The organism is Microcoleus sp. LEGE 07076 (genome assembly GCF_015207455.1).
Taxonomy (GTDB): Bacteria; Cyanobacteriota; Cyanobacteriia; order Cyanobacteriales; family Microcoleaceae; genus Microcoleus.
The window spans coordinates 1-42,235 of the sequence record NZ_JADEWV010000036.1 but is presented as its reverse complement, the minus strand read 5'-3'; the positions used below and the strand labels follow the sequence as shown (position 1 = coordinate 42,235).

General features: G+C 46.0%; 36 protein-coding genes, 1 tRNA gene and 1 pseudogene. 15 read left to right on the top strand and 23 right to left on the bottom strand.

Features of this window, described 5'->3' with window-relative positions:
• Window positions 1-215: 215 nt before the first annotated feature.
• The 5 genes from IQ270_RS08770 to IQ270_RS08750 all read right to left on the bottom strand — a co-directional run bounded on the left by IQ270_RS08770 (window position 216) and on the right by IQ270_RS08750 (window position 5,588).
• Window positions 216-1,016, bottom strand: a complete 801-nt coding sequence (locus tag IQ270_RS08770; protein WP_193972832.1) for a class I SAM-dependent methyltransferase — start codon at window positions 1,014-1,016, stop codon at window positions 216-218.
• A 144-nt stretch (window positions 1,017-1,160) separates the two neighbouring features.
• Window positions 1,161-2,795 carry a 2-isopropylmalate synthase gene (locus IQ270_RS08765; RefSeq protein WP_193972831.1) on the bottom strand — a complete coding sequence of 545 codons (1,635 nt, stop codon included), beginning with the start codon at window positions 2,793-2,795 and terminating at the stop codon, window positions 1,161-1,163.
• Window positions 2,796-2,949: 154 nt separating this feature from the next.
• Window positions 2,950-3,471 (bottom strand): NYN domain-containing protein, encoded by a 522-nt coding sequence (locus IQ270_RS08760; RefSeq protein ID WP_006633075.1) that lies wholly within the window; start codon window positions 3,469-3,471, stop codon window positions 2,950-2,952.
• 332 nt (window positions 3,472-3,803) lie between these two features.
• The gene (locus tag IQ270_RS08755) at window positions 3,804-4,448 is read right to left on the bottom strand and encodes a response regulator transcription factor (protein ID WP_193972837.1); all 645 of its coding nucleotides are present in this window, start codon (window positions 4,446-4,448) and stop codon (window positions 3,804-3,806) included.
• Between the two features lie 714 nt (window positions 4,449-5,162).
• Complete coding sequence (locus IQ270_RS08750) at window positions 5,163-5,588, bottom strand: ferredoxin (RefSeq protein ID WP_193972830.1); 426 nt, start codon at window positions 5,586-5,588, stop codon at window positions 5,163-5,165.
• A gap of 251 nt (window positions 5,589-5,839) precedes the next feature.
• Here IQ270_RS08750 and psaM point away from each other — a divergent pair, with 251 nt between their 5' ends.
• Both psaM and IQ270_RS08740 read left to right on the top strand, forming a co-directional pair.
• Window positions 5,840-5,935, top strand: coding sequence for a photosystem I reaction center subunit XII (psaM, locus tag IQ270_RS08745; RefSeq protein ID WP_015174804.1), 96 nt, complete (start codon window positions 5,840-5,842; stop codon window positions 5,933-5,935).
• Window positions 5,936-6,211: 276 nt separating this feature from the next.
• Window positions 6,212-6,631: a hypothetical protein gene (locus IQ270_RS08740; RefSeq protein WP_193972829.1), complete on the top strand. Its 420-nt coding sequence runs from the start codon at window positions 6,212-6,214 to the stop codon at window positions 6,629-6,631.
• 252 nt (window positions 6,632-6,883) lie between these two features.
• Here IQ270_RS08740 and ctpA read toward each other — a convergent pair whose 3' ends face one another.
• A complete protein-coding gene (gene ctpA, locus IQ270_RS08735) occupies window positions 6,884-8,134 on the bottom strand; it encodes a carboxyl-terminal processing protease CtpA (RefSeq protein WP_193972828.1) in 1,251 nt (416 codons plus the stop codon).
• 593 nt (window positions 8,135-8,727) lie between these two features.
• Between ctpA and petB the strand changes: the two genes are divergently transcribed.
• From petB to IQ270_RS08715, 5 genes are all read left to right on the top strand, one after another.
• Complete coding sequence (gene petB / locus IQ270_RS08730; RefSeq protein ID WP_193972836.1) at window positions 8,728-9,396, top strand: cytochrome b6; 669 nt, start codon at window positions 8,728-8,730, stop codon at window positions 9,394-9,396.
• Between the two features lie 182 nt (window positions 9,397-9,578).
• Entirely contained in the window at window positions 9,579-10,061 is a 483-nt protein-coding gene (petD, locus tag IQ270_RS08725) for a cytochrome b6-f complex subunit IV (RefSeq protein ID WP_193972827.1), read from the top strand.
• Window positions 10,062-10,551: 490 nt separating this feature from the next.
• Window positions 10,552-10,680, top strand: coding sequence for a hypothetical protein (locus IQ270_RS31850; protein ID WP_255532393.1), 129 nt, complete (start codon window positions 10,552-10,554; stop codon window positions 10,678-10,680).
• Entirely contained in the window at window positions 10,677-12,035 is a 1,359-nt protein-coding gene (locus IQ270_RS08720) for a cytochrome P450 (RefSeq protein ID WP_228056186.1), read from the top strand. The genes IQ270_RS31850 and IQ270_RS08720 overlap by 4 nt, the downstream gene beginning before the upstream one ends.
• Window positions 12,036-12,177: 142 nt before the next feature.
• Window positions 12,178-12,723 carry a hypothetical protein gene (locus IQ270_RS08715; protein WP_193972826.1) on the top strand — a complete coding sequence of 182 codons (546 nt, stop codon included), beginning with the start codon at window positions 12,178-12,180 and terminating at the stop codon, window positions 12,721-12,723.
• A gap of 6 nt (window positions 12,724-12,729) precedes the next feature.
• Here IQ270_RS08715 and IQ270_RS08710 read toward each other — a convergent pair whose 3' ends face one another.
• Window positions 12,730-12,900 (bottom strand): hypothetical protein, encoded by a 171-nt coding sequence (locus IQ270_RS08710; RefSeq protein ID WP_193972825.1) that lies wholly within the window; start codon window positions 12,898-12,900, stop codon window positions 12,730-12,732.
• 24 nt (window positions 12,901-12,924) lie between these two features.
• On the opposite strand from IQ270_RS08710, the gene IQ270_RS08705 reads away from it, so the two are divergent.
• The gene (locus IQ270_RS08705; RefSeq protein WP_228056185.1) at window positions 12,925-13,563 is read left to right on the top strand and encodes a hypothetical protein; all 639 of its coding nucleotides are present in this window, start codon (window positions 12,925-12,927) and stop codon (window positions 13,561-13,563) included.
• A gap of 216 nt (window positions 13,564-13,779) precedes the next feature.
• On the opposite strand, the gene IQ270_RS08700 is transcribed toward IQ270_RS08705, so the two are convergent.
• The 4 genes from IQ270_RS08700 to IQ270_RS08685 all read right to left on the bottom strand — a co-directional run bounded on the left by IQ270_RS08700 (window position 13,780) and on the right by IQ270_RS08685 (window position 15,555).
• Window positions 13,780-13,853 (bottom strand) — tRNA-Pro (locus IQ270_RS08700).
• A 37-nt stretch (window positions 13,854-13,890) separates the two neighbouring features.
• Window positions 13,891-14,256: a DUF1818 family protein gene (locus IQ270_RS08695; RefSeq protein ID WP_193972824.1), complete on the bottom strand. Its 366-nt coding sequence runs from the start codon at window positions 14,254-14,256 to the stop codon at window positions 13,891-13,893.
• A gap of 145 nt (window positions 14,257-14,401) precedes the next feature.
• Window positions 14,402-15,049 carry a hypothetical protein gene (locus IQ270_RS08690; RefSeq protein WP_193972823.1) on the bottom strand — a complete coding sequence of 216 codons (648 nt, stop codon included), beginning with the start codon at window positions 15,047-15,049 and terminating at the stop codon, window positions 14,402-14,404.
• 275 nt (window positions 15,050-15,324) lie between these two features.
• Window positions 15,325-15,555 (bottom strand): DNA-directed RNA polymerase subunit omega, encoded by a 231-nt coding sequence (locus IQ270_RS08685; protein WP_193972822.1) that lies wholly within the window; start codon window positions 15,553-15,555, stop codon window positions 15,325-15,327.
• Window positions 15,556-15,635: 80 nt separating this feature from the next.
• Here IQ270_RS08685 and IQ270_RS08680 point away from each other — a divergent pair, with 80 nt between their 5' ends.
• Window positions 15,636-16,328: a GDSL-type esterase/lipase family protein gene (locus IQ270_RS08680; protein ID WP_193972821.1), complete on the top strand. Its 693-nt coding sequence runs from the start codon at window positions 15,636-15,638 to the stop codon at window positions 16,326-16,328.
• Window positions 16,329-16,473: 145 nt separating this feature from the next.
• Here IQ270_RS08680 and IQ270_RS08675 read toward each other — a convergent pair whose 3' ends face one another.
• Entirely contained in the window at window positions 16,474-17,949 is a 1,476-nt protein-coding gene (locus IQ270_RS08675; RefSeq protein WP_193972820.1) for an amidase, read from the bottom strand.
• Window positions 17,950-18,294: 345 nt separating this feature from the next.
• Between IQ270_RS08675 and IQ270_RS08670 the strand changes: the two genes are divergently transcribed.
• Window positions 18,295-19,548, top strand: a complete 1,254-nt coding sequence (locus tag IQ270_RS08670; protein WP_193972819.1) for an S-layer homology domain-containing protein — start codon at window positions 18,295-18,297, stop codon at window positions 19,546-19,548.
• Window positions 19,549-19,676: 128 nt separating this feature from the next.
• Here IQ270_RS08670 and IQ270_RS08665 read toward each other — a convergent pair whose 3' ends face one another.
• The 7 genes from IQ270_RS08665 to IQ270_RS08635 all read right to left on the bottom strand — a co-directional run bounded on the left by IQ270_RS08665 (window position 19,677) and on the right by IQ270_RS08635 (window position 26,752).
• A complete protein-coding gene (locus IQ270_RS08665; RefSeq protein ID WP_193972818.1) occupies window positions 19,677-20,186 on the bottom strand; it encodes a pentapeptide repeat-containing protein in 510 nt (169 codons plus the stop codon).
• A 204-nt stretch (window positions 20,187-20,390) separates the two neighbouring features.
• Window positions 20,391-21,740 (bottom strand): LCP family protein, encoded by a 1,350-nt coding sequence (locus tag IQ270_RS08660; protein ID WP_193972817.1) that lies wholly within the window; start codon window positions 21,738-21,740, stop codon window positions 20,391-20,393.
• A 113-nt stretch (window positions 21,741-21,853) separates the two neighbouring features.
• Window positions 21,854-22,102: a hypothetical protein gene (locus tag IQ270_RS08655; RefSeq protein ID WP_228056184.1), complete on the bottom strand. Its 249-nt coding sequence runs from the start codon at window positions 22,100-22,102 to the stop codon at window positions 21,854-21,856.
• A 322-nt stretch (window positions 22,103-22,424) separates the two neighbouring features.
• Complete coding sequence (locus IQ270_RS08650) at window positions 22,425-23,600, bottom strand: aminotransferase class V-fold PLP-dependent enzyme (RefSeq protein WP_193972816.1); 1,176 nt, start codon at window positions 23,598-23,600, stop codon at window positions 22,425-22,427.
• Between the two features lie 107 nt (window positions 23,601-23,707).
• Window positions 23,708-24,313 carry a molybdenum cofactor guanylyltransferase gene (locus IQ270_RS08645; protein WP_193972815.1) on the bottom strand — a complete coding sequence of 202 codons (606 nt, stop codon included), beginning with the start codon at window positions 24,311-24,313 and terminating at the stop codon, window positions 23,708-23,710.
• A gap of 162 nt (window positions 24,314-24,475) precedes the next feature.
• A complete protein-coding gene (locus IQ270_RS08640) occupies window positions 24,476-25,540 on the bottom strand; it encodes an anthranilate phosphoribosyltransferase family protein (protein WP_193972814.1) in 1,065 nt (354 codons plus the stop codon).
• A 216-nt stretch (window positions 25,541-25,756) separates the two neighbouring features.
• On the bottom strand, window positions 25,757-26,752 hold the full coding sequence (locus IQ270_RS08635) for a LysR family transcriptional regulator (protein ID WP_193972813.1): 996 nt from the start codon (window positions 26,750-26,752) through the stop codon (window positions 25,757-25,759).
• A 736-nt stretch (window positions 26,753-27,488) separates the two neighbouring features.
• On the opposite strand from IQ270_RS08635, the gene IQ270_RS08630 reads away from it, so the two are divergent.
• The gene (locus IQ270_RS08630) at window positions 27,489-30,899 is read left to right on the top strand and encodes a PAS domain S-box protein (protein ID WP_228056183.1); all 3,411 of its coding nucleotides are present in this window, start codon (window positions 27,489-27,491) and stop codon (window positions 30,897-30,899) included.
• A 156-nt stretch (window positions 30,900-31,055) separates the two neighbouring features.
• Here the strand turns inward: IQ270_RS08630 and IQ270_RS08625 are convergent, their stop codons facing one another.
• Window positions 31,056-32,378, bottom strand: a complete 1,323-nt coding sequence (locus IQ270_RS08625; protein WP_193972812.1) for a HEAT repeat domain-containing protein — start codon at window positions 32,376-32,378, stop codon at window positions 31,056-31,058.
• Window positions 32,379-32,747: 369 nt separating this feature from the next.
• On the opposite strand from IQ270_RS08625, the gene IQ270_RS08620 reads away from it, so the two are divergent.
• Window positions 32,748-33,617 (top strand): lipid kinase, encoded by an 870-nt coding sequence (locus tag IQ270_RS08620; protein ID WP_193972811.1) that lies wholly within the window; start codon window positions 32,748-32,750, stop codon window positions 33,615-33,617.
• Between the two features lie 199 nt (window positions 33,618-33,816).
• On the opposite strand, the gene IQ270_RS08615 is transcribed toward IQ270_RS08620, so the two are convergent.
• Window positions 33,817-35,382, bottom strand: a complete 1,566-nt coding sequence (locus IQ270_RS08615) for an FAD-dependent oxidoreductase (protein WP_193972810.1) — start codon at window positions 35,380-35,382, stop codon at window positions 33,817-33,819.
• Between the two features lie 421 nt (window positions 35,383-35,803).
• Here IQ270_RS08615 and IQ270_RS30825 point away from each other — a divergent pair, with 421 nt between their 5' ends.
• The 3 genes and pseudogenes from IQ270_RS30825 (at window position 35,804) to IQ270_RS08600 (ending at window position 39,277) form a co-directional block, all read left to right on the top strand.
• Window positions 35,804-36,022, top strand: coding sequence for a hypothetical protein (locus IQ270_RS30825; protein ID WP_228056182.1), 219 nt, complete (start codon window positions 35,804-35,806; stop codon window positions 36,020-36,022).
• Between the two features lie 539 nt (window positions 36,023-36,561).
• Window positions 36,562-37,574: pseudogene (locus IQ270_RS08605) on the top strand (transposase).
• Between the two features lie 482 nt (window positions 37,575-38,056).
• Entirely contained in the window at window positions 38,057-39,277 is a 1,221-nt protein-coding gene (locus tag IQ270_RS08600) for an FtsW/RodA/SpoVE family cell cycle protein (protein WP_193972809.1), read from the top strand.
• Window positions 39,278-39,670: 393 nt separating this feature from the next.
• Here the strand turns inward: IQ270_RS08600 and IQ270_RS08595 are convergent, their stop codons facing one another.
• Both IQ270_RS08595 and crtH read right to left on the bottom strand, forming a co-directional pair.
• Entirely contained in the window at window positions 39,671-40,324 is a 654-nt protein-coding gene (locus IQ270_RS08595; protein ID WP_193972808.1) for a Crp/Fnr family transcriptional regulator, read from the bottom strand.
• Window positions 40,325-40,961: 637 nt separating this feature from the next.
• The coding region (gene crtH / locus IQ270_RS08590; RefSeq protein ID WP_193972807.1) for a carotenoid isomerase at window positions 40,962-42,235 on the bottom strand (1,274 nt) is incomplete at its 5' end.

The following is a 42,235-nucleotide window of genomic DNA, read 5'->3' as shown; positions in this document are numbered from 1 at the left end:
TCTTAATTAAACACTTTGACTTATTCTACTTCTTTTATAGTTGAAAGTAGGGTGCGTCAGCTAGGATTATTTCTGCGACAAACAAACAATCTCAAAACTGACGCACTCCTCCAATAAATGGTGCGTCAAAATCATACTTTCGGCGCTGATGCAAGAATCTCAAAACTGACGCACCCTACCACTAAAGCCTTCTTATTCCTTCCCCCTTCTTTTAATTACTTCGTTGCTACCACAGCCAAATTCCAAGCCAACCGCTTCATCAAAGGCAACTTCTTCAAAAAACCATCCAACCCTTCTAGCCGAGAGTATTCCGCCTTCAATCTCTCTTCTTCGATAATAATTTTTTTCCAATAACGCTCCTGATTGGGATGCACTTTTTCGATTAAATAAAAACGTAAAAAAATCCACAGCGCCGTCAGCCAAAATGTATCGTAAACCGTATCCGAAAACAAAGATTTGACAATATCCACAATATTAATATCCAAAGGACTTTCATCCTCAGTCCGCACCTCAGTCGCCATTTTTCGGTAAACATTAATCACCGGATTGTGCTTCATAGGATCCCAAAAACAAGCTTTTCCCCCTGGTTTCAGCACTCGGTACATTTCGCGAATTGCCTTTTCCGGTTCCGGCAAGTGGTGCAGCAAATTAGAAGCGTAAACAATATCAAAACTGTTATCTGGAAAATCTAGCGCCATTGCATTGACAGTGCAACCTTCTACGATAACGCCGTTTTTTTCGGCTAATTTCAAGGCCACATCTACCATGCCCTGAGAATAGTCTGCAGCTACGCATTGCGCGCCTTTTTTGGCAAAATAAACGCTGTTTTCTCCAGCACCGCAGCCTAAATCTAAGAGGCGTTTTCCGGTAATATCGCCTATTTGTTTGAGGATAAATCTATTTTCTGGGGCAGTACAAGCTTCAAAGTAATCATTGACTCGAATGCCGTCAATATCTATTGTTGATGCCCAGGCATCGTGGAATTGTCGCTCTTTGTTTAAGGTTTCTTCTTGCATTTTTTACATGATTATTTTTAGGTAATTAAGTTAATTTGTTAACCGCAGATGAACGCGGATTAAGGCAGATTAATTGAGTTTGATCTGCTTCGAGCTGGGTTCGCCTGCGGTTTGGTTTAAGCAAGATGGCTGACTGCAAATTGATCAGCGCTGTGCTTGTGCAACAACTTGATTTGCGATCGCAGTTGGCTGTTCGGAGGATTTTTCAGGCTGCAATGACACGTACAGTCGATTTAAGGCGCTGATGTATGCTTCTGCGGAGGCGACTATGATGTCGGTATTTGCCGAGTGACCGGAAAATACTTTGCCTTCGTGGCGCAGGCGAATTGTTACTTCGCCGATCGCATCTATGCCCGATGTCACCGACTGTACTGAAAATTCGATCAACTCGTTGGGTACATTTACCACGCGGTTAATTGCCCTGTAAATTGCATCTACGGGCCCCGTCCCGATCGCCGCATCGGTCAATTCTTCGCCCGATGGATTCCGCACAGTGACGGTTGCTGTCGGGCGAGATTTGTCGCCGCAGGAAACCTGCACCAATTCTAAGCGAAAAAGTTCCGGTGCTTGGTGGGCTTCATTATTGGCGATCGCCTCCAAATCCCAATCGGTAATCTCTTTTTTCTTGTCGGCTAAATCCTTAAACTTGACAAAAGCCTTATTTAGTTCATCGTCTGCCATTTCAAAACCCAACTCTTTTAAGCGAGTGTGAAAAGCGTGGCGGCCGGATAATTTGCCGAGTACGATTTGATTTTCGGTTAAGCCGATCGACTCAGCGTCCATAATCTCGTATGTCAGCTTATTTTTCAGCACTCCGTCTTGGTGAATACCCGACTCGTGGGCGAAAGCATTTGCTCCCACAATCGCCTTGTTTGGCTGCACCAACATCCCCGTTAAATTCGATACCAAGCGCGATGTTTTGTAAATTTGGCGCGAGTCAATATTCGTCAGCGGTTCCTCGGAATCTGCAGGTCTGCCCAAGAAAGGATTGAAATATTGCCGTCGCACGTAAAGCGCCATTACCAACTCTTCCAAAGCTGCATTTCCCGCGCGTTCGCCAATCCCGTTAATCGTGCATTCTAACTGTCTGGCGCCATTTTTTACCGCTTCCAAAAAGTTAGCCACAGCCAATCCTAAATCATTGTGACCGTGAACCGAAATAATTGCCCGATCGATATTCGGCACATTTTCTTTAATTCCCCGAATCAAAGCCCCAAACTCGCTCGGAGTCGTGTAGCCTACAGTATCGGGAATATTTACAGTTGTCGCCCCCGCTGCGATCGCCCGTTCCAGAACCCGATACAAAAACTCCGGTTCCGAACGACAAGCATCTTCCGGCGAAAACTCCACATCATCCACAAAAGATTTTGCGTAGGCCACCATTTCCGGCACTATTTCCAGAATTTCTGCCCGCGTCTTTTTCAGCTTATACTCCAAGTGAATATCAGACGTAGCCAGAAACGTATGAATTCGCGAATTTACCGCCGGTTTCAGAGCTTCTGCTGCTGTTTTAATATCCGGCTTTCTCGCCCTTGCCAAACCGCAAATTGTCGGCCCATTTTCCGTGCCAACCGATCGGGCTATTTTTTGAACTGCCTCAAAATCTCCCGTGCTGGTGAAAGGGAAACCCGCTTCAATCACATCCACGCCCAATCTCGCTAACTGGCGGGCAATAGTTAGCTTTTCATCCACATTCAGAGATGCACCCGGAGATTGTTCTCCGTCCCGCAAAGTCGTGTCGAAAATAATCACTCGGTCTTGACTTGGTTGAGTTTTCATAGGTCTCAAAAGTTGACTGTTGACTGTTGACTGTTAAGTGTTGACTCTTTGAACAATACCGATCCAACCGGAAACGATATTACGCATTATGTCAATAATTAATAACTAATAACTACTAACTAATAACTAATAACTACTAACTACTAACTACTGACTAATAATCCATTTTTTCGATATGTTCCCTAATTTCATTTAGGTCTATATACCTATCTGTAGCATTTCGTAACTCTCTAGCAATCATTCCTTCGGTGGATACCACAGTAATATGAGTATTTTTAGATCGTAGTAGCTCGATCGCCCGCTCAAAATCCCCATCCCCGCTAAACAGCACAACTTGGTCGTATTGATCTACCGTATTAAACATATCAACCACAATTTCTATGTCTAAATTAGCTTTTTGAGAATATCTGCCCGAAGCATCATCATAATATTCCTTAAGAATCTTAGTGCGAACCGTGTAACCGAGACTGATCAAAGCATCTCGAAACCCCCTTTGATCTTGCGGGTCTTTCAAACCCGTATACCAGAAAGCATTGATCAAGATGACATTTGGCTGCGAAGTTTTGAAATATTCGAGCACCCTGCGAGGATCAAAAAACCAACCGTTCTTTTGTTGAGCGTAGAACATATTGTTCCCGTCCACAAAAATAGAAAGGCGGTTCATTAAGTTTGTCATAGAACTTAGACCTAATAATTGTAGAAAGAAGTTAATCTAAATATCACATTTTAGCAATATGGAGCTAACTGAGGCAATAGATTAAACTTCAGAAAACTCCATCCCCCCAGTATTTCATATTTTCGGCTCTACCGCCAGAGGGTTATATTAACCCTGCTTGCCTTCGATCGACCAAACCTGCGATCGAACCTGACGCCGCATAACTCAATGGTTAGTAGTCGTCGGCTGCGGCGTCAGCTTAATAGGGGTTAAAACTACTGCCAAGCAGGCATAGGCCCACGCCATTACAGTACCTTTTACTCCCCTAATTTCATAGCTGAGGGTAGAAGTGCTCAAGCCTTTTTGCTTTCAAGGGCCCAGCGAGCTAATTCTGTTCGGTTGTGCAGACCTGTTTTGCCCAGCATATTGCTGACGTGGCTCTCTATAGTCCGCTGGCTAACATTCATCACGTCTGCAATTTGACGGTTTGCCATACCCTGCGCTAGCAACTGTACCACCTTTAATTCAGTTGGAGTCAATTCGACATTGCGGCGCGCCTTAATTCTTGGGCCGCTCTCAATACCGGGAGTTGAGTGGCGAATTAAACGGGATGCTGCTTTCAGAGAAGATTCTACTTGAGCTACCAGTTCTTCTGGTTCAAAAGGCTTGACTATATAAACGTCAGCCCCTGTGCTCAAGCCTTTTACTCGATCAGAACTTTGACCTTTTGCGGACAAGAAAAGAACTGGAATCCAGTTCGTGCGCGGGTCTTCTCTGATGTGTTTGACTAAAGTGTACCCGTCCATTTCCGGCATCATCACATCGCAGATGATCAAATCGGGGACTTCTTCTTCGAGTTTTTCTAGGGCGTGTCTGCCGTTTTCTGCTGTGATGACGTTATAGCCCCGAAACTCTAAGTAATCCTTGACTAGCAAGATCAAGTTTGGGTCGTCGTCAACCAGCATCAGCCGTTTTTGGTCTCCTGAATTGTCCTTCATGTTTGTTCCCGCTACAGTACCCCGCACAATTTCTTGTTTTGACTCTTGTTTGTTCGCCATCCGCCGCTGACACCTACCCCCGCTTGACGGCGGCGGAGGGCGAAAGCGAGTGATGCTGTTGCGCTAAGGGGAAAGCGGGGCGGGTGTTACCGCTTCCCTTTCCCAGCGATCGGACTTTGTTTGTAAATGCCTTACCGCTAGGAACAAAGCCAAAACCTATGACGGACGATCGCTCCCTTAATCATGACGATCCGGCTGAAGTTAACAAAAATTATCTTCCAAGAAGCTAACTGTCATCGATTAAGTTGTCGGACTTTGATTTATGGGATAAACCCGCTCGCAGAGCCTAGTGTGAGATATTTAATCTGGAGATGTTCAATTGCAAGTTGATGCCCCGATTTTAATTGTTACTTTATAAATTTAGAAAAATCTCAAAACTCCTTACTTACGTATTTAACTATTTATAGTGTAGTTTGGCAAACTGCCTGATGTCTGCTACTGAAAAACTTTTGGGCAAAATGTCCCCCGATCGAACTTTTTCAGTAGCAACCTCCTGAAAAAACTCAAGCGACCGGCCACACTACCTGAGACTGGAAAAGAAAGTACAGTTGTTTGCTCGCGATCGCTCATTAGCCCCCAATGCTCTGAGCTTCACAGCCTTAAACTTAGCACCTTGCTTGTAACGCCGTGCTTGTAACGCCGTGCTAAATACATTTAAATGCCTGGTTTGCCCCGATCGGGCTGCGACAAAGCATGAGTTAAAAAAGCGTATTCTTCAACGACCTGCTGTCCGATCAGATGTTCCTGAATAATTCTCTCAATGACGGGGGGCGTGACATCGCGATACCACACTCCGTCTGGATACACTACCATAATCGGGCCTGACGCGCACACTCGCAGGCAATTGGCTTTAGTCCGAAAAATGCAAGTGGGCCGATCGGCACTTGGCTTGTCCAACCCCAATTCTTGCAAGCGTTTTTTTAAGTAATTCCACGCTACCAGACTGGTTTCTCGATCGCAGCACTTGGGCAATGTTTGGTCGGCACAGATAAAAATATGTCGCTCCATTCGATCGATTCCCAGGCTTTTGACACAAGCGCTCAAGCCTTGGCTGCAAGATTCATCCTGATTTTCTGTCATTATATTCACTCGTCAACAGTAATTTTTGGGCGATCGAAAGCCATCACCTCATCATCCCATCACCAAATCTCCCATAAGCCGTACTGCATTTAAATTGTATATTTCGACGATCGATCAAAAATCTTCTCCCACTCTCCCCATCTCCCCAAACGCGCCAAATATATTTCAAGTTGTAACAAATGATTCCCAAAAGCGCCAATTTGTCTCAAATTAGTGAAAGCTCGTGCCCGCGAAAAGGAGTTTTCCGAATTATGTCTTTAACAGATACCCAAGTCTACGTAGCGCTCGTAATTGCTTTGATTCCTGGAATCTTGGCTTTCCGGCTTTCTACCGAACTGTACAAGTAGTTTCGAGACACCAGTCGCGAACCGCAAAATGCCTGCCTTTACAGTTAAATCTCGAAATTACAGACAATTGCAGCAGCAGTGGGGTAGATTGTTTGTGGTCAGCAAGAGGAAACTGCAAGGGCAGGCATTTTTATTGGGAAATTGCGTCATCAGCCGTCACCCAGTCTCAAAAATTTTGGTGAAAGGCACCGTCACGAACCGAGTCGGGTGTGCGTTAAGCTCCGAATTTGCTCTTTGTACTCTAAAACGTCAGTCTCACGTATTTGAAAAAAAATTATGCAAGCGATTCAACCCACCGTTACCCCACTGCGTCCTGTAAAAACTCCCCCTCGGGTTACTTCTGGTCGCAGCAGCAACCGCCGCCAGCGTTCCTACCCTCACCAAACGCTCGCCGCCGAAACAGGAGTTAAGCTAGCAGTCAACATTGTACTTTCAGTCTGTGCAATTTCTGCTGTGATTCAGCTTTGGCCTCACTACCAGGCCGTGCAAGAAAAGTTGCAGGAAATTCAAGCGGAAGTCAATCTTACCCAAGAAAGAGTAGATAAGTCGCGATCGGACTTTAACCGCTACTTTGACCCAAGTCTTGCTAAAACTGTGATGCAAGAGCAAAGCAATCGAGTTGACCCCCAGCAGCGTCCGGTGATTTTGCAGGAATCAGAGACACCAGAGGTCGAGGAATCTACCCCGCAACCTTAACCTTAAGGGAGTCATCAGTCATTAGTCCGCAGTCATCAGTCAGTAGGGGCGGTGCCTGTGAGTGCCCGCCCTCTCAATCAGCAGTCCGCAGTCATTAGTTGCTTGTATCCCGGCACTTTTTAGTGACAGTCTGGTTAATTTTGATACGAAGTGTATCGATCGCTCAATCTGTAATTTTGCTTCTAGTGACCAACAAGTGAAAAGTCATAGCTAATGACTAATGACTAATGACTAATGACTACTGACTGCTGACTACTGACTACTGACTACTGACTTGGCCATCACGGTTTTTTCCTTCAGCAGTTGGAGTGCAGCTTGATATTGCAAGTCGGCTTCGGTAGCGATTCGATCGCGCGCAATCGGTTCTAGCGGCACTACCCGATCGGGTAAAATCCCCAATTTGTTAATATCCGTGTGGTTCGGTGTCTCGTACTTAGCAACAGTCACCGCCAACCCGGAACCGTCAGACAAATCAAACAAAGACTGAATCAGCCCTTTGCCAAAAGTCTTTTGTCCCACCAATTGAGCTCTGCCGTTATCTTGCAGCGCACCAGCCAAAATTTCGCTAGCGCTGGCCGTTCCCTTGTTGACCAAAACAATTAGCGGATCGGCAGTCAAAGCCCCTCCAAAGGCTTCAAAACTGCCGAGAATGCCTTGTCGGTTCACCGTGTAGACGATCGTCCCGGAATCGAGCCACAGGCGGGCAATTTCAATCCCTGCTTGCAACAGTCCGCCCGGGTTGTTCCGCAAATCGAGAATGTAGGCGGCGGCTCCTTGTTTTTCCAAACGGTCGATCGCGCGGGCGACTTCCTCAGTCGCATTAGCGCTGAATTGACTCAAGCGAATGTAGCCCAGCGGTAAATTGTCTGGCCCCGACTGCAATTCGGCGTAAACCGGGTTGAGTTCAATGCGATCGCGCACCAACTCAATATCTTCAGGAGCGTCTCTTCCTTCGCGCCCCACGGTGAGGGTGACAGCAGTGCCGATGCGGCCGCGCATTCGAGTTGCCGCTTCGTCTAGGCTCAATTCTGAGGTGGGAGTGCCGTCAATTTTCAGGATGCGATCGAGCGGTTGGATGCCGGCTCTATCTGCGGGTGAATCGGCCAAAGGAGCCACCACTGTCAGAGTATTTGTCTGCGAGTCGATCGCAATTTGCAGCCCCACACCAGTCAGTTCTCCCGAAGTATTCACCTGCAAACTGCGGTACTGTTCGGGTTTCAGCAGTCGAGTGAAAGGGTCGTCCAGATTCGCCAGCATCCCCTGAATCGCCGTGTAAGTCTGCTGTCTGTCGTTGAGCGGTTGCTTGACAGCTTGTTGGCGGAGCGACCACCAATTTTTATTGTTGAATTTGTCATCCACGTAAGAGCGGTTGACAATGCGCCAAGCTTCGCTCACAAGCTGCTGTTCGGGAGTTAGCGCCGCCGCCGGCTGCGCCCACCCACCTAGAACTAGGGCGACTTGGAGAAAAAGTAATATAGCAATCTGGAAAACTCGTCTGTGCATGATGTTTCTGTAAAAGATACGCAAGTATTGCATCAGGTGTATTTTTAATTTGTAGGCTTTCAAGCTTTTGCGCTGTCAACTTTCGCCCAGACATTCAGGATTCGTCAAATGTCCGCCGCCAACAAAAATTTTTTTAACTTAACATTACATCGCCCAATTAGTGAAGTTTTATCATGAATATTAAAATTTACCACCCCGGAACCCCCTGACAGACCCCGACTGCGGTATCGGGTTCGGCTCTGGGCTGTCTGCCTGCTTGGGGCGGATGTTGAGCTTGCAGAAAATGCTATTTGAGAGGCAGCCAAAAGCGATCGCGCACGTGAAAATTGCACTGCAATTATGTTACATTTTTTATCATAGTCTGGAATTCGATCGGGCAATGCCAGCGAGCAGGAACAAGCGACAGCCCAGTTTCCGATCGCTCGCGGGCAATATCGCCTGCATATAGTTCCTTTCGTCAGCTCCCCATTTAAAAATAGCCTCAGCCATTTGCGAGTTCAAGCAAGCTGCTCGGGGCGGGGCGACAAAAAAACATTGTGGCTGCAGCCCGCTTACCTCAACCACAGCAATATTCTTTTAGGAATTCTGGCTCCATGTTTTCTAAACAAATCACCGACTCAAAAACCTACCAGTGGTTTGAGGAACGCCTGGAAATTCAGGCGCTTGCCGACGACATAACTACCAAGTACGTACCCCCCCACGTCAATATCTTTTACTGCTTGGGCGGAATTACTTTAGTTTGCTTTCTGATCCAGTTTGCTACCGGCTTCGCCATGACTTTCTATTACCGTCCCACGGTAGCAGAAGCTTTTTCTTCAGTGCAATACCTGATGAACGAGGTCAACTTCGGCTGGCTGATCCGCTCCATCCACCGCTGGTCTGCCAGCATGATGGTACTGATGATGATTTTGCACACTTTCCGGGTTTACCTGACCGGCGGCTTCAAAAAGCCCCGCGAATTAACCTGGGTGACAGGAGTAATCTTGGCAGTCATCACTGTTTCTTTCGGCGTGACCGGCTACTCGCTGCCTTGGGATCAAATCGGTTACTGGGCAGTTAAAATCGTTTCCGGCGTACCCGAAGCCATCCCGTTTGTCGGTTCTACACTTGTTGAACTGCTGCGTGGCGGTGTCAGCGTCGGTCAAGGCACTTTGACTCGCTACTACAGCTTGCACACTTTTGTGTTGCCTTGGCTGATTGTAGTCTTCATGCTGGCTCACTTCTTGATGATTCGCAAGCAAGGCATTTCTGGCCCGTTGTAAGTTTTGAGTTGTGGGGGCGGCATTTTTTGCCCCTCTGCTGAATTTTGGGTTGAAATTTCAGAATTCATCACTCATGATATTTATTTACGAGCAATACTTCCTGCGATCGCGCCGCTGATTCAGACAAACGAGTACAGCGGAATGCCATGCCCGGGTAAAACTAAAAGGAGAACACTCTAACTATGTCTATTCTCAAAAAACCAGATTTGAGCGATCCAGCGCTACGCGCTAAACTCGCTAAGGGCATGGGTCACAACTATTACGGCGAACCAGCCTGGCCCAATGACTTGCTCTATGTTTTCCCTATAGTCATCATGGGAACAATTTCTCTGTGCGTGGGTTTGGCCGTACTAGACCCGGCATTGGTTGGCGAACCTGCCAATCCTTTTGCTACTCCGCTAGAAATTCTGCCGGAATGGTATTTGTGGCCTGTGTTCCAACTCCTGCGCGTTTTGCCTAACAAATTGTTGGGTATTGCTTGCATGGCCGGTGTTCCCATTGGCTTGATTTTGATTCCGTTTATCGAGAGCGTTAACAAGTTCCAAAATCCGTTCCGCCGCCCTGTTGCTACTACAGTCTTCCTATTGGGAACTGCGGTAACTTTGTGGTTGGGTATTGGTGCTATTTTCCCGATCGACAAATCTTTCACGCTGGGTCTGTTCTAAGATTCACGCTTGCTTGATTTTGACGCTCGCGGGTTTCCTGTAAAGTGCTTTTGTACTGCTGGGAAACTTTAGCGGGCGTCATTTTATTTGCGATTTTAGATTTTAGATTTTTAGCTCTAAAAATTAATAATGATCACTAATTAATTATCTAATTTTATTCAATAAAATTCAGAAGCATACAGAAGCATAAAATCTCTCTAAATATCTAAGCAAAAACAAAACAATAGTATTTTTGAGAAGGGAGTTTCTGTTAATATCTAAAGTTTATATGCGACTCCCAGAAATTGGGGCTAATACTTGAAATGCAGAAAGTATATCTACTTAGGCTCGTGGATTAAATAACTTCCTACAAAAAATGCAAGTTATTTAATTCTCATTTTTTACCAGGAATAGTTATAAATTGTACTCAATCTCCGGAACGAGGCTAGACTTGAACGCAGACATATTCAGTAAAACTATATCTATACTGCCACTGCGTTCGCAAATAAAGATGGCTGTAGGTATACTTACTGATTTTGGCAATGAAGCGGGTATTCAATCCCGCTTCATTACCGCTCAATACCCTGTTGCTGCTAAAGCCAAAGCGCGTTATGGCGAGGGGTTCTCGGAGGAATTATGATGAACCTAAATTTAGATAGCATTTTCTCACCGCTGATGAACCCGGCACTGCATGAGTTTCAGACTTGGACTTTGGAAAACCCGGAAGAAAGCCTCAGCAAAACGATGCTGCCGATGATTAGTCTTGTTGAGGGTTTAATTGCCAACGAACCCACCTATTTGCAAATAAAACGGCTGGCTTTCGGGGCTAATTTTTGCTGTGCGGGACAAGTGGTGATGGGAGAATTTGCAACACTCGAAGAAGCACTCACATCGCCCCAGGCGCGGGGATGGCGGCTGGGTACTTCTGTGCTCGATCCCGATCGCGCCCCCAATCAAGATGTCGGCGGTAGGAACCTTTTTCTGCTGTCTTTGTCCGATCGCGAACCAGACGGTAGCAGCAACCACGCAGCCTTCCGAAGCTGTATGCAAAAATATCTCTTCAACAGCGCCACAACCGATCGCCAGGAAGACGAAATCAGCAGGCGGTTGCTCGAACGCCTAGCATCAGATTATACCGAGATGCCGCACGGTGCGGGGGGAACATTTTTTACCGATGTCAGGCGCGGTTGGATGGGATTTTTAGTTCCATATTTGCACTACGTAATTTTTGGGATTAACCCAGATGACAAGTCTGCGATCGAACTTCTCACCGATTTACATTACATCCGCCAAAGTCCCGCGCACTACTTCGCCGTCGCCGGCAGCCTGCTGCAAAGCCTGAACCTGTTTGGACACGGCGATTTGTCGGCTTTAATCGAGCGCGCGGCGACTATCTACGAAAATTCTCCCGCCTTAGCCGACTTCGAGGAAAGTTCGGAAAATAACGGGATGACTAGGCGGGAATTGGCAAAGCTGATGACAGCGATTATGGGGATAGCGGGACTGCAAGGCCCCCTGCACCTAGGCTACACGGCTATGGGATACCGCCCTCTCCCGGCGTATAAAGGAACACAGACGGCCCAAATTAATCCGACTGAGTTTTGGGACGAGCTCGATTTGGACGATCGCCAGTCGATCGAGCTTTTCCTGCTGGAATGCGCCCGCCTCTGGGCTCCCGTCAGCGCCACGCACCGAGTTGCCACAGAGCCCTTCACCGCAACGGTAGCGGGCAAACAGCGCACTTTCCCCGCCGGCACCAAGGTACTGATACCGCTCAGTCTGGGGCTGCTAGACGGCAGTTTCTGGGGTTCTACGGTGTACGAATTCAACGCTAAGCGCGAGAATCTGTGTCCTTATCATATGGGTTTTCATGCGGTGGGCGATCGAAGTGCGGGACGGATTTGCCCCGCTAAAGATATCGCACTGAAGATGCTGGTGGATGTCATTAGTACCGTTGGTAAAGTTCGGCGATCGGCACCTAATTCGCAGCAGTAATTAATCAAAGAAATCAGGTTTTTAGTGAGGACTTTAGTCCTCTATCCTTGTCTGAGAAAGAACTAAATTTTTCACTAGGAACCTAATTTTGGTTATCTAACTATCTAGGAAATCAAAAGTATTTTCGAGGTTAAATAATATCATGTTAATCGAAACAAAGAAACTAAAAGACATCGCAACTTGGATGAAAGCAGAACATCCACCCGAATTCCCCGAAGCCCTGCAAGGTATCTTCTTTATGGACGGGAATATTTTGCCAGACTATTGTCTGACGATGTACAATTCAGAATGGAATCCTGAAAAACTAACATTATTGCTGCGGATTTATGAACCAGTTGTCTGGACATTTCATTCATCAATGGCGGGACGGATGTTACTTTATGCCGTCAAATTTTCTCGCTTCACCTACTTGTTCCAATTCTCGGATGCAACTTTGCAGCACGGGCACATCACGCCGATCGCGTTTGGATTGTCTGTACCGCCGTGGATTATGGATTTTTTGATCGATCGAGATCCGAACATTCCGAATGGAGATATCTGGAATCGCACAAACTCGTTTTTCGGCAGAGCTCCTGAACCAGGCTATACACTCCGCAGAGTTGTAGACAAGAATGGGAAGCCCACATCAGCATTTCCAGATTTTCTGGCGAAAGTTGACAGTGATTGTTTGATTATTGCTCGCGAGTGAAAAGATTTAGGAAAAGGACAAAACCCGCTTAAATAGCCGGGTTTTGTCGCTCGAAGCAGCCAGATTCGATCGCGCGACTACTACTTCGATCGCCTTTTCACAGCCAAATTCCCGAAAAACAAGCTTTAGGGCGATCGGCATCTCTGGGATAACTTTGTGTACAATACACCAAGACACAGACGAGAAAACTTGTGTATTATATTGATTGACATCAAAGCCAAAAGTCCAGAAGCTAATATTGCCAATAAAATTAAAAAATGGGTTAAAACAGCCAAGGAAGCTGAAACAACTGTATTTGCTATATCCATAACCAGGCTGACAAGTATCAAAAGTTTGTGCGCCGACGATCGAACTGCCGCCGAAAAGTTTGCGCTATACATGGCTCGAAGACTACAACACCAGATGAATCAGGCTACTTGTCCCGAACATTACGCCGAGCCAGAGTGGGAACAGCACAAACAGGTAGTTGATGAGGCGATCGCGCTGATGGAAGTTTACTTAGAAAATCCTAGTAATGAAGGCAAGCAATCTATCTATAATTTATTGCGAATAATTGATAGTTTACAAGGAGATGACCGCCGGAATGTTCACTGGACAACAGTACATTTTGTCCGCAGCGGAGATTTATTAAAATTAGACTATGCACTGCGTTGTTTCTCAGACATAGATTTTCCCTATTGGGTTTATAAACTAGCTAGAGAATATATAGAATCTTATGCCCCGCAGTATGGGACAGGTATAACTCCTGAGTCTGTACCGATGTTGTTAGACATAGCAGAATTTTGGTGTCAGTATTATTTTGCTCAAAGTTTGAGCGAAAAATTTCCTGGTTGGGTCTAAAATTAGCTTCTGTGCTTCGCCTTGATTCAGCTTGTTTTTTAGACTTGAATTGCATTCACAAAATTATCTTGAAATTATTTGTTTGACATCTGCGATCGATCGCAGATTTATACAAAAATTCGATCGCGCGAGCGCATTTCTACTAAAAAATAGGCAAAAAAACACAAAAACCCATAAAAACAACAAAACCTCCTCAAAGAGAAGGTTTTATCACGATCGGAGCGGCGGGATTTGAACCCACGACCCCTACTACCCCAAAGTAGTGCGCTACCAAGCTGCGCTACGCCCCGACAGCTTTAACAGCATAGCATGAAATCTCAGAAAAAGTCAAAAAACTTTTAAAACTTTTGCAGCCTGCACCAAACTCGGAACCGCAGCCGCCGGCCAAAAACCCTCGCACCTCCGGCCAGCATTCAAGATTAACTGCAAGCTGTAAGCTTGGGGATAGCCTTCTACCTGCACCCACAGCAAGTCGCTTTCGGCTTCAATGGCGATTTTTTCCTCGTCCATTAACTCAGAGGCCATTTGAGTCATTGTATCGGTTAATTGCCCTAACAATCGGCAAAAATCGTTTAACTCAGCCTCCGTGAGTTCGATCGCCCAACCGTCGCCAGCTACCAAACCCTGAAACTCCTCCGCCTCCGGGTTCCATCCCAAACGCCAGCCGCTACCAGTCTTAATTACACGTTCCACAATTGAAGGATTTTAGATTTTAGATTTTGGATTTTTGATTAGTAAGACTTACCCATAAATTACGAAAGAAACCGACTTTTTTACCATTGTTAAAGGCTCAACAGCAGTATTTCCGTAAAAAACCCGGTTTCTGCATCCCTGAGTATTAGGGTATCAGCAATTTCGCATCTCCCGGCTGCGGCTGCGGTATTTCCGGAGAAGTCGATCGATCTTTTGTTTCCCCTGCCGCGGGTACGGGCTTTTGTCCTGAATTCCCACTAAAAACATCAACCAAAGCTTGAACCAAAGCATCCCGCTGTACTTTATTTAAACCTTGAATAGCAGCGCGATCGCCTTCCATCGGATTCGATCGCAAAACGTCGTTTCCCGGATACACGCTTTCCACCAAATAATCGGGAGTCGCCCCCAGATAGTCAGCTAAACTCAACTTCCAATCAAAGCGGTAATTCGGCGGCCTTCCTTTGACAAACACGTGATATCGAATCAAGCGGCCGACTAAAGTATTGTTGGGATCTACTTTTCCAGTTTCCTTAGAAATGTAGTTATTCTCGATCGGCAAATCCGGCAATTTTTCATACACAAATTTCCACGCATCTTGCGCCCTCACCTGCAACGGCGCAGATTGTTGAGCAACCCGCACCGCAGACGCATACTCAGAACTCCTCAGCAGTAAAGGTTCCAAAGCCGAGATACTCAGTTCGCCCGATTCCAATACCCAACTCAAAAGCGTGAAAATCGCCACAATCAAAGTAACGAACAGAAAACTCAAGCCCAGCTTTAATTGTTTTTTCACTTTTTTGACAATTTCAAATAGAGAATAATTGCATAATTTTACCCGCCAGCATAGTTCTAGTTTATAACTTTATGACTTAGGGAAATCAACCAGATTTGCAGCCTCCAGACGAGTGTAAAAAGCATTTTTCAGGAGTGCGGCATTACCCCTAGCTTGCGTATATAAAACCAACCTAATTTTTCCCACCGCGCCCATCAAAATTGAGATAGATTTTGAGTTTTGAGTTGACCAAAATTGCTGGCAATTCATCACTCAAAACTCAAAAATTGCCAATTCTAGATATCTCCGATAATTTCCGGCTGAGTCATTTCATCCGACATCTCAAATATCGCCCGCATTACAGGTTTCATCATTTGAGTCTCGTCATTATCAAAATCTTCATAGCGGCGGCGTTTGGCGCGGTTCGCCACCTGCACCGTAATCCGATAGCGGTTGGATGCAGCAGCGATCAACTCTTCCGCCCGACGGGTTAGCTGAGTTGAATCGAAGGTTGGACGCTTAATCATGAGATTACCTACTTTATCTAATGTTACATTCTAGTCTAGTATGTCAAAATTCATAAATTACTAACTGAGTATCATTGCTTATGCAGGCAGCAACAGCCTATTCGTTTGGTAACTTGCATCGGGTAAATTCTCATCCCCTCAAATTGGTTGCTTTCGGCGACAGTTTAATCTACGGTTTTGGCGACGGTGTAGGTGGTGGCTGGGTGGAAAGATTGCGGCGCGAGTGGATGTTACCGGAGAGTGCAGGACACGTTTTATACAATTTGGGCGTTAGGGGCGATCGTACCTATCAAGTCGCCCAGCGGCTCGAAAACGAGTTTCGCCACCGGGGCGAGCTCAGAAACCGCGTCCCGGATGCTATGATACTTTCCGTCGGTCTCAACGATTCGGCGAGAGTGCAGTCGTTTACCGGGCGCAGCTACACTGATTTTGAACATTTTAAAACTGTTTTGGATAACTTGTTAAATTTGTCCCAACAACTTTGCCCGGTGATATTTGTCGGGATGGTACCGGTGGATGAAAGTAAAATGCCTTTTCAAGATTGTTTGTACTACAGTCATGCGGATCAATATCGGTATAAGGAAGCAACGAAATTAGCTTGTGAGTTGCGGGGAATTCCCTATTTAGATATTTTTGACAAATGGCTCGATCGCGGGAGTGATTGGTGGCGTTCTTGTCTGACTGCGGACGGTCTCCATCCCAATGCAGCGGGCTATCAATCTTTATTTGAAGATGCGACGAGTTGGGAACCGCTAGCCGCTATCAGTCATTAAACAATCAAGTAGGGTGCGTCAGCTAGAATTATTTGCGCTACAAACCAAAAATCTCACAACTGACGCACCACGCAACAAACGGTGCATCAGAGTCATACTTTCGGTGCAAATTGAAAATCTCAAACCTGACGCACCCTACCACAATTCAGTAACCAGGTGGATGTTGAAAATTACCAACCACTTTGTCGATCGCACTTGCGATCGCCAACAACTCCATTTCACACCAGCGCTTACCAACAATTTGCATTCCAATTGGTACATTCTCCGTTTGTCCAATGGGAATTACTACCGCAGGATGTCCGCTCAGATTAAAAGGTATTGTATACATACCATTTGCCACTGCATAAGGATAGGATTTGCCATCAACATCAACGGCACTCCAAGGAGGACAATGGGTAAAGGCAGGAGTTGCTGCAACAGGAGTTAGCCAGACATCCCAAGGTTCTAATGCTTCATCCATCTGGGCTATAAAGCGATCGCGCTCTGTGAGTGCCTCGAAATATCCTTTCAAACTAGGATTCAAAAACTCAGGTAGAAAGTTGCTGAAGTTACCCAATTTTCGCAGCTCCTTGTCGCCTTGGGTAGCGGTACGGAAGAGTAACTCTAAACTACGACGGATATTATATTGATCAACTGGTTGAGCGTAGATATTAAGGTATGCTGCAAGCCGCCCGTAGAGATTGAATATTTTGGCAAGATCAAAGTCTTTGGGAAGCCAGGGTTCGACTCGGACACCTGCGCCAGAGAGTTTTTGCGCGATTAACTGCATAGCGCCTCGAATTTCAGCCGCCACGGGAACATCCGCCCATTGATCGCTCCAAGCGATTTTGAGATTCTGTAAAGGCTTACCAGAAGGTCGATCGAGCGGAATCGGCGGCACATCTGGACGACGAATATCAGCGCCTGCAATTAACGCAAAACAGAGCCGGATATCTTCGAGCGATCGCGCCAAACACCCCACTGTCATCATTTGCCGAATACAAACTGGCATTCCAGGTACTTCAGGAATCTGCCCTGCTGTTGAAATGCGGCGATCCGTCGGCTTTAAACCATATACGCCACAGAAGTGAGCCGGTTGACGCACCGATCCCCCAAAATCGTTGCCCAAATCCAACGGTGAAAGTCCGGCGGCAACAGCAGCAGCACTGCCCCCAGAACTGCCACCAGGAGTATAGTCAAGATGCCAAGGATTATTCACCCGTGGAAACAGAGAATTTGTGCTTTGATAATCGCCAGCCAATTCTGCCATGTTTGTTTTTCCCACGATCACAGCACCTGCAGCCCGCAATCTCGCGACAGCAGTTGCATCCTGTTGAGGCACATAATCTTTTAGGGGAATATAGCCTGCTGTGGTGCGGAGTCGGGCTGTTTCAAAAATGTCTTTAATCGTGATCGGAACTCCATGTAAAGCGCCCCAGTTTTCTCCTCTGGCTAGGGCTTCATCCGCAAGTCTTGCTCTAGTACGGGCATTGTCTTCATCCAGCGTACAAATGGCATTTAATTTCGAGTTGTGTTTGGCGATTTGAGTCAGATAAGCGTCGAGAACTTCGACAGCAGAGACTTGGCGATCGCGAATCATGCACGCTAGCTGATGGGCAGAGGCAAATGTCAGGCTACTCATAAGCAACAAACAGGTAGTTCTCGATCGAGTTTATTATACTCACTTTTAGTTAATATAGTTAACTAATATCACACGGCTCGATCCGTAAATCCTGTTAATTGCAGACACAAGGTAGATCAGGCAGATAAGCAACATCAGGATTTTAAGGACTTTAAGGATTTTTAAAATCAGAAATGAGTTTCAAGATATTTATTTTTAAAGACCGTATCTTCCCCGCACAAAAAATAAAAGCATTCAATAATGATGACATAGCCGAGGGAAAGAGCAAGTTAGGTCAGAATCAATCACCCTATCAAAAGCTTACTTCTCCTCAATAAAAAGATTGTGTAAATTGGAGAATCAAAAATGTCTGTATTTCACCGCATTAAAATCGGCACATCTGTTTTATTAACCTTGGGAACAGTTGCCGGCACCGCAGCGCCGATGCTAGCTCCCGCGCCTGCTTTTGCTCAGACAGCTTTTTCGGATGTTAATAACAATTACTGGGCCAAAGACTTTATTCAAGATTTGTCAGAAAGAGGGATTATCAAGGGATTTCCCGATGGCAGTTTCCGCCCGGATGCACTGGTAACGCGGGCTGAATTCGCGGCAATGATCCGTTCTGTGAAGAAGGCAAAAACCCGCGATGCTGTAAGATTTGCCGATGTTCCATCCAATTTTTGGGCCAGCGGGGCGATCGCCGAAGCTTACGAAATGGCATGGATGTCTGGCTATCCCGGCAATGTTTTCAGGCCGATGCAGCAGATTCCTCGCGTTCAAGTTGTAGTCGCTTTAAATAACGGACTTGGCTATGAGCCTACTTGCAATTTTCAAGATGTTCTCAGCTACTACAATGATGCGGGTCAGATTCAAAGTTATGCTGTCAAAAGCGTTGCTGCTGCTACTGAAAAACAGTTAGTTGTCAGCTATCCCAATCCTAAATTTCTCAAACCAAATCAGTCAGCAACGCGGGCTGAAGTAGCGGCTTTTATCTATCAAACATTAGTGAGCAGCAATCAAGCAAGAGCAATTAATTCTCCTTACATTGCTAAGATTGATGTTGGCCAGAGTGTTGCTGTGAAAATTCCGAGTGGGGTGACTATTCCCATCGAGTACGCAAAAGGCAAGATTTTGCTCGCCCCCAATGACAAGTCTCCGATTACGCTGACGGTGGCTGCGGATATCGCGGGGAATAATGGCAAAGTGCTGATACCCGAAGGCTCGAAAATTAGTGGCGAATTGCGATCGACTGCTGCGGGCGTTCAGTTTGTGGCTCAAGAATTAAGTATCATCAACGGTAGCAGAGTGCCTCTGAATGCTACTTCGTCAGTGATTACTCGGAAAGAAACTGTAACTAAGGGCGTGAATGTGGGGAATCTGATTAAGAATACGGCCTTGGGTGCAGCAGCGGCGGCAGCGATTGCAGGTGTTACGGGCGATCGGGCGATCGCCACTGAAGAGGTGCTCGGCGGTGCGGGAATTGGGACTTTAGTCGGCGTATTTTTGGGTCGAGATAAAGTTGATTTGTATGCTGTTAATCCCGACACTGATTTAGATTTGCTGTTGAATTCGGACTTGGTATTTGCTGCTGCGAACACAGGCATTTGTAGCGCTCGATAGAAGCAAAAGTTAGTCCCGACGAGGTATTTAGAAACCGGGTTTCTTTGTACATTTTGTGTCACTCAACCAACAAACTCGTAGAAACCCGGTTTCTCGCCCCAACGCATAATTCCTGCAATCTTAACTTTCTACGGACATCCCAAACTTTCTCGCGTAGAAACTCCCGTCACGGGATTGACACCATCTGCTTTTTCGCACATGATTGTTACTTGATAAGCATCTATAATCGCGTCACTAAAATCAGCGCCGGAAATGGCAGCATCAAAAAACCGAGTTCGTGTCATAATTGCTTCGGTGAAATTAGCATTAGTCAAATTAGCGCCGTCGAATGTAACTCTATCTACCAAAGCACCGGAGAGGTTAGCACCTGACAAGTTGGCATTCAACAAAACTCCTTTAGTCAAAATCGCATTAGTCAAATCAGCGCCTTGAAAGTTGGTTCCCCGCATTTCGGCCGCGACAAATGTTCCGCCCGCTAAGTCAGAATTGGAGAAATCGCGATCGGACAAATTAATATTTGTGTAATTAATATTAAGTTTCGGCAACGCAAATGCAGGAGTAGCACTCAGCAGCACCCATCCAAAAGCCAACACCAAACTTAAAATCAGGCTTAGGAAAATTCGGAATACTCTTTTCATGATGATGGGAAGGGGGAATTGTTGACTGTTGACTGTTGACTGTTAGCTGTTGACTGTTGACTGTTAGCTGTTGACTGTTGACTGTTGACTGTTGACTGTTAACCATCAACTAATAACTAACAATTAACAACTGCTTTCCTAACAACTGCCAACTGCTTTCCTGTCAACTGCTTTCCTGTCAACTACCAACTACCAACTGACTAATTAAAACCGCTTTACCCAATCTTCGCCAACGCGAATGGTCAAGTCAGAATCGATTTCACCAGTAGAAGATGCTTCAATTTTACCATCGCCTAGTGCTTTTTGCAGGAGATTTGCTGCTGCTAAATCGCCTCGCTGAACAATAATTTGACTTTGACGCTGCTTGTCGGGCCAATCTTTGACTAGAGATACATTAGAAAAGCCATTTTTTCTGAGAAATTCAGCAACGGTTTTGGCAGTTTTCGGTTTGCTAGAAGCGTTTTGGACGGAGATTTTGAGGTTTGCGGGCGAAACTGACTCGCTGGAATTGGGAAATTGCCCGATCGCCAAATCCGGCACTCCTTGCTGGAAATATTGTGTCATAATCCGATCGCGCCCAGCAACATCTAAAATCCAATAACTCCTCAAATCCCCTTGTTTTGAGCTAGAACGTCCAGGTAACATCACCATTTTAAAATTATCTCGATCCAATTGCAAACCAAAATTTGTCAGCGTCAATATTTCCTCAAAATTTAGGTTTGTATCAACATATTTTTGCATCAATCGCACAATTTGCGACAAGCGCACCAATACAGATGGACTTGTGAAGCGCTTGCGAATAGCTTGAATTAAAGATTGTTGTCGCTGAATGCGGCCGATATCTCCTAAGCCGTCATTACGAAATCGAGCAAATTGTTCTGCTTGTTCTCCGTCTAGAGTTTGCCATCCCTGTGCTAAGTTTATTTTTAACTTTTGGGCGCTATCTGTATAAGACATCGGGCGAGGTACAAATACCTCAACTCCTCCTAACAAATCGACTAATTCCCGAAACGCACCGCTGCTGATTCGCACGTATCTTTCAATTGTCACATTGTTCAAGATACTGCTAACCAATCGCACCGCCAAAGCCGAACCTCCTCTAGCATTAGCTTCGTTAATTTTGCTGAAACGAATTCCGGGAATTTGGACTTTAGTATCTCGCGGAACTGAAACCAAACTAATAGATTTATCTCTAGGATCGAGGTGAAATACGAGTATAGTGTCGCTGCGACCTTCAAAAATTTTAGGGGAATTTGCAGCAGTTTGTGGTACGCGGTCAATTCCCATAATCAAGATATTAACAGGTCGCGACAGGCGGTATCCAGAGGAACTGGACGAACTGTCGTTAAAGCCCGCAGCATCTAGGACTCTACTAATAAGTTCCGGTTCCACGGGGGCGAAGAGGGCGGTAATTGCTCCGATTCCTGCGGAGATGGCGGCTGTGAAAATTAGGAAAAATAGCCAAAGTATATACAGGACTATTTTTGGCTTTTTTCTAGTTTTGCGATCGACTGGTTCACCAAAGTTTCGTTTAAATATTGACAAGTTTTTCATTGACTTGCTGTTGATTATTGCAGTTTTTCTGCTTTGCAGTAAAGCTTGGGCGGTGCTTCTAGAAAGTATTTGAACAAAGCCGGACAAAGCCAGCCTTCAAGATTTTTCGTTTCCTACCGATACCAGTTACCGCCGTATTCTGTTTTAAACCACACCATTTCTGCTTGATATCCGGGAAATGGATTTGCCCAGAATAAAAGTCGGAAACCTCGATCGGCATTGGGAATCTCTGCGACGAGTGCTTCAATCATCTGGGGTACGCCCTGAACAAACGGTTCTCGGACAAGTCCGACTCGCTCGTCGTCAAAAACCCAGGTGTACTGTTCGCGATCGGGATAAATTACTATCATGGCATTAGACATTGAATTATCCTTTTTTCGTTTCGTCTGTTGTTTTGGGCTGGGGAAATCCAAGTCTTGATATATTATATTCTACAAACTGGTTCGATCGTTCGGAATGCAAGTCCTCAATCATTTTGGGGGAGACAACCAAATTGCTCACTAAAAACCTAGAACTATTAGACGTAATTGCAAAAATAGTTAGGACGATGCTCGCGTGCCATCCTACAAAATCTTTTTTTCTTGTGGGATGGCACGCGAGCATCGTCCCAAAATTTGATTAAAAGGACTTTTGCAAGAGGTCTATTTGTAGTGAGGTGCTAAGTTTTTTGGTGGAATATCCCGCTCAAATCGTAGTCAACTCCAGCAGGGCCTTAGCCAAATATTCATATTGTGGCAAAGTATTGTAAAACTGAGCCGAAATCCTCACCAACCGCTTGCTAGCATCCGGCCAAGGAATCACCGGCACTTCTATTTGAAAAATCTGCCACAGCGCATCTTGCAAAGGTGCAATTCCTCCTTTTGCAACCGCATCAGATTTTTCATCAGCCAGCGACACAACTGCCATTGAACCTACCATTTCATCGGGACAAGGCAGTGGCAAATCTAATTTTTCCGCCAATATCTGTCTTCCCGCTAAGGCTAAAGTATGATTTTTTGCCATTAATTCCGGCCAGCCGCCACTCAACAAAGAACCCATAAAATCAATAGCTACAGGCACGCACAAATAAGGACTGGGATCGAGTGTTCCCATCCAGTCAAATTCTAATTGAAAGCGCGATTTATCAGTGCGGGGCGAGTTAGCACCGTGACTGATAGTAGTGGGTCGAATGGCATTTTGTTTGTCTGGCCGCACGTACAAAAAGGCAGCACCTTTAGGCGCGCACAGCCATTTGTGGCAATTTCCTGTATAGTAAGCCGCGCCAATTTCTTGTAAATTTAGAGCTACCATTCCGGGCGCGTGAGCTCCGTCTACCAATACATCCACGCCGCGGTTTTCTAACTCGCCGACTAACTGTTTGATGGGAAATATTAACCCAGTTTGACTGACAATGTGGTCTAATAATGCTAATTTTGTTTGGGGTGAGACGCACTTAATTATTGCTTCAATAATTTGTTCGGGCGAATCAATCGTAAATGGGATTTCTGCTACTATTACTTTAGCACCTGTGCGCTCTGCTATAAAATCGAGTGTGTTGCGGCAGGCGTTGTATTCCTGATTTGTGGTTAGCAATTCGTCGCCCGGAGCAAAAAAGAGCGATCGCAAAACTGCATTTATTCCTGTTGTCGCATTCGGCACAAATGCCAATTCTTCTTCTCCGGCACCGATAAATGCGGCTAACTGATTTCTGGCATGATCTAACAGCGGTTCAAATTCCCGCATTAAAAAGCGCAAAGGTTCTCTTTCGAGTTGTTCTCGGAAACTGGTTTGCGCTTCCAGCACCGGAATTGGACAGGCACCAAAGGAGCCGTGATTGAGGAATGTTATATTGCGATCGAGTAACCAGTGTTCTAAGTTCATTTGTTATTAGTCAGTTGACAGGAAAGCAGTTGTTAGTTGACAGGAAAGCAGTTGGCAGTTGGCAGTTGTTAGTTGTTAGTTATTAGTCAACAGTCAACAGCCAACTGTCAACCGTTACTCATTTTACCTTTTAATTGCTCAAATTCTTCTAATGTGTTGCAATTCGATAACATTATTGCTTCTGGTTCTCCTATAGGTAGACGGATTGCTTGAATTTGATTTAACCATACTTGAAAGGAACGTCCCCCTCGGTCAATAAAACTTTGCAAACTGGGCAGAGATTGTTGGTGGTAGAAGCCGCACAAAGGCTCCCAGCGGGAATTTTGATAAGGGACAACGGCTAAGGTTGATGGGGGGACGGCTGTTAGCTGAGTCGCCCAATTCTGAAGAATCTGGGTATTCAACAAAGGTAAATCGCAAGCTAATAGCAAAATCCAGTCGGCGGGAATTTCTGTCAATCCCTGAGTTAATGCAATTAAGGGCCCGGAGCCTGGATTGTACTCTAGCAGAAATTGGGATTGTTCGGTTAAGGTCGATCGATAGCGATCGGGCCAAGCAGTCAGAACATACACTTGTGTTGTTACAGATGCTGCAACCTCCAACGCTCGCTGCAATAGGCTTTTACCCTCAATTTCCAACAGAGCTTTATCCCTGCCCATCCGCGAACTTTGACCGCCTGCGAGGACAATTACAGCAATTTGATGGTTAGTCATTAGTTATTGGTTATTGGTTATTAGTTATTGGTTATTAGTTATTGGTTATTGGTTATTGGTTATTGGTTATTAGTTATTGGTTATTGGTTATTAGTTGGTAGGGGCGGTGTCCCCGTACCCGCCCTCAGTTGTTGGTTGTTAGTTGTTGGTTGTTAGTTATTCTCAACTCAAGACACTAACGGCTTTGCTAATTTCCTCAAGTTTTTGTACGACTTGACCGCTGCTCAATAAAGTTTCTGCCTCAATCAAACCCGAGTTCATATCCAAACAAACCCCGCTGCGCCACAGATAAAAACCGCCGTTCCAAATAGCAGATTGCATCAATTCTGAGGGTTTTCCTAGCAAAACTTCCTGCATTTGTTTGAGTAACTCAGAGGCTGATTCAAAGGCAGGATTTGTGCTGCTAAAACCGTAATCTCCGTGGGCTAAAAGCACTCGCTCAAACTCAGTGTCCGGCTTAGCAATGCCGATAATCGAAGTACGATCGCGCGGCAAGTCGCAGCTTCCCTCCAATCCTTTGACTGTGGTATAATTTTTGACTCCCCGCAATTCAAAGGCTGTTTGAAACATACCTTCTGTAGGCGGGTGGACGTAGCCAGAGATGACGTTAACGTCGCCGGCACAGGGACACCACATCAATTCCATTGTCGAAAAAGGTGGCCGTTTGCCGATTTCGCGGCGGTAGGGGACTAAAGCGGCGGCTTGAGGAAAATGCTTGGGAAGGTAAACAAAACCCAAACCGGTACTGTCAAAAACTTGCTGGACTTTTTGTAAACTAAGTTTTGTCCAGTCTACTGCCAAACCGCGCCAAATTTCTATCAGGGGAATGCCTTCTTTGGTTGGCATGACATCGCCCCCGTGCATGACGCTTGGCACGCCAGAGGCGGCTAAAATTAGAGCGGTTATGGGGCTAATTGGAGCGGTGCGCGATCGCCCGTCGTAAGCAACGCCAAACACGGCGACGCTAGAAACTGCAAACCCTTTTTCTCGGTTTGGGGGAGCAAGCATGGGCCCTAATTCTTCATAGGCATCTAGCATTCCGGCTAATTCTTCGCCGGTGGGCCGTTTAATGCGGTGGGAAATCATAAAAGCTCCGATTTGAGCTGGTGTGGCTTCTTGCAGCAGCATCATCCGCGTGGCTGCTGCTGCTTGCTTGCGAGTTAAGTTTTCTCCTGTGTGTACTCCGCTGCCAATTTTTCGCAGCAATTCTCTAAATTCGTCACTCATAATTCTTGTATTTGGTAGTTGGTTAGTGGTTAGTGGTTATTGGTTAGTGGTTGTTGGTGACATTTGAGCGGTTTTTTATTTGTACTTTACAAGTGTCAATTCAATATTCTCGAATTCTACGCTCTTTGAAAAAGCCGGAGGATGTAGATATTTATCCATATTTATGTTGTCATATATACCTAGTATAAAGCCTAAAATTTACAATATCAAATCGTATTAATTCCCTAATTTTCCGAGCTTGATGACATCTAATGGTGGCACAAGTTCGCGTACCAGATTCCAGAAATGGGCGATCGGCGGAATTTGCATTCGATCGTGAGTTGTCACCAACACTACTTCGCGAGTCCAAATCGGATCGATCGCCGATTGACCGTTAGCGAAGCCCTCGAAGAGGATCGCCGAAACTTTGGAATTTGCGTTTTGTTTGGCGATCGGCCGAATTGCTAAAGTGCGATCGCCCTCCGCCTCAAGCAAAGCTGAATGCGGTAGCAAAGCAATCAATTCTCCCTGTCTCACCACACCCCGAAAAGCATCAAGAGTGTTGAGTTCCAAAACAGCATGAAGTTTAGCACCCATGCGTCCAAATTGTTCTTGCACCATCCGCTGCATTCCGTACCCGTCCTTAAACACCACTTGCGGGTAACAAATCAATTCCGACCAAGGTACTCGATCGTACTCGGCCAAGGGATGATTTGCGGCCATCAACACCTCGATCGGCTCATTGTAGAGTACCTCAACCAACATTTCCGGGGCTTGAGTAAAATAGCGGTTGTTCATCACCACCGCTATGTCCACCAAACCGTCTTTGAGAACTTTCAAAGCTCGATCGCTCCCGAGGGAAGTCACCCGCAACTGCACCTCTGGATAGTCGCGACAAAACCTTTGCAGCACAGGCGGCAAATAAGCAGCGCAAACCGAGTGAATCGCAGCCACGCACAGTTCCGGCTGCTTTCCCGCCAACAAGTCTCCCAATTCTTCAGCAGCATTTTGCCAATTCTGACAGATTTTCCGAGCGTGAGGTAATAGGCGTTCCCCCCCCACAGTCAGTTTCGCGCTTCCCGCGCGGTGAAACAGCGATAAACCGACTTCCGCTTCGAGTCCCTGCACTTGGCGGCTAATAGTCGATTGAGTAACGCCGCACTTCCGGGCTGCTTGCTGAAAGCTCCCGGTTTCAGCAACTGAAAGAAATGCTTGAAGCTGCTCTAAGCGCATGGATGTTTCATTCTAGATGGTTTCAGACATTTTTCTCGAAGATCGTCACTCACATTAACCGATTTAGTTGAAGTATTTAGTAGATTTTGATACACTACAGATTAGTTTTGATGCAGCCAGATGCGGAGATGCTTGGTTCTACGAATCAACTTGCGGGAACAGGATTTATCCATGTACAGTAAATGTCGCTTCTCTAATGTTAAATAGATTTTTGAGCGGGCAAAATTATCAAATAACCGATTAAGTCAGGGTATATTTAAATAAGTTTGCCAGCTTGCAACTCAATTATTTTAATCAACTTAGCAGTTCTAATCCCTTGATAGATTGCGTTAAAACGCGGGATTTTATATAATAACTTTGAGCCTCTAGAAATAGCATTCAATTTCCTGTTTTAGGGACACTACAGTACCTGGAGTTCCCTAAATCCGTCCATAAGTGTCCGAATATTTCCGCCCGGAAAAAAAGAGCGATCGACTTTGAACCAGGCTGAAATTTACGGTTTTTTTTGTGTTTTTTGTGTATAACTAGGAATTATAGCGAGCCTCGCATCATTTGTATAATTTATTGTAGGGATCTTCCCCTCGTGAAGATTCCGAATCCGTGGGGTAGGAACTCTTAGGACTACCCCTACAAATTTCGCGAATCAGTGAGGATTGCTAGAGCGGGTCAGCAACACAACTGCAAGTAAGATCGATCGCACAGGAAAGCCGAAATCCTGCAATTATCTCTTAAGATTATGTCATTTAGCCAAAATTTTATTCCCCAAGGTGGATGGGAAGGGTGGCCTTTGCAGTTGATGGGACTGCACGCGGTCAGCGATTTGTTAATTGCCCTGGCTGATTATTCAGTTCCAGCAATTCTGACATACTTTGCGTGGAAGCACCGCAAGTTGCCTTCGAGCAAGAGGTTTCTTTTGTTGGGAGCCTGGTTTTTCTGCTGCGGGACAACTTACCTGATGCAGGTTTGGATGCTGGTGCATCCCAGCTACGAGCCCTCAAGTTTGCTCGCCGCCGTTACCGCTGTCATCTCTTTGTGGGCTGTGGCCGAACTGATGCCATCGCTTTCTCAACTATTGACTTCGGGCGGTTTGGCTTCTTTACCAGCAAATACAGCGCCGGAAACTGAAAAGGTCGAACCTCAATGGCAAGCCTCCGGGGCGATTAAAAATTCCGTCGCCTCCCCGGGAACCCAACTCCAGCAAATTAACCAGCAATTGGTCTCGGTAATAGCTCAGCGCGAGCGAATCGAGGAACTGTTGCTCGACACTGTAAGCAAGCTGCAAGAAAGCGAAGAACGCTTCCGGGTTTTTCAGGAATTATCTCTAGACGGATTTAATGTGTTCCGCAGCCTTCGCGATGGCTCTAAAATTGTGGATTTTGAATGGGAATACGTCAATCCCGCAGCGGCAAAAATTCAGCATATCGCTCCTGAAGAATTGGTGGGAAAGCGATTGTTGGAGGTGCTGCCGGGCCATAAAAATAGCGATTTGTTCGATCGTTACGTGCAAGTTGCTGAAACAGGAATTCCTCTAGATACCGAGATTTCTTACAACAGCGAAGGCATTGTCGGCTGGTTTCGGGTTATGACTGTTAAATTGGGGGACGGCATTGCTATTTCTTTTAGCGATATAACTAGGCGCAAACAAGTAGAAGCATCCCTGCGCGAGGCGCTGCAAAAACTCAATTCTCATTTTGAAAATACTCCTCTAGCGGTGATTGAGTGGGATGAAAACTTTCGGATCGGCGGGTGGTCGCCGGCAGCCGAGAAGATTTTTGGCTGGAAGGAAGCAGAAGTTTTAGGGAAGCATTTTAGTGAATGGAACTCGAACGATGAGGGCGATTTAGAAGATGTAAAAGCGGCAATTTATAGTTTAAAAAAACCAGGAGCTCGCTGCAATGTAGTTCGCAACAGCAATTATACTAAGGGCGGTTCGTTGCTGCACTGTGAATGGTATAATTCGGCTTTTTACAGCGATTCGGGACAGTTGATATCGGTGCTGTCCCTGGTTCTGGACGTGACGGAACGTTTGAACTTTTTGGAAGTGCTGCGACAGTCTGAAGAGCGGTTTCGGATTGCTGCTGAAAGTGCCAGCAATTTGATTTACGAATGGGATATTGAGACTGGGATCGTCCTGTGGTTCGGTCAGATAGACAAACATTTGGAGTACGAAAAAGGTGGGTTTCCGAGGACGAGAGCAGCTTGGAACAGTATCTTGAATTCGGAAGACCGAGATCGAGTCCAGGCCGCGGTCGATCGATATTTGAGCGCGCCAGACATCTCTGCTACACCATTTTTTGAGGAATACCGCGTTCAGAGCCAAAGCGGCCGCTGGCTTCACTGGATCGATCGGGGCAAAGCAGTGCTTGATTCTCAAGGCAATCCCTGCAAGTGGATCGGGGCGATCGGCGACATCACCGCTCGCAAACAAGCCGAAGAACAGCGGAATCTGGCATTGGCGCGGGAACAAGCCGCCCGCCACCAAGCAGAAGCCAGCGAACAGTTGTACCGCGTCCTCGCTGAATCCATCCCGCAAATAGTTTGGACTGCTTTGCCCGACGGTGCGATCGACTATTACAACCAGCGCTGGTTTGAATATACCGGCATGACGCTGGAGGAAACTCAAGGCTGGGGGTGGCAGCCAGTTTTGCACCCAGATGACGTGGAAAACTGCCTAGAACGCTGGAAGACCTCGGTGCAGACGGGGGGGACTTATGAGGTGGAATACCGCTTTAAACGCGCATCTGACGGGTCTTACCGCTGGCATCTGGGCAGGGCATTGCCCGTGCTGGATGCTGAGGGGAAAATCATCAAGTGGTTCGGGACTTGTACCGATATTGACGATCGCCAGCGAGCGACTCAAACAGCCGATTTCCGCGCTAGAGCTTTGGCTTTGCTGTCGTCGTCGGCTTCCTTGGATTACCAGGAAGCGCTGCAAGGTTTGGCAAATTTAGCAGTGCCGGAGTTGGGGGACTGGTGCTGCGTGCATTTAATCGAGGCCGACGGCTCGATCGGCCTGCAAGCACTTGCTCACTCAGATCCGAGCCAAGTCTCTCTGCTGTGGCAAATCGACCAGCGCTTACCCGTAGACCCCCACGCACACCACGGAATCGCAAAGGTGCTGCGGACTGGGGAGTCGAAGCTTTACCCAGAAATACCGAATTGGGCGATCGAGGCGGTGATACCGGACAGGGAACTGCAGGAAGTGCTGCGAGCCCAGACTCCGCTATCGGCAATCTGCGTGCCGCTGATGGCTCGCGGGCGGACGCTGGGAGCGATTTCGCTGCTGTGCGGGGAGTCCGGCCGCCGCTGCGGACAAGGCGATTTGGTATTGCTGGAGGATTTGGCGCGGGATTTGGGGGTGGCGATCGACAATGGGCGGCTTTACCGGGAAGCGGCGGAAGCCAACCGAATTAAAGACGAGTTTTTGGCAACGCTTTCTCACGAGTTGCGGACGCCTCTCAACGCGGTGGTGGGCTGGGCTCAGATGCTGCGCCAGCGCAAGTTGAGTGCTGAAAAAACGGCTGTGGCTTTGGAGACGATCGAGCGCAACGGGCGGTTGCAGACTCAGATGATTGAGGATTTGCTCGACATTTCCCGGATTGTTAGCGGCAAAGTGTGTTTGAAGCTGTCCCCGGTGAATTTGGTATTGATTGCAGAAACCGCAGTCAAGGCGCTAGGCCCCGATGCTGAAGTTAAGGGAGTTGAATTGGCAAGTTTTTACGGCGAAGGGGCGACCAGTCTGAGGGGCGATGCTATCCGCTTGCAGCAGGTGGTTTGGAATTTGCTCTCGAATGCGATTAAGTTTACGCCGCCGTCGGGTCGCGTGGAAATCAGGATCTCGGAGGATGGGGAACCGCGATCGGCTGGTAGTGCCATTTTGTCTGTGTCTCCGGTTCACTCTGTGACTCTCGCTGTCAGCGATACGGGAATTGGCATCAGCAAGGAGTTTTTGCCGTTTGTGTTCGATCGCTTCCGGCAAGCTGACAGCAGTTCTACGCGCAATTACGGCGGGCTGGGACTGGGATTGGCGATCGTCCGCCATCTGGTCGAACTCCACGGCGGCACTGTCTGGGTCGAAAGTCCCGGGGAAGGACTCGGCTCGACTTTCGGAGTGCGATTGCCAATTGAGCCAGTTGTTAGTTGTTAGTTGTTAGTTGTTAGTTGTTAGTTGTTAGTTGTTAGTTGTTAGTTGTTAGTTGTTAGTTGTTAGTTGTTAGTTGTTAGTTGTTAGTTGTTAGTTGTTAGTTGTTAGTTGTCAGTCAACCGTCAACAGTCAACCCTCAACAGTCAACCCTCAACAAGACTAATTTTCCTGCCATTCTTGCAGGGCGATCGCAATTCCCTCTCTCAATCCCGGTTCCAGATTGTCTTGCTTAGCTAAACTCTCTAATTGCTGCCGGACTTCCCCAGCACCTAGCTGTTTGAGCGCTGATAAACTGTGCAGCCTGACGCTGTTGTCGGCATCTGCTAACAGTTGAATCAGCACATCTAGCGCTCTGGTGTCTCCTAATTTCCCTAAGCTTAAAGCTAAAGATTGTTTCATTTCTGCCGACTGCACGGCGGGATGATTGCTTGCAAGCAAATCGATCGCCATTTCAGCAGTTGTCGCTTTTAATTCCGGCTTTGACCCTCGACCTAAAACATTAACAATCTCTTGACAAACAGCCGATTTTGTGTTATTGATATCAGCAATTAAGGTTTGGTGCAAATATTCTAAAGCGGTTGCAGTTTCCATCCAGCTTAGGGCGCGCACAGTTTCAATTTGCAACTCGACTGGAGTTGCGGGCGATCGCAGCAATTCAAATAAAGCAGCAGCCGCAGCATCGGTTTTCACTCGCCCGATCGCGATCGCCGCTTGTTGGCACACTTCTAATCGGATGTCCCAAAGCAAAGGTTTGAGCAACTTAACTAAATCTAATTCTGCGTCTAAATAAGCGCGAACTCCCAGAGCTCGCACTGCTTCTTTTCTGACTGCTGCCGCCACATCTTTGAGCGCTTCTACCAGTATCGGCGGAATGCGGGAGTCGCGAAAGCTGCTCAAAGCCTCGATCGCAGCCACCCGCACTCCCACTTGAGAATCTTTGACTACGCCCAACAGCGGTACGATGATTTCGGGGTGCCGAATTTGGGCGAGGGCTGCTGTTGCAAACAGTCGCGAGTCTTCTTGCTGCAAGAGATTTGCTAAGGATTCTATCGCTGCGCTGCCGAAATTCGCCAGGGTTTGGGCCGCGATTTGACTCAGTTCTTCGTCGGTATTTTTGACTAATTTTACTAAAGCTGCAATCACTTCCGGGCGATTCCCTTCGGGATAGCTAGGCTTCACGAACTTTCCCAGAATGCGGGCGGCGAACCACCGCGGTTCCGTGTCGCCGTCTTCGTCTTCGAGCACGGCAATTAAAGGTGCGATCGCGCCATTTCCCAGATTTGGCAATACTTTAGCAATTTCCCAGCGGTCTTGAAAATCGCCCCATTCTAAAGCTTGTATTGCTAAACTGACAGATTGCTCTAAAATTTGTTGTTCCTGCGACTTGCTAGTGTTAGCTGTCACTTGCTGCAAGCATTCGACTAACTCCGGCCAGTTTTGGCGATCGGCAGCAACCTGCGCTTTTTGTAAAATATCACACATGATTTTCATTTAGCTTCGATCGAGAAGCGAGATTGTTTGCTGCTAGCCCAGAGCCGCAGCTACTTTTTAGCAATATTTTGCTACAATTATCCATTTTTTGACATTTTTGTCAATCCATCATAACCTGTAAAATGAAACTATAACCTTTCTCAGTTAAGTCAGGTACGCTCCCGCAATCTGCAATCACTCCTAAATCATAGCTGGTAGCCAACCCAAACTCAAATTACCAATTACCAATCCCCAATTCCCCCTCTAATAGTCTACCTCATATCACAAAAAACCACTTTCAATAATTAATTTCATACACTTAAACCATCCAGCTTATACAGTAATTAACAACACTCAATATTGCTCATAAAAAGCTAATACATGAAGAAAGCTCTACTTTTAGTAAACCAGCACTCCCGAAAAGGGCAAGAACTATTATCTCAAGCCATTGCAGAACTACAAGCACTGGGTTTTGAATTAATTGTAGAATCTACCGATCGCGCCAGCCAAATTTCAGACACAATTCGGCGCTACCAAAATCAAGTCGAATTAGTCATAATCGGCGGCGGCGACGGCACTCTCAACTGCGCCATCGAAGGCTTGATTGACACTAAATTGCCCTTGGGTATTTTGCCGATGGGAACAGCTAATGACCTAGCTCGCACTCTGGGAATTCCTATAGCTTTACCCACAGCTTGTCAAATAATTTCCAGCGGAAAAATTCGCCTCATAGACTTAGGTTTGGTAAACAACCAGCATTTCTTAAATGTGGCAAGTTTGGGATTGAGCGTCCAAATTACCCAGCGGCTGACTAAAGACGTAAAGCAGCGTTGGGGAGTTTTTGCCTATGCTTTTACTGCTTGGCAGACAATTCGGAAATCGCGACCGTTCAGAGCAGAAATTAGGGTTAACAACGAATCTTTTAATGTTAAAAGCATTCAAATTGCGATCGGCAACGGTCGCTACTACGGCGGCGGCATGACTGTTGCTGAGGATGCCACCATCGACGACAGGCGACTGGATTTGTACAGTTTAGAAACACAACATTGGTGGGAAATCATTGCTTTACTCCCGGCGATGAAGCAAGGAAATCATACGAGTTGGCCTAACGTTCGCGCCTTGCGCGCTCAAGAATTTGAGATTAATACTAGCAAACGCCGTCCGATTAATACCGACGGTGAAATCACCACTCACACGCCTGCAAAATTCCGCGTGATTCCCCAAGCTTTAGCCGTGATAGCTCCTTCATAAGTTTGTAGTGATATCAATTCCGGTTGCACTCATACATGACTGTTGACTGTTGACGGGCGGCTCGAAAAACTGAATGGTTGATTGTTAACTCTTGACTCGATTTTATTATTGGGATGCAACCGGAAACGATATGAGGATTTTATTCGTCTGATTTTGATACAGACTAAATTCCTCACTACAAACCCAATTTCTGACCTAGTTAATAATCGCCTCCAGCGCCGTATTTCCACGCTTCAACTAATCGGTGAAAATAGTATTGCTGTTCCGGAGCTAAATTTTTTACCTGCGGTTCTACAGCTTTCCCCAAAGGCTGCAATCCCGTATAAATTCCTAAATTTACATAATGAACCATCCAATCGACCAAATTAGCAATTCCCACCTGCGGGATAATTTTCATAACTAATCCGGGATGGCTAATTGCTGTTTTAAACAAGGTTTTTGACAAAGCAGGAAACAGCACGATATCCTGAAGAAACGGTTTGAGAACCGGTTCTCCCAACTCTTCCATTACCTGAAATACGGCAGCCAAAAGTTGATTGATTTGATTGGGGTCTATTTTCTGATTCATCGCAGCACTCATCGAACGCTGAAACAACCAAGTAACTGATAGATTTGGTTGATACGGTTGCAAAATTGCGAGGGAATTTTTGTCTAGACTTTCGCTGGTTAAAGCTTCGTCAATTCCGAGAGTTAAGCGTTTGAGGTGGCGCACCATTGCGCCGAAACCGCCGAAGCTGAGGGGCGATTGGCTACCGCTGCTGTCTCCGACTGGAAGTATGCGATTCCAAGGCATTTTTAGAGGACTTTGGCGATAGCAGGGAAAGAATCCGTAGAGTGCTCTTTGGAATTTTAACTGTTCGAGTTCGATGTTTTGATATTGGGGCAGCAAGCGCAAATATTCTTCAAATAATGTTTCTAAACTGAATCTTTCTGTATCGGCGTCTATGTAGGTAAATAAGTAAGTAGTGCGTCCGTCTCTGGCTGGAAATGCTTCCCAAAAGTATTGGCACTGATTTTGCATTGAGGTGAAGGATGCAAATATGTCGCCGGTTTCGTTTTTGGGGTATCCTCGGGCGCAAGTGCCTACTACTAAACATACAGCGTCGGGTTTTTTGCCTTGTCTTGCTTGGCGGACAATGGGTGAGAAATGTCCCATTGCGTCTAATAACAATCTGGTTTTAAATAAATTATTGAGAGTTGGTGAATCTGTATTTTCTGATGCAACTGCGACTCCATTAGGGTGAATTGTTGCTGTTTTAAATGGTGTCTTTTCAAATAGTTTTCCTCCGGCTTGGAGAAATTTTTGTTTGAGGGTTTCGAGGAGGTAAACTGGGTCGATTCCGATGTTGAGTACGTCGCGCACCCAGATGTCTGGGGTGTTGGGAAAGCTGATTCGTGCTGGGTTGTATTCGGTGGCTGTTGCTTTGTCTATCTCTGCAAGCGATAGCAAGTTTAGTTCTAAGAATACGTCTAATTCTTTGCGAGAAATGTTCCATTCTTGGTCGCGGCCTCGCAGGATGCCGCGTTCTAGCAAGGCTACTCGCCAACCCCGCAGGACTAAGGCTGTACCGATTAATATTCCTAGGGTTCCGCCGCTGATAACTATGTCGAAGTCGAGGGTTTCGAGGGGTTGTTGGCTGTGTTTGACTGCTTGGGGTGCTGGGGCGGTGTTTTGTTTGAGGTTTTCCCAGAGTCGATCGACCTTTTGCAGGCCTTGAAGGGCATCTCCCGGCACTTGGGAGAGGATTTGTTCGGTGAGGGACATCGGGTTTTAATATTATTGAATTGGAGTTTAGACTAAGCACGTCAAAAAATGCGATCGCAACTCAACTGGCAAACGTTTATATAAGAACGGCAACGGTCACTGGCGACAAGCTATGAGGTTAACCATGAGTATAGATGCCAGCGACCGTTGACGTTCTCTTTGAGATTGCGACGCTCCCTGTGTCACGAGCTGCCAGAAAATTAACACGGACTGTCTGATGGTATAGCAATACTTGAGCAAGGTTTTACCCCAGGCGCGAGACAGGCATAGAAATCAAGTTGAAAAACAAATGTGTGCGATCGTAACTACAGACAGCAGAGCGGGTAGAAAATGGAGAATTCACCAAAAATCTCAAATCTACCTCCAATCAAGTTTGAACAATTACCGGAATTTCGTCAACCTGCCGATCGATGTCTAGGTCATGCATGCATATGCCACCTTTGAACTAGCAGATGCGGTGATGACAACCCGCCAGATATTATGTTTAGGAGATTTTGCCCTCAATCCCTTGTTTCGGCGCGAGTGGTTGAGCGTCTACGAGGCACTGCAAGATTGTAGACCAGACCGAGACCAATTGATGCAACTATACATCCAACAACTATCACAAGTGGAACGTGAGCGTATTAGCGATCGACCATAGGGGAGGGTTGAGACGTCATGCACCTACCCTCAAAGAACCTACCTATGAACATCAACCCACAGGTATACCTGTCAGCATTGGCTAGGCATATAGTACGATCGCACGCTTTTCCTTCGATCAGTGACAGTTGGGCGCTGCGGTTAAGACACGAACCTATTACCAGTTGGGACAACCCAATCGGTAAAGCCGCTGAACAATTAGCACAAGTGTGTGCATATCTTCCCTGCTATACAAATACTAGACAAGTCTAGACATTGCTTCTTACTTGATCCGGAGCATGGGAGCGGCGGGAGCATCTCACTGTGGCAATCAGTACAAATACTCAGACAATTGTCTAGCTAAGCTGATGGCATAATAGAAAAGATTGAAAAATGAATAAATTGATGAATTATCGGTGATACTAAAAAAGTGCTAGATAGCAACTTTTACTCCCACAGACATTAACTCACAACGGATTTTTTGACTCAATTAGACCTCTTGCAAAAATCGGCAGAGCAATGTATAATTGCAGAGTTATAAATTATTAATAATTAACTAAAATGCTATTTTATAACTTCCCCAAAATTGTCAAACAATATCTCGCCCATTTACCCAAAGATGATGATCCTGTTTTAGATAGCTTCACATTTGTTTCCGGCTGGCTAGGGTTTAGTTTTGACAAAAGTCTCGATACTATGCGATCGCCCTGCACCGTTTAAACAGCCGAGACATCTCCCTAGATATATCAAGGTTTTCAAAGGCTAGTAAACAGAGAGATACTGGTATTTTTGTAAACATATTTGAAAGATTGCAACCGGATGTAAAACGTCAATTAATTGAGCGAGATAGGATGATTTTATTCGCATTAGATTCAACGATAGTTACCTGAACAAGTAAATTACTATGGCAACAGGAATATCAGCAAGTAAAATTATTTGCTGGAACGGACAATGAACGGGTAATGATTGATGGAGTGTACATTCATTTTGGACAAGGTCATGACAGTCAGTAGGTCAATGAAACCATAGCAGCCACAGCTCAAAATAAAGTCGCCATAATGGATAGAGGTTTTTCTAGTTCTGAACGCGTTCAAGCCTTGCTCGAAAATCAATATTTTCTACTACGAATCAACAACAATACTACTATCAACATTAAGGAGGATGGAACTTATAAACGGTGGAGTGAACAACCAAAAGTTCAAGTAAAATTAGTGATTTTTTCGGATTTAAAAACACTGAGTGAATTTAGGTTAGTGACTAATTTGCCTGAATCAGGAGAAATAGCATACACTAAGGTCGAAATTGAAGAAATTCATCGAAGACGATGGCAGATTGAATTGCTGTGGAAATTCTTAAAAGTGCATTTAAAATTGGCTCGTCTGATTATTAAAAACACCAAGGAAATTAGGATACAAATCTCTGTCTGTTTAATTTGTTATTTGTGGCTTCAGTTGGTTGAAGCTACCGATTATATTGGCAATAAACTGTTAGATAAGTTACGATGTTTACAGACTTTTATGTGTGAGATAGTCAGCTATATTCACTGGTTTAAGGAACTTGTTTTCTATTACTGAAATTAGCAGTAGATAGGATTTCTATGTCTATTTTCAAAATCCTATCAATAAGGGTTCAACACTTCTGAGCAATAAGCAACTTGCTTCGAGTTGTTGACTCAATCGGGTTCGTTTCTTCAATCCCAGTTTCTGGCGAGAGTTTCTCACTGACTTGCCATACTCCCAGACAGGTTTGAATCCCTCTTAGTCTCCCTGCTCTTGTGCGAGCTGTTTCTGCTTAAAAAAAAAATCCGATTTCTGGCGCGACTTGTTTTAGTAGATGGTCTCTGACTGCTAGTTCAATCAGGGCAAAGTCTTTGAGTTGTTCTTTTGGTGTATTCTTGAGAAGTATGCTGGCAACAGCTTGCAAATGTTTTTGTAAGATTTTAGGGTTCTTGGGCTGTCATCTATTTTTCCTTGTAGATTTTGTGCTATTCTCTGATAGTTTCTGTCTGAGTAGAAATACTTATTATTGCATAACTGAGATGCTCCCCAACTGACTGATGACTAATCACATTCGACGCTTCATTCCATTTTTAGACCCCAGCGCGTCGCAGTGGGCCGCTGAAGCCCGGTGGCTGAGGTGGCTGACTTTTTTGTGGCTGTTTGTAGGGCTCACAGCATTGTTTTCGGCTTCCTATCCCATTGCAAATTCACAATTTGGAGACGGCCTTTACTATTTTAAACGACAGCTAATCGCAGTGGCGATCGGGCTGGCAGGTTTTAACTTAATGGTATACTCCCCCCTGCGTTACTTGCTGAAAACAGCTCAGTTAGGCATCCTGATGCTGCTGGGATTGCTCTGGTTGACCTTAATTCCGGGAGTGGGAACCACCGTCAACGGGGCGACTCGCTGGATATCTCTGGGCCCGGTGCCGATTATTCAACCTTCGGAATTGATCAAGCCGTTTTTCGTTCTCCAAAGCGCCCGGATTTTTGGCAACTGGCCCCGGTTGACGAATAAAGTTCGCCTCAGTTGGCTGTTAATTTTCGGCGCCATGCTGTTGGGAATTTTGTTGCAGCCCAATTTGAGCACCACGGCTTTGTGCGGGATAACTTTGTGGTTGGTGGCTTTGGCGGCGGGCTTGCCTTACTTGCAGTTGGGCGCAACGGCCGCGGGGGGAATGCTTTTGGCGGTTTTAAGTATTAGTTTTCGGGAATATCAGCGCCGCCGGATTATGTCTTTTCTCAATCCTTGGGCAGATCCGATGCAGGATGGCTATCAGTTGATTCAAAGTCTGCTGGCTGTTGGTTCTGGCGGGATTTGGGGTGTTGGTTTTGGGATGTCGCAGCAAAAGTTATTTTATTTGCCGATTCAGTACAGCGATTTTATTTTTGCTGTGTTTGCTGAGGAGTTTGGTTTGGTGGGGGGGTTTGCGCTGTTGCTGATGTTGGCAGCTTACGCTACCGTGGCTTTGAGGGTGGCGATGAGGGCCCGGAATATTGAGAGTCAGTTGGTGGCGATTGGGGTAATGGTGGTGATGGTGGGACAGTCGATGCTAAATATTGGGGTGGCGACGGGGGTTTTGCCGACTACGGGTTTGCCGCTGCCGTTTTTTAGTTACGGGGGTTCGTCGATGGTGGCGAGTTTGTTGTTGTCGGGTTTGCTGATTCGGGTGGCTAGGGAGAGTTCTGAGGCCGATGTTGTTTCTCTCGACGGACGCAGAAAGGTGTCGGGAAAGCCGAAGTTGCGATCGACCGACGGTACTGCACAAACCGAATAATTTGTCAAATTATTTCCGGGAAACGCGGATCACAAGAAACCGGGTTTTTTGACCAAAATATTTGCTTAAAACTGCAATCTCGGTGAAAAACCCGGTTTTTGTCTCCAAGACTATATTTATTTCCGCCCGTCACCCTTATCTGGCGGTTCTTCTTGTTGCTGAGGTTTAGCTGTGATGTCAATTAATTCTTTTTTGTCTGGTTTTGGTGTTTCTTGAGTTGAATTAGTCATGAATTTTTGTCCTCAATAGATGCACCGCTTAATTATATCTTTTCCGGCGACAAATCTATGGCTCTAGATAGCGGGAGCAATAGCAACACAAATAATTCTCATGTAGTGGGATTTTCGCTTTAATATTAGACAGGGTTATGTAGATGCAAATTTCTGTCGCTTGCTACACTCCTTGAGGATTGCAGCCAAACAAATCGGAGGTGGAGGCAAAAACATCTTTGTTAAAAATTAAATGCCGATCGCCATCTCGACTGATTAACCCTTGCTGCTGCAATTTTCCCAGCATTCGCGTTACCGTTACTCTAGTCGTGCAAATAGTATTAGCAATATCTTGATGAGTCAAGCGGATGCTCAAACGAGTTCCCTCAACCACAGGCTGACCGAAGTCCTGCTGCAACAATAGCAGTAGCTGATACAAACGGTCTTCTACTCGGCGCACTCCGGCGATCGCCAAAATTGATTCCATTTGTCGCAACCGCCGTACCATTTGAGGCAGCAACTCGTGAGCCAATTCAGGAGAAGCTTCGATTTCCACCATAGAATACCACATCAAATAAACATCTGATGTCGCGGCCACTCGGTAAGTCTGCAAATTTGTCAACCACAAACCGAAGCACATCGAAGGCCCTACCCAACCCAAAAGTCCTTCTTCCCCGTTTGGATAAAGTGTGCTCAGTTGTGCTAAACCTTGACAGACTTGCCAAAGCCCTTGGGATCTCAAAGGAATGGTTTCGCCCTTGGCATAAAAATGCAATTTTCGAGTCGCTCCCGTGTTATGCTGGACTTCCGCTAAAAGTGCTTTGGATGTTGGTGGCATATCCGTTATTTCCAGCTAAAAAACAGTAGTTTGAGACCTATGGATTTAACTCTAACTCACGAAGGTAAAGGCTTGGTGATCGTCTGGTTAGCGGAAAAATAAGCTTTGGTTAATTGTTTTCACAACCTGTTTGATGTCGGGACTTACCAAAGTCTGCTGCAATACTTTAACAACAAAAGTGCGGTTAAGTATCCCGAACCGTAAAAAATCACCAAAACCCCCGAAAATTACGGATTGCTTTATTCCCAAGTCGCCCAAAAAGCTCTGAAATCTGTTGCTGAATCTTTTAGTTGTTTGGCAACTTTAGAGAAATTAGCAAAACAGGGAAAACTCAACCCAAAACTGAGATTACCAAAATATAGAAGCAAAGGGGAACGTATCGAGTCTCAGATTTCGGACAAGCTTAAAAGGTATTTGGGAATCAAGTTATACGATTTTTCCAAAATCCTGCCACAGTAGTTGTAGGGTGCGTCGCACGAGAACAATTCAGAGCATTTCACGCCAGATATCTGGTGCGATGCACCTTACACATTGGTTCGATCGTTTGTTAACAGACAATTTAAATGCTCAAAAGCCGATCGATCATTTGCTACCGGAATTGATATCAAACCACTTTTGGCAGTTAAATGCCGAACATCTAAAAACCCAAATCTACAGCAATTCGGTGCGCGCAAGCAAACCCAGAAAACGCCACCGCATTTAAACCCTGTCCCGGAAATGTACTATCGCCCACACAATACAAACCGGGCATAGAAGTTCGATTAAACGGCATTCCCAACAAACCCATTAACTTCTGGCGTGGCACCGGCCCGTAAGTTCCGTCTTCGCGCCCCAAAAAGCGGCGGTGAGAACGCGCTGTCCCGACTTCCATATAATCCAAACCAGCATCTAAACCCGGGAAAATCTTTTCCAATCTTTCAATAATTCTCCCTGCAGCCTCTTCCTTTTTATCCTCATATTCCTGCTGGGAAAGTCCTTCCCACTCTTCCATCCAGCTCGAAGTAAAAGCGTGAACAATGTGATATCCTGCCGGAGCTAAATCCGGGTCTAGCACGGTTGGAACTGACACCAAAATAGTTCCCTCTGGTGCTTCCATTTTCTCCCAATCTTCTAACAAAATGTGGTGACAGGCAGTACCGACAGGGATTGCGCTTGCTTCCACTCCCAAATGTAAACTCAGGAAACTGGGGGCTTTTTGATAGCGCTGCTGCCATTTCTTCTCGCTCGCTGGCATTTCTTCAGCAGGCAGCAATTTCTCGAAAGTATCCCACCGCGTGGCGTTAGAAACTATCCGCTTGGCGCGGTAAACTTCGCCCGTTGCGAGTTCAACTCCGACGGCGCGGCCGTTTTCTGTGATAATTTTTTTTGCTTTAGCTTTGTATTGAATTTTGCCGCCGAATTTCTCTAATCCTTCGACTAATTTTTGGGCAATTTGACCGACTCCGCCTTTGGGATAATTTATGCCGCCGTAATGTCTGTCGGAAAATACCATTCCGGCGTTAATCATCGGTGTTAAGTCTGCGGGTACTACAGACCAGTAGTAGCATTCCATATCGATAAATTTCAACAAAGTGGGGTCTTTGATGTAGCGACGCGCAATGTCGCCAGTATTTTGAGGCAGATATTTTACTAATCCCAAACAGGCTAAAGGATTCTGAAAAAAGACTCGCACCAGATATCCGGGTTCTTCTAGGGATAGCAATTCCATGCCGTTGAGGCAGTTGAAGACGTTCCAGCATTCGCCGTAAAATTTCTGGATGCCTTGGCGCTCGTGAGGGAATCTGTCAATTAATTCTTGCAAGTATTTGTCATAAGGCTGGGGAACTTCCAGATCCAAGCTGTCGGGTAGGTGATAGTGAAGCTGTACGGGATCTGGAATTGTTTCTAGGGTGACGTTGACTGCTTTGAGGG

Excerpts from the sequence above, each read along its gene's own strand:
- IQ270_RS08770 (WP_193972832.1), bottom strand. The coding sequence starts at position 1,016 with ATGCAAGAAGAAACCTTAAACAAAGAGCGACAATTCCACGATGCCTGG.
- IQ270_RS08765 (WP_193972831.1), bottom strand. The coding sequence starts at position 2,795 with ATGAAAACTCAACCAAGTCAAGACCGAGTGATTATTTTCGACACGACT.
- IQ270_RS08760 (WP_006633075.1), bottom strand. The coding sequence starts at position 3,471 with ATGACAAACTTAATGAACCGCCTTTCTATTTTTGTGGACGGGAACAAT.
- IQ270_RS08755 (WP_193972837.1), bottom strand. The coding sequence starts at position 4,448 with ATGAAGGACAATTCAGGAGACCAAAAACGGCTGATGCTGGTTGACGAC.
- IQ270_RS08750 (WP_193972830.1), bottom strand. The coding sequence starts at position 5,588 with ATGACAGAAAATCAGGATGAATCTTGCAGCCAAGGCTTGAGCGCTTGT.
- psaM (WP_015174804.1), top strand. The coding sequence starts at position 5,840 with ATGTCTTTAACAGATACCCAAGTCTACGTAGCGCTCGTAATTGCTTTG.
- IQ270_RS08740 (WP_193972829.1), top strand. The coding sequence starts at position 6,212 with ATGCAAGCGATTCAACCCACCGTTACCCCACTGCGTCCTGTAAAAACT.
- ctpA (WP_193972828.1), bottom strand. The coding sequence starts at position 8,134 with ATGCACAGACGAGTTTTCCAGATTGCTATATTACTTTTTCTCCAAGTC.
- petB (WP_193972836.1), top strand. The coding sequence starts at position 8,728 with ATGTTTTCTAAACAAATCACCGACTCAAAAACCTACCAGTGGTTTGAG.
- petD (WP_193972827.1), top strand. The coding sequence starts at position 9,579 with ATGTCTATTCTCAAAAAACCAGATTTGAGCGATCCAGCGCTACGCGCT.
- IQ270_RS31850 (WP_255532393.1), top strand. The coding sequence starts at position 10,552 with ATGGCTGTAGGTATACTTACTGATTTTGGCAATGAAGCGGGTATTCAA.
- IQ270_RS08720 (WP_228056186.1), top strand. The coding sequence starts at position 10,677 with ATGATGAACCTAAATTTAGATAGCATTTTCTCACCGCTGATGAACCCG.
- IQ270_RS08715 (WP_193972826.1), top strand. The coding sequence starts at position 12,178 with ATGTTAATCGAAACAAAGAAACTAAAAGACATCGCAACTTGGATGAAA.
- IQ270_RS08685 (WP_193972822.1), bottom strand. The coding sequence starts at position 15,555 with ATGATTAAGCGTCCAACCTTCGATTCAACTCAGCTAACCCGTCGGGCG.
- IQ270_RS08680 (WP_193972821.1), top strand. The coding sequence starts at position 15,636 with ATGCAGGCAGCAACAGCCTATTCGTTTGGTAACTTGCATCGGGTAAAT.
- IQ270_RS08675 (WP_193972820.1), bottom strand. The coding sequence starts at position 17,949 with ATGAGTAGCCTGACATTTGCCTCTGCCCATCAGCTAGCGTGCATGATT.
- IQ270_RS08670 (WP_193972819.1), top strand. The coding sequence starts at position 18,295 with ATGTCTGTATTTCACCGCATTAAAATCGGCACATCTGTTTTATTAACC.
- IQ270_RS08665 (WP_193972818.1), bottom strand. The coding sequence starts at position 20,186 with ATGAAAAGAGTATTCCGAATTTTCCTAAGCCTGATTTTAAGTTTGGTG.
- IQ270_RS08660 (WP_193972817.1), bottom strand. The coding sequence starts at position 21,740 with ATGAAAAACTTGTCAATATTTAAACGAAACTTTGGTGAACCAGTCGAT.
- IQ270_RS08655 (WP_228056184.1), bottom strand. The coding sequence starts at position 22,102 with ATGTCTAATGCCATGATAGTAATTTATCCCGATCGCGAACAGTACACC.
- IQ270_RS08650 (WP_193972816.1), bottom strand. The coding sequence starts at position 23,600 with ATGAACTTAGAACACTGGTTACTCGATCGCAATATAACATTCCTCAAT.
- IQ270_RS08645 (WP_193972815.1), bottom strand. The coding sequence starts at position 24,313 with ATGACTAACCATCAAATTGCTGTAATTGTCCTCGCAGGCGGTCAAAGT.
- IQ270_RS08640 (WP_193972814.1), bottom strand. The coding sequence starts at position 25,540 with ATGAGTGACGAATTTAGAGAATTGCTGCGAAAAATTGGCAGCGGAGTA.
- IQ270_RS08635 (WP_193972813.1), bottom strand. The coding sequence starts at position 26,752 with ATGCGCTTAGAGCAGCTTCAAGCATTTCTTTCAGTTGCTGAAACCGGG.
- IQ270_RS08630 (WP_228056183.1), top strand. The coding sequence starts at position 27,489 with ATGTCATTTAGCCAAAATTTTATTCCCCAAGGTGGATGGGAAGGGTGG.
- IQ270_RS08625 (WP_193972812.1), bottom strand. The coding sequence starts at position 32,378 with ATGTGTGATATTTTACAAAAAGCGCAGGTTGCTGCCGATCGCCAAAAC.
- IQ270_RS08620 (WP_193972811.1), top strand. The coding sequence starts at position 32,748 with ATGAAGAAAGCTCTACTTTTAGTAAACCAGCACTCCCGAAAAGGGCAA.
- IQ270_RS08615 (WP_193972810.1), bottom strand. The coding sequence starts at position 35,382 with ATGTCCCTCACCGAACAAATCCTCTCCCAAGTGCCGGGAGATGCCCTT.
- IQ270_RS30825 (WP_228056182.1), top strand. The coding sequence starts at position 35,804 with ATGCATGCATATGCCACCTTTGAACTAGCAGATGCGGTGATGACAACC.
- IQ270_RS08600 (WP_193972809.1), top strand. The coding sequence starts at position 38,057 with ATGACTAATCACATTCGACGCTTCATTCCATTTTTAGACCCCAGCGCG.
- IQ270_RS08595 (WP_193972808.1), bottom strand. The coding sequence starts at position 40,324 with ATGCCACCAACATCCAAAGCACTTTTAGCGGAAGTCCAGCATAACACG.